The sequence below is a fragment of the Pseudomonas sp. SB113 genome, assembly GCF_040754745.1.
Taxonomy (GTDB): domain Bacteria; phylum Pseudomonadota; class Gammaproteobacteria; order Pseudomonadales; family Pseudomonadaceae; genus Aquipseudomonas; species Aquipseudomonas grimontii.
On sequence record NZ_JBFMHW010000035.1, the window covers coordinates 1 to 55,516 of the forward strand.

Sequence of the window (55,516 nt, forward strand, 5' to 3'; positions counted from 1 at the left end):
CCTGGGGCCGCGTGGGTGGGCGGTGGGACAGCGGCGCGGCTAACGCAGCCTCGCCAAGGCTCGACAGCTGCTACGCGTTATCCTACTGAAGTTGTGTAGATACTTATGGCCATCGGGGGCAAGCCCCCTCCCACATTTTTGATCTTCACTGGGCTCGGCTCAGCGTTTGCTGATGCTCCATTACTCCAGCCGTAACGATCCACCGCCCAGCTTGATTGATGGCCCCCCGAATCACTCCTAAGGTACAGCCCACGACAGCAACCCGTGGAGCGACCATGACAACAACAATAACCCCCGACTCGCGCTGGACGCGGCGGCGTGACGAGAAGCAGCGGCGGCTCGGGCTGGTCAAAAAATACGCAGATGGGGCCGTGTTGCCCAGCGACAGGATTGTCGAGGCGCTTGAGGCGCTGATCCTTCCCGGCGACCGCGTTGTACTGGAAGGCAACAACCAAAAGCAAGCCGACTTCCTCTCGCGCTCCCTGGCCAAGGCCGACCCGGCCAAGCTCCACGATTTGCACATGATCATGCCCAGCGTCGGGCGGTCCGAGCATCTGGACCTGTTTGAAAAGGGCATCGCGCGCAAACTCGACTTTTCCTTCGCCGGCACCCAATCCCTGCGCATCAGCCAGTTGCTCGAAGACGGCCTGCTGGAGATCGGTGCGATCCACACCTACATCGAACTCTATGCACGGCTGGTGGTGGACCTGATTCCCAACGTCGTACTTTCCGCCGGTTTCATGGCCGACCGTGCCGGCAATATCTACACTGGCGCCAGCACCGAAGACACTCCCGCGCTGATCGAACCCGCCGCGTTCAGCGATGGCATCGTAATCGTGCAGGTCAACCAGTTGGTGGACGACGTCACCGATTTGCCCCGCGTCGACATCCCCGCCAGTTGGGTGGATTTTGTGGTGGTGGCCGACAAGCCGTTCTACATCGAGCCGCTGTTCACCCGCGACCCGCGCCATATCAAGCCGGTGCATGTGTTGATGGCGATGATGGCGATCCGTGGCATTTACGAAAAACACAATGTGCAATCGCTCAACCACGGTATCGGCTTCAACACCGCCGCCATCGAATTGATCCTGCCCACCTACGGTGAATCCCTGGGCCTGAAGGGCAAGATCTGCCGCAACTGGACCCTCAACCCGCACCCCACGCTGATCCCCGCCATCGAAAGCGGTTGGGTGGAAAGCGTGCATTGCTTCGGCACCGAACTGGGCATGGAGAACTACATCGCCGCCCGCCCGGATGTGTTCTTCACCGGCCGCGACGGATCGATGCGTTCCAATCGGATGTTCTGCCAATTGGCCGGCCAATACGCGGTGGACCTGTTTATCGGCGCCACCCTGCAAGTCGACGGCGACGGCCATTCCAGCACCGTGACCCGTGGCCGCCTCGCCGGTTTCGGTGGTGCGCCGAACATGGGCCACGACCCGCGCGGTCGCCGCCATGGCACGCCGGCGTGGCTGGATATGCGTCACGACGATGCGCCGGTCGCGCTGCTGGAGCGCGGCAAAAAGCTCGTGGTGCAGATGGTCGAGACCTTCCAGGAAGGCGGCAAGCCCACCTTCGTCGACACGCTCGACGCCGTGGAAGTGGCGCGTAAAAGCGGCATGCCCCTGGCGCCGATCATGATCTATGGCGACGATGTCACCCACCTGCTCACCGAAGAAGGCATCGCCTACCTGTACAAGGCGCGGTCCCTGGAAGAGCGCCAGGCGATGATCGCCGCCGTCGCCGGGGTGACCGCCATCGGCATGCGCCATAACCCCAAGGACACCGCGCGCATGCGCCGCGAAGGCCTGATCGCCTTGCCCGAAGATTTGGGCATTCGCCGCACCGACGCCACCCGCGAGTTGTTGGCCGCCAAAAGCGTGGCCGACCTGGTGGAGTGGTCCGGTGGCCTGTACAACCCGCCCGCCAAATTCAGGAGCTGGTAAATGCGCGCCCTCAAACTGCACGAACTCAGCCTCGCGGATCGCCTGGCGGATATGGCCGTCGATGCGCTGATCGATGAAGCCGACCTGTCGCCCAAGCCTGCCCTGGTGGACCGTCGCGGCAACGGCGCCCACACTGATTTGCACCTGGGGCTGATGCACGCGTCGGCGCTGTCGCTGTGGCCGATGTTCAAGGAAATGGCGGAGGCCGCGCTTGAATTCGGTGAAGTCGGCTTGCCCCTGCGCGAAGCCCTCGGCCGTATCGGGCGCGAAGGTGAACAAGCGATGCTCGCCACCACCCACGGCGTGAACACCCATCGCGGTGCGATCTGGGCCCTCGGCCTGTTGACCGCAGCGGCCGCGCTGGAGCCCGGCGCCATACCACTGAACGCCGCCAGACTCGCCCTGCTCAACGACCGCTACGCCCCGCAACCCCTGAGCCACGGCGCCCAGGTCGCCCAGCGCTATGGCGCGCGCGGTGCCCGTGAAGAAGCGCAACTGGGCTTCCCGTCGGTGCTGCAACGCGGCCTGCCGCAACTGCATAAAAGCCGCCAGCAAAACGTCGGTGAACAGAACGCGCGCCTGGACGCCTTGCTCGCGATCATGACCGACCTGGCCGACACCTGCGTGCTCTACCGCGCCGGCCTGGAAGGCCTGCATGCCATGCAGCGCGGCGCCCAGGCCGTGCTCGACGCGGGCGGCAGTGCAAGCCTCGCCGGGCGCCGCCAATTGCATGAGCTGGACCACCAACTGTTGGCCCTGAATGCCTCCCCCGGTGGCGCCGCCGACCTGTTGGCCGCCTGCCTGTTTATCGACCGCCTCGACGGAGCGTTGTGATGGAAACCTTATCCTTTGAATTCCCCGCCGGGCAGCCGCCAAAAGGCCGTGCGCTGGTGGGTTGCGTCGGCTCTGGCGACCTGGAAGTGCTGCTGGAGCCGGGCACGGCCGGCACGTTGAGCATCCAGGTACAGACCTCGGTGAATGGCGCCGAACAACGCTGGCAGCACCTGTTCGAACGCATCTTCCAAGAGCAGACACCACCGGCCCTGAACATTGATATTCACGATTTCGGCGCCACCCCCGGCGTGGTGCGCCTGCGCCTGGAGCAGGGTTTCGAGGAGATCGGCCATGACTGACTTGCTCGCCAAACACAGCTTCGTGGAACTGGGTGCGCGGCAGCGGGCCAAGGCCTTGTTGGATGCCGGCACCTTTCGCGAACTGATCGACCCGTTCCAGCGCGTCATGTCGCCCTGGCTCAGCCGCCAGGGTGTGGTGCCTCAGGCCGATGACGGCGTGGTGATCGCCAAGGGCAGCATCGGCGACTTGCCTGTGGTGATTGCAGCCATTGAAGGCAACTTCCAGGGCGGCAGCCTCGGTGAAGTGGGCGGCGCGAAAATCGCCGGTGCCCTGGAGCTGGCGGCCGAAGACAACCGCATGGGCATCCCGACCCGCGCGGTGCTGCTGCTGGAAACCGGCGGCGTGCGCTTGCAGGAAGCCAACCTCGGCCTGGCCGCGATTGCCGATATACACGCGGCGATTGTCGACCTGCGCCAGTACCAGCCGGTGATCGGCGTGGTGGCGGGCAGCGTGGGTTGCTTCGGCGGCATGTCCATCGCGGCCGGGCTGTGCAGTTACCTCGTCGTCACCCGTGAAGCGCGCCTGGGACTCAACGGCCCGCAAGTGATCGAGCAGGAAGCCGGCCTGGAAGAATACGACTCCCGCGACCGTCCCTTTATCTGGAGCCTCACGGGCGGAGAGCAACGCTTCAACAGCGGCCTGGCCGACCGTTACGTGGCCGACGATGTGGCGCAGATCCAGCAGACTGTCAGCGCGTTGTTGCAGCAAGGCGTGCCCGCCCAACAACGCAGTCGCCAGGCTGATTATTACCTCACACGCTTGGCCGAGTTGGACGCCGTACCGCAAATCGACCCGGCGACGGTGCGCGAGCTGTATCAAGGAGAACGCTCATGAGAGGCTTGCAGTGGTTCAACGCCTTGAGCGCCGGCGCTCCCCCTGTAGACGGTTTGCCCGCGTCGCTGAGGGTTGCCGACGGTGTGTTGGGTGAGCAAACGGTGCGCTTTGTCGCCGTGGTCACCGACGCGCAAAACCGCTTCCCTCGGGCGCGCAATGGTGAAGTCGGCCTGCTCGAAGGCTGGGGCCTGGCCAAGGCCGTCGATGAGGCCATCGCCCGAGGCGACAAGCGCCCCATCATCGCCATCGTTGATGTGCCGAGCCAAGCCTACGGTCGTCGCGAAGAAGCCCTCGGCATCCACCAGGCCCTGGCCGCTGCCGCCGACAGCTATGCGCGGGCGCGCCTCGCCGGCCACCCGGTGATTGCGCTGCTGGTGGGCAAGGCCATGTCCGGTGCGTTCCTGGCCCACGGTTACCAGGCCAACCGTCTGATTGCCTTGCGCGATCCCGGCGTAATGGTGCACGCCATGGGCAAGGCTTCCGCCGCGCGGGTGACCCTGCGCAGCGTTGAAGAGCTGGAAGCCCTGGCCGCCAGCGTGCCGCCCATGGCCTATGACATCGACAGCTATGCCAGCCTCGGTTTGCTGTGGGAGACCTTGTCGGTCAGCCAGATAGAACAGCCCACCGCGGACGATGTAGCGCGGGTCAGTGATTGCCTGGTGAATGCGATCAAGGATGTTGGCTGCACCGATTTGCGCGAGCGCCTCGGCGCGCCTAATCGCGCTGCTTCCAGCCATGTTCGCCAACTGCTGCGGGAACAATGGTGAACGCCCACGACTTGCTCTGGGGCATGACCCCGGCGCATGTGCCCGCCGACGCACCGGCCTGGGTGCTGGAGGCGCTCGGCGCCGGCCACCCGGTGGTGGTGCGCCGCGCCATTGCCGAACCGGGTTATGTGGCGGTCGGCGTGCGCGGGCGTTTGCGTGAGCAACGCTTTGCCGCGCGGATGCCACTGGCGGCGGTGCAGCGGCGGGTGATACCGGAAGCGTTGCGCGGGGTGATCTCGCCGAGGGATTTACCCGCGTTGCGTACGCTCGACCAACTGCGGCCGGTGCTGGCGCAGGAGACGTGGGGCGTCACAGGCAGCGCGGGTTTCGAGTTGGCCAGTGGGATTGAAGCGCTGCATGCCGAGAGTGATCTGGATTTGATTTTGCGCACGCCCGAGCCTTTGGCCCGAGGTGAGGCTGAAGACCTCCTGGCGATGCTTGATAGGGCTGAGTGCGCCGTCGACCTGCAACTGCAAACCCCGTTCGGCGCCGTCGCCTTACGCGAATGGGCCAGCGGCTCACGCCGTGTGCTGCTGAAAACCGCCAGCGGCGCGCATCTTGTGCTCGACCCTTGGCAGGCCGTGGCATGAGCAGCCTTCTGGTGTTTCCGGGGCAGGGGGCGCAGCGACCCGGCATGCTCCAGTCGCTGCCCGAACCTGTGCTGGAAGAAGCCAGCGATGCCCTGGGCGAAGACGTGCGCCTGCTCGATTCCGCGCAAGCCCTGGCCAGTACCCGCGCCGTGCAGCTGTGCCTGTTGATCGCCGGCGTGGCCCACGCCCGTCTGTTGGAGCGCACCCCGGATTACGTGGCGGGCCTGTCCATCGGCGCTTACCCGGCAGCCGTCATCGCTGGTGCCCTGGATTTTGCCGATGCGGTAAAACTGGTGAACCTGCGCGGCGAACTGATGCAAAGCGCTTATCCACACGGCTACGGCATGACCGCGATCATCGGCGTGGAGTTATCCACCGTCGAAAAAATCCTCGCCGACATCCACTGCCCCGAAACCCCGGTGTACCTGGCCAATATCAACGCCGATAACCAGAGCGTGATCGCCGGCAGCGACGAGGCCATGCAGCGTGTTGCCGCGCGCATCAAGGGCAACGGCATCGCCAAGCGCCTGGCTGTCAGTGTGCCATCCCATTGCGCGCTGCTGGAGCGTCCGGCCGAGGCCCTGGCCCAGGCATTTGTCCCGCTCAAGGTGCCGCGCATCACCTACCTGAGCAGCACCCGCGCGCGGCCGATCCACAATCCCGAACAATTGCGCGACGACCTGGCCTTCAACATGTGCCGCGTCGTTGACTGGCGCGGCACTGTGCAAAGCGCCTACGAGCGCGGTGTGCGCCTGCAAATCGAACTGCCCCCGGGCGCCGTGCTCACCGGCCTGTCACGCCGGGTGTTCGAACAAGGCACGGTGATCGCCTGCGAAGGCGCACGCCTGGATACCTTGCAGGCCCTGCTGGAAGAGGAGGAGCGCCGCCACCGATAAAGCACCACCCAAGGCTGTCGAAGCACAAAAACAACAATTTCGATCGAGCACTTCGAGGACAACAACAATGATTATTTACGGTGTGGCATTGCTGGCGATCTGCACGCTTGCAGGCGTGATCATGGGCGACATGCTCGGCGTGTTGCTCGGCGTCAAATCCAACGTGGGCGGGGTAGGGATCGCCATGATCCTGCTGATCTGCGCCCGCCTGTGGATGCAAAAACGCGGCGGCATGACCAAGGAATGCGAGATGGGCGTGGGCTTTTGGGGCGCCATGTATATCCCCGTGGTGGTGGCGATGGCGGCGCAACAAAACGTGGTGACCGCCTTGCACGGCGGCCCGGTCGCGGTGCTGGCGGCGATTGGTTCGGTGGTGGTCTGTGGTTGCACCATCGCCCTGATCAGCCGTACGCACAAGGGCGAGCCTCTGCCTGCCGAAGAGCCGCTGATCGTGCCTGCGGGAGGTCGCTGATATGTGGGATCTCATCGAAAAAGGCTTGGAACATAATGGCCTGATCACCGCGTTTGCCTTTGTTGGCGTGGTGATGTGGATTTCCGTGGTGCTGTCCAAGCGCCTGACGTTCGGGCGTATCCACGGCTCGGCGATTGCCATCGTCATCGGCCTGGTCCTGGCCTGGGTGGGCGGCACCATTACCGGCGGGCAAAAAGGCTTGGCCGACCTGGCACTGTTCTCCGGAATCGGCCTGATGGGCGGCGCGATGCTGCGTGACTTCGCTATCGTTGCCACGGCGTTTGAGGTGCAAGCCACCGAAGCGCGCAAAGCCGGGATGATCGGTGTGATTGCGCTGCTGCTGGGCACGATCCTGCCGTTTATCGTCGGCGCCAGCATGGCCTGGGTGTTTGGCTATCGCGACGCGATCAGCATGACCACCATCGGCGCGGGTGCCGTGACCTACATCGTCGGCCCGGTGACCGGTGCGGCGATTGGCGCGACCTCGGATGTGATGGCGCTGTCCATCGCGACCGGGTTGATCAAGGCGATCCTGGTGATGGTCGGCACACCGGTGGCGGCGCGTTGGATGGGCTTGGATAACCCGCGTTCGGCGATGGTGTTCGGTGGCTTGGCCGGCACCGTGAGCGGCGTGACGGCAGGGCTGGCGGCGACGGATCGGCGCTTGGTGCCGTATGGCGCGTTGACGGCGACCTTCCATACCGGGCTTGGATGTTTGCTTGGGCCTTCGTTGCTGTACTTTATTGTGCGTGGGTTGGTTGGCTAGCTTCGGAAGTTGTGTTGTCTGGTTTGGCCTCATCGGGGGCAAGCCCCCTCCCACATTTTGAATTGCGAACACATTCAAGTGTGGGAGGGGCGGTGCGACGATTCGACTTGCCTCCGATAGCGGTCTCAGGCCTGCCGATTGGCATACATCCGACACTCCGCCAGCAACGCCAGCAAGTTCGGATCGCGCTCCTTGGCCTTCAGAAACACCACCCCGATATGCTGCTGCAACCGATACCTGGGTTGCAGCGGTATCAGCTTCACGCGGTTCTCGTACACCGCCGCAATCCGCCCCGGCAACAACGCATAACCCACCCCCGAGCTGACCATGCTCAGCAGTGTGAAGATGTCATTCACCTGCATCGCCACCTTCGGCTCGAACCCCGCCTGTTTGAACACACGGTTGCCGTCCTGGTGAGTCGCGAAGCCTTGGGTGAGGGTGATGAAGGTGGCGTCGCGCACGTCGGCCAGGTCGATTTCCTGGTCGCGGTCGAAGGGCGAGTCGGCCGGGGTGGCGAGGAAGATGTCATCGGAGAACAGCGCAATCTGTTCGCAGTCGGGGTCGTTGGCGTGTTCGTCGAGGGAGATGAGGATCGCGTCGACTTCCATGTTCTTAAGCTTGTACAGCAGGTCGAAATTGGAGCCGAGGATCAGGTCGATATTAAGTTCGCTGCGTCTGATTTTCAGGCCCATGATCAGTTGCGGCACGGTCTTGACCGTCAGCGAATACAGCGAGCCGAGCTTGAAGCGTTCGGCGGAGAAACCGGCGGCTTCGCGGGTCAGGCGAACGCTGTCGACCACATCGGCGATCAGTTTCTGTGCGCGCTCTTCGAGGACATACGCGCTTTCCAGCGGGGTGAGGTTGCGGCCCTCGTGTTTGAACAGCGGGCAGCGCAGGGCATTTTCCAGGGAGTGGATGGCGCGGTGCACGCTGACATTGCTGGTTTGCAGTTCGGCGGCGGCGCGGGCCAGGTTGCCGGTGCGCATGAATGCCAGGAAGATTTCCAGCTTTTTGAGGGTGAACTCTTCGTCGATCAGCATGGCCGTGGGCTCTTGTTCGAATGCGTCCGATTGTGCCCGCAAAACCGTGTGGCGTCCTCGGAACGTCACAAGACGCTTGCACTCTTATGCGCAAGGCTGGACGCTTGCCAGCCAGTTCCAGCGGCTACAGGAGGTCAGTGACAGATGTATCACGGGGAACGATTCAACGCCTGGAGCCATTTGCTCGGTGCAGTCGCGGCGTGTATTGGCGCCGTGTGGATGTTGGTGGTGGCGAGCCTGGATGGCAGCCCCTGGAAGATCGTCAGCGTGGCGATTTATGGCTTTACGCTGATGGTGCTGTACAGCGCGTCGACCGTGTACCACAGCGTTCAGGGACGGCGAAAGGAGATCATGCAGAAGGTCGATCACTTTTCGATCTACCTCTTGATCGCCGGCAGCTACACGCCGTTTTGCCTGGTGACGCTGAGAGGCCCGTGGGGCTGGACGTTGTTCGGTATCGTGTGGGGGCTGGCGGTGATCGGCATCCTGCAAGAGATCAAGCCGCGCTCCGAGGCGCGCATCCTGTCCATCGTGATCTACGCGGTGATGGGCTGGATCGTGCTGGTGGCGGTCAAGCCGCTGATCGCCGCGCTGGGGACGGCGGGGTTTACCTGGCTGGCGTCGGGCGGGGTGCTGTACACCGTCGGCATCATCTTCTTTGCCCTGGAGGATCGCCTGCGGCATTCCCATGGGATCTGGCATTTGTTTGTGATCGGCGGCAGCTTGCTGCACTTTGTGGCGATCATGCATTACGTGCTTTGAAGGTGGAAGGGAGCTTCGGTGTCCTTAGATGCGCGCCAATAACTCGCATGCCCGCTTGCCCAGGATCTCCAGCAGATTGGCCAGCATATGCGGCGGCGGTTCATCGGCGCGGGTCAGGGCGTACAGGGTGATCGGCAGCGGCGGGGTGAGGGTGCGGATGCAGGTGGTGGCCGTTGAGGCGCCCAACGCCGTGAACGGATCGATCACCGTCAAGCCGGCGCCCGATTCCACCATCGCCCGCGCCAGGGAATAGGTTTGCACCGAGATCGTCACTCGAGGCGGTGGGTCGACGTTCTCCAGGTAGCTGTCCAGCTTGGCGGCCAGCGGATCAGCACTGGAAAGCCCAATCAACGGCGCACCTGCCAGATCGCTCAGCGGCAATGGCCGGCTGATTTCAGCCGCCGACCAATAGCCCGTGGACGCCAGGGCCACCAATACACCGTTGGCGAGCACCTGTGTGGTCAACCCGGGATGGCCGGAGAAGTTGAGGGTCAAGGCCAGGTCAATCTCGCGCATCAACAGCTTTTGCACCAGCTCGCGGCTATGGTCGCTGGACAGCTCGCACGCGATGTCCGGGTAGTCGCGTTTCCATTCCAGAATCGCCGGTGGCAGCAGCGACAGCGCCAACGCCGGGATCGCACCAATCCGCACGCTTTGCCCTGGGGCGCGACGCAAGCTCTTGGCCAGGCGCCGCACGCCTTGCAGGCTCTCGGTGACTTTTTCGACCTCGCTTTCCAGTGCCAGGGCCTCCGGCGTGGGCTGCAATTTGCCGCGCACCCGCAGGAACAGCGGAAAGCCCAGCTGCAGTTCGGCATGCTGCAACACCTTGGTCACCGCTGGTTGCGACACATGCAGCAACTGCGCAGCGGCGCTGACGGAGCCGGTCTGGCGGATGGCCTGGAAGATTTCGATATGACGCAAGCGCATGGCAAGTCCATAACCTTTGTTTATAGGTGATCCATCTTTATTCATTGTCGGTGGCCTGTCACCTGCGCCTACGCTTGAGCCTACTTATTCAAGGGCTCGGGGATTGGTATGGTCAGGCAGGTTTGCATCATTGGCGGTGGGGTTATCGGCCTGGCGAGCGCGTATGCGCTGGTGCGTGCCGGCCACGAAGTGACGGTGATCGATGCGCGCGACACCCTGGGCAGCGAAACCAGTTTCGCCAATGGCGGGCAATTGTCCTACCGCTACGTCGCGCCACTGGCTGATGCGGGGGTGCCGCTGCAGGCAATTGGCTGGTTGCTGCGTGGTGACTCGCCGTTGAAGCTGCGCCCACGCCTGGACCCTCAGCAATGGCGCTGGATGGCCGCCTTCATCGGCGCCTGCCGGGGCTCGGTGAACAAACGCAACGCCACCCATTTGCTGCGCCTGGCGAGCCTGAGTCAAAACACCTTGCAGCAATGGCGCGTCGACGACCGCCTGGATGCTTTCAACTGGCGGCGTAACGGCAAGCTGGTGACCTTTCGCGATGCCGATACCTTTGAGCGGGCACGCGGCAAGGTCACCGACATCCTGCAACAACAAGTGCTGTCGACGCTCGATTGTGCCCGCCTGGAGCCGGCGCTGGCGCAGGTGGCGGGTGAGTTTGTCGGTGGTATCTACACGCCCAATGAGGAAGTGGCGGACTGTCATGCCTTCTGCCAACAGCTGGCGGCACGCCTTGAATCGTCGGGGCGCTGCACCTTTTTGCTGGGGCGCAAAGTCACCGGGATTCGCCACGCCGACGGCGCGGTACAGGCCATCGAGTTGGGCGGCGAAGTGATGCCGGTGGAAGAACTGGTGCTGGCGGCCGGTCATCGCAGCGCCGAGTTGGCGTTGCCGGGCCTCTCTCTGTCGTTGTATCCACTCAAGGGCTACAGCCTCAGCGTACCGATTGGCGCGCAGCACCAGGCGCCGAATGTGAGCATCACCGACTACGACCGCAAGATTGTCTACGCGCGCATCGGCGAACAACTGCGGGTGGCGGCCATGGTGGATATTGTCGGCTTTGACGCCTGCCTTGAGCCCAAGCGCCTGGCGTTGATGAAGCGTCAGGCGGTCGAGACATTTCCTACGGCCGGTGACTACGCCCATGCCGTGGAATGGGCCGGTATGCGCCCGGCCACCCCGACCGGCGTGCCGCTGATTGGCGCCAGCGTCTATCGCAACCTGTGGCTGAACCTGGGCCACGGGGCCCTTGGCTTTACCCTGGCGTGCGGCAGCGGCCAATTGCTGGCCGAACTGATCGGTAACCACCTACCTTCCATTGATATGCAGGGCCTGGCGCCCCGCGCCGCGTGAGGACTCATCCATGACCATCAACCGAATCAGCAGCAACGACCGACTGTCCGGCGCCGTCACGTTCAAGGATCTGGTATTCCTGTCGGGCCAGGTGCCCGGCGAAGGCCTGGATGTGGCGACACAAACCCGCGAAGTGCTGGCCAAGATCGACGGGCTGCTGGCCCAGGCCGGCAGTGACAAGGACCATCTGCTGAACGCGACCATTTACTTGAAAGACATCGGCAGCGGTTTCGCGCCGATGAATGACGTATGGGCCGCCTGGCTATCGCCGGGGATGGCGCCGACGCGCACCACCTTGCAGGCGGAACTGGCGCGGCCGAGTGTGCTGGTGGAAATCAGCGTGATTGCTGTACGTAAATAACGTCAAAGACCAACGGAGAATAACAATGAAAAAAATCCTGTTGACCGGCTGCACCCTGGGCCTTTTGCTGGGGGCACACGCCCACGCCAACCAGGCGCCGCTGGACGGTACGCTGGGCAAGATCGCCAACGCCAAGTCCATCACCCTGGGCTATCGTGATGCGTCGGTGCCGTTTTCCTATGTGGGCGATCACAGTGGCAAGCCGATGGGCTATTCGGTAGACCTGGCCAGCAAGATCGTCGAGCGTATCCAGCAGAAAACCGGGGTGGCCGACCTTAAGGTGAAGTACAACCTGGTGACCTCTCAAACGCGCATTCCGCTGGTGCAGAACGGCACCGTCGACCTGGAATGCGGCTCCACTGGAGTCACGGCCGAGCGGCAGAAGCAGGTGGCATTTTCCTACGGGTTTATTTACGTGAAAGGCCAGTTGCTGACGGCTAAAGACAGCGGCATCAAGAGCTTCGCCGACCTGGCGGGCAAGAACGTGGTGACCACCGCCGGCACCACCAACGAGCGTTTTCTAAAGAGCTACAACGCCGAGCACAAGAGCAATATGTTCGTGATCAGCGCCAAGGACCACGGCGAGGCATTCAAGATGCTCGAGACGGGCCGCGCAGCCGCGTTCTACATGGACGATGCATTGCTCTACGGCGAACGCGCCAAGGCCCGCGACCCACACAACTGGGTGGTGGTCGGCGAGGAACAGTCGCGGGAGATCTACAGCTGCATGGTGCGCAAGGATGACCCGCAGTTTCTTGCGGTGGTCAACGAGACCCTCGGCGACCTGTACCGTTCGGGGGAGATCAACGGGATTTACCAGCGCTGGTTTGAACAGCCGATTCCGCCCAAGGGCTTGAACCTGGAATTCCCGATGACCAGTGAGTTGAAGGCGATCATTGCCAAGCCGATCAGCGATCCGGTGGAGTGATCACCTCCTCCAAATGTGGGAGGGTTAGAAGTCGCCCCAGAGTTGTTGTGCAACCGCCAGCGCGACGACGGGCGCAGTCTCGGTGCGCAACACACGCGGGCCGAGGCGGGCGGCGTGGAAGCCGGCGCCTTGGGCGGTGTCGACTTCGGAGTCGGTCAGCCCACCCTCCGGGCCGATCAGAAACGCCAGGCTCGCAGGCTTGGCATGGCTGACCATCGGCTCGGCCACCGGGTGCAGCACCAGCTTCAGGTCTGCTTCGGCCTGCTTTAACCAGTCTGCCAGCAGCAACGGCGGGTGAATCACTGGCACCGTCGAACGCCCGCATTGCTCGCACGCGCTGATCGCCACCTGGCGCCAGTGCAGCAGGCGTTTGTCGGCGCGTTCGTCCTTGAGGCGTACTTCGCAGCGGTCGCTGAAGATCGGCGTGATGGCGTTGACGCCCAGCTCGGTGGCTTTCTGGATCGCCCAATCCATGCGCTCGCCCCGGGACAGGCCCTGGCCGAGGTGGATGTGCAGCGGCGATTCGGCCTGGCCGGCGAAGCTTTCCGTCAGCTGCACGGTGACGCGTTTTTTACCGACTTCCAGCAGGCTGCCCAGGAACTCCTGACCGGAACCGTCGAACAATTGCACGGCGTCACCTTCGCCCATGCGCAGCACGCGACTGATGTAGTGCGCCTGGGCTTCGGGCAGCTCGTGATCGCCGAGGCTCAGCGGGGTGTCGGTGAAAAAGCGGGACAGTCTCATTTCTGTTCTCTGAAAAAAGGTGTAGGTGTGCCGGCAATCAACCCGGATCGCGGAAGCCGGGGTGGAAGTCCTTCGGCACCGCAACACTGACTTTGCTGTTGGTGGCGATGTCGATGCCTTCGCTGGCAACGTCGGCGAGGAAGTCGATCTGCTCCGGCGTAATCACATAGGGCGGCAGGAAATACACCACGCTGCCCAGCGGCCGCAACAGCGCGCCGCGTTCCAGGGCGTGTTCGAACACCTTCAGGCCACGGCGTTCCTGCCACGGGTAAGCGGTCTTGGTGGCCTTGTCCTGGACCATCTCGATGGCCAGCACCATGCCGGTCTGGCGTACTTCCGAGACATGCGGATGGTCGACCAGGTGCGCCGTTGCCGTGGCCATGCGCTGGGCCAGGGCCTGGTTGTTTTCGATGACGTTGTCTTCTTCGAAAATATCCAGGGTCGCCAGGGCCGCCGCGCACGCCAGCGGGTTGCCGGTGTAGCTGTGGGAGTGCAGGAAGGCGCGCAGGGTCGGGTAGTCGTCGTAGAACGCGTCGTAGACGTCATCGGTGGTGACCACGGCGGCCAACGGCAGGTAGCCGCCGGTGAGGGCCTTGGACAAGCACAGGAAATCCGGGCGGATGCCGGCCTGTTCACAGGCGAACATGGTCCCGGTGCGCCCGAAGCCCACGGCGATTTCATCGTGGATCAGGTGCACGCCATAGCGGTCGCAGGCTTCGCGCAGCAGCTTGAGGTACACCGGGTGGTACATGCGCATGCCGCCGGCGCCCTGGATCAGCGGTTCGACGATCACGGCGGCGACGGTATCGTGGTGCTCGGCCAGGGTCTGTTCCATGGCCAGGAACATGTTGCGCGAGTGTTCTTCCCAGCTCATGCCCTCGGGGCGCAGGTAGCAATCCGGGCTTGGCACCTTGAGGGTGTCCAGCAACAGCGCTTTGTAGGTCTCGGTGAACAGCGGCACGTCGCCTACCGACATCGCGGCGATGGTTTCGCCGTGGTAGCTGTTGGTCAGGGTGACGAAGCGTTTTTTATTCGGCAGGCCACGATTGAGCCAGTAGTGAAAGCTCATCTTCAGCGCGACTTCGATGCAGGACGAACCGTTATCGGCATAGAAGCAGCGGGTCAGGCCCTCGGGGGTCATCTTTACCAGGCGCTCGGACAGTTCGATCACCGGCTGGTGGCTGAAACCGGCGAGGATCACGTGTTCCAGTTGGTCGACCTGGTCCTTGATGCGCTGGTTGATGCGCGGGTTGGCGTGGCCGAACACGTTGACCCACCAGGAACTGACGGCGTCGAGGTAGCGCTTGCCTTCGAAGTCTTCCAGCCATACGCCTTCACCGCGCTTGATCGGGATCAGCGGCAGTTGCTGGTGGTCTTTCATCTGGGTGCAGGGATGCCACAGCACCGCGAGGTCGCGTTGCATCCACTGGTTGTTCAAGCCCATCGGTGATCTCCTCGAAGCGGTCCTGCGAGCGGCGCAGGCGAAACAATCGCGCAAGCCTATGCAATGGTGGCCCGGGTCACAAGCCATTGTGGGGAATTCGGGGTAAACGTAGGACGGACTGTCACGTTTCTTGGGAATAGTCCTTAATCCTTGGTTAACTTATTGTGCATACGCTCTTGATCGTATTTCTCGATATTTCAAAGCAAAATTTTCCGCTTTAATTCGATAGGTAAATCGCTAGTCTTGGGCGCAGCTCTTACGGGATTAAGTACATGCAGCTACGTAACTCACCGGTCCGTTATGGCTGGGTCAGTATGGTTTTGCACTGGGGCGTGGCCCTGGTGGTATTCGGTCTGTTCGCCCTGGGCTTGTGGATGGTCGGGCTCGACTATTACAGCGCCTGGCGCAAAGACGCGCCGGACCTGCACAAGAGCATTGGTATCACACTGTTCGCCATCATGCTGGTACGTATTGTCTGGCGCCTGATCAGCCCGCCGCCTCCGCCGCTGGCCAGTTACAGCCGCTTGACTCGCATCGGTGCCGCGTTCGGCCACGCGTTCCTTTATCTCGGGCTGTTTGCCGTGATGATCGCCGGTTACCTGATTTCCACCGCAGACGGTGTCGGTATCCCGGTGTTTGGCCTGTTTGAAATTCCTGCCGTGGTTTCCGGTCTACCGGACCAGGCAGACACCGCCGGCGTGGTGCACCTGTACCTCGCCTGGGTGTTGGTAGTCTTCGCCGGCTTGCACGGCGTGGCTGCGTTGAAACACCACTTTATCGATCGTGATGCGACCCTCACGCGAATGCTGGGGCGCAAAGCCTGATGTTCAACCTCGACTCACAAGGAATAGAAAGCATGTTGAAAAAGACACTCGCTGCTCTGGCAATCGGTACGGCCCTGCTGTCGGCAGGCCAGGTGATGGCCGCTGACTATGTGATCGACAAGGAAGGCCAGCACGCCTTCGTCGATTTCAAGATCAGCCACTTGGGCTACAGCTACATCACCGGTACCTTCAAGGATCTGGACGGCAAGTTCAGCTTTGACGCCGCCAAGCCAGAAGACGCCAAGATCGAAGTGAATGTTCGCACCGCCAGCGTGTTCTCTAACCACGCCGAACGCGACAAGCACGTCAACAGCAAGGACTTCCTGGATTCGGGCAAATTCCCTGACGCCAAGTTCGTCTCCACCAGCGTCAAGCCAACCGGCAAGAACGCTGATGGCAAGCAAACTGCTGATGTGGCTGGCGACCTGACCTTCCACGGCGTGACCAAGCCTATCGTGGTCAAGGCTACGTTCCTGGGCGAAGGCAAGGATCCATGGGGCGGCTACCGTGCCGGCTTTGAAGGCACCACCACGATCAGTCGCAAGGAATTCAACCCGGGTGGCATGGACGTAGGTCCACAGTCCGACGGCGTTCAGCTGTACATCACCTTTGAAGGTGTTAAAGCGAAGTAACTTTCGCCTCGCACACAAAAATGCCCCGCATCTTTCGATGCGGGGCATTTTTTATGGCGCTTTGAAACTCAGCGGTTGCGGGTCAGCAGTGCTGGTTTTTCACCACGAGGACGGCCTGGCAGTTGATCCAACTGCTCGGGTGTCGGGAAGCGATCAGCTTTCGACTCCTTGTGGATGATCTTTGGCGCCGGACCACCACGTGGGTTCTGCACGGCTGGCTCGGACAAACGCGGCTGGTCGTCACGGGCCGGGCGGCGGTTGTTGCTGCGCGAATCTTCGCGACGCGCCTGGCCGTCACGCGGTGCACCGTTACGCGGGCCGCTGCGCTTGGCCGGTGGGGTGCCGGTCGTGCCGCCGCTGCTGTTGCGTGGACCGTTCTGACGACCGCCCTGAGGCTGGCCGCCACGTGGAGCGCCAGTCCCGGCAGCTGCGCCCGGTGCCGGAGCACCTGGACGACGGCCACGACCCTGGGCCGGTTTGGCCTGGGGCACGTAGTCCACGCGGTTGCCGAAGTTATCCACGTCGTCGTCGAGGAACTCGTCCGGGGCGCGGTCGGCTGCGGCACGTGGCGGTTGGCTCGGTTGGCGCTGTTCGCGGGCCGGGGTGCCTTCACGGGGCTTCTGCTCGCGGGCCGGGCGTTCGCCACGACCGTTGGTTGGCGCTTTTTCCTTGCCGCCCTTGTCCTTGCCCTTGTCGCGACGACCACCACCGCCGCCGCCGCCGTTCGGGCCATCGCCCTTCGGACCGCGTGGGTTACGTGGGTTACGCACGTCCGGACGCTCGCGCACTTCAGGCTTCTCGGCCTCAACGGCGCTGGCATCGAAGCCCATCAGGTCGCCGTCGGCGATTTTCTGCTTGGTCATGCGTTCGATGCTTTTCAGCAGTTTCTCTTCATCCGGTGCGACCAGGGAAATGGCTTCGCCAGAACGCCCGGCACGGCCGGTACGGCCGATACGGTGCACGTAGTCTTCGTCGACGTTTGGCAGCTCGAAGTTGACCACGTGTGGCAGTTGGTCGATGTCCAGGCCGCGTGCGGCGATATCGGTGGCGACCAGGATGCGCACTTCACCGGCCTTGAAGTCGGCCAGGGCTTTGGTGCGCGCGTTCTGGCTCTTGTTACCGTGGATGGCGACGGCGGTGAGGCCGTGCTTGTCCAGGTACTCGGCCAGGCGGTTGGCGCCGTGCTTGGTGCGGGTGAACACCAGCACCTGTTCCCAGGCGCCGGCGGTGATCAGGTGCGCCAGCAATGAACGCTTGTGGCTCGCGGCCAGGCGGAATACGCGTTGCTCGATACGCTCGACCGTGGTGTTCGGCGGCGTGACTTCGATGCGCTCCGGGTTGTGCAGCAGCTTGCCGGCCAGGGCAGTGATGTCCTGGGAGAACGTCGCGGAGAACAGCAGGTTCTGGCGTTTGGCTGGCAGGCGGGCGAGGACCTTCTTCACGTCATGGACAAAGCCCATGTCGAGCATGCGGTCGGCTTCGTCCAGCACGAGGATTTCCACGTGGGACAAATCGACGCTGCCTTGGCCGCACAGGTCGAGCAAACGACCGGGGCACGCCACCAGCACGTCAACACCACGGGACATGGCCTGAACCTGTGGGTTCATGCCGACGCCGCCGAAGATGCAGGCGCTGACGAACTTGAGGTCGCGGGCATACAGCTTGAAGCTGTCGTGCACCTGGGCGGCGAGTTCGCGGGTAGGGGTCAGGACCAGTACGCGCGGTTGGCGCGGGCCGTGACGCTGGGATTTGTCCGGGTGACCGTTGGGGAACAACCGCTCCAGAATCGGGAGGGCGAAGCCGCCGGTTTTACCAGTACCTGTCTGAGCCGCAACCATCAGGTCGCGACCTTGCAACACGGCGGGAATAGCCCGCTGTTGCACCGGAGTAGGCTCGGTATAGCCCGCTGCCTCGATGGCGCGGACTAAAGCCTCGGAGAGACCGAGGGAAGCAAAGGACATGAGTAATCCTGTTTTAGTTAGGGCTTGGCCCAAAGGGATAATCTTGCCAGGCGTGAATGGCGCTTAGGGGAGCGCAATCCCGTCCGGTCCTGCTGCGTCTGGCGGGCACTCCACCGGCTCGCGCGGGCTGAAAGCTGCGCAGTAGCGGGGTTGGGTGCCTTTTTCAGGACCTCAGCGGCCGGGCGTAAGCCTGGCGGAAAGGCCGGAGTATAACAGAGCAATCACTGTGCGCCGCTTTCCTGCTGCTCAACGGTGTGTCCGGAGGTTGAAATGGCTTGGATTCCACCATATTTGGCGCTTAAAGCGGCGTAGGCCGGTTCCTGTTTGAAGCGCTTGAGCTCGGCGGCAAAGCGTTGCACCAACAGGTCCATCCCCGCGCCACGGCGTACGGCGAGGTATTGCTGTAGGCGGCTGACCACGATTGGGGCCTGGCTGACCTTGTCTTCCAGGCCCATCGCTTTGATCACATGCCGGCCGACCCGGCGGTCGGTGATCAGCAGGTCGATGCGCCCCAGCAGCAATTTACCGAAGTTGGCCTCATGGCTGGGGGCCGGCTCGCGGTTGAACAGGGTGGAGTCGCTGAATGGCGTGCCGTACAGGTAGCCTGGCGAGGTGCCGACAGTGAGGCCGCCCAGGTCGTCAAGGCTCTGGGCCGGGTGAGGGCGCTCGTTGGCGTAGAACATCACAAACTCCACTTCCGACAACGGTTCGCTGGGGTACAACAGCAGGGCGTCGCGGTCGTGACTGTGGAAAATATCCAGTGCGCCATCGGCATGACCCTGCTCAAGCATGGCCAGACAGCGCTTCCAGGGCAGGAACTGCCATTGCACATCGATCCCCAGGCGCTGGAACACGATCACCGTGGTTTCGTAGTCCAGTCCATGCATGGCGCCGTGCTCTTCATACACATAAGGTGCCCAGGGCTCGGTGACAATGCGCAATTTCTCGCCATAAGCGGTCAGGCTCAAGCAAGTAAAAAGCGCAACGGTCAACAGCTTCAGAATGACGGGCATGCCCCGAGGTTACGACGCCGCTGCGCTAAAGAGAAGCTCTGGCACACGCATCTGCGGGCGGCGCTATTTTGTCGGTGAGGTCATCAGGTGTTCATAGATGGCTGCACGTCGCTCGCCCAGAATCAGGCGCACCATTGGGTTGGCGAACCAATGTTCGAGTTGGTGCGCATCGACTGGGCATTTTTGCCGCTCTTCCTGATTCTGCAGGGCCTTGTCCCACCAAACCGGGCCACAGGCCTGGTCGAATTCATTTTCGTGCTCGTAGCAGCCGTAGAGAATTTCGCGGATGAACTGCTGCTTGCGTTTGGGCAAGGCCAGGGTGATCAGCTTGTACATCAAGCGTTGCAGTCGCGGCGGGCGGGGCAGGTGGGCGGAGACCTTGCGGGTGTCGGCCAGGGCGTGGGCGCAGATGGGGTCTGCGGCGTGCTTGGTCATCCATGCTTTGACCTTGGCCCGGAACAACTGCTTGCGGCTCCAGTAGTGGTGGATCAGGTCGGGGCACTGGCGCACGTTGAGCGTGCGGTACGCGGCCACCGACAGGCAGAACTCTTCCAGGGTGTAGGCGCCGTGGGCCATCGGAAACAGCTCGTCCATCAACGCGATCGAGCGATCAAGGATGTGCGCGTCTTGCCGGGTCAGGCCCATGACGCCCGAGTTGAGCAGCCACATATCGTCGTCGGCCAAGCCATTGTCTGCGAGGTGCTTGGCCAGGGCTTCATACAGCACGCTTTCGCGGTTGTCGCCGTACTTGGCGTGGAAGGCATTGCACAGCACGGTTCCGGGCGCGACGCGTTCGAACAGCGCCATGGGCGAGTCGTGGAAAAAGGTGTCGGTGTCGATCAACAGCGCCCGTTCCGAGGTTTCAAGTACCTGGCGCAACAGCACATGTTTGGTGCGAAAGTGGTAGCCGTGGGGTTCGCTCCAGCGTTTGCGCGTGGCGTCGTCCAGCGTATGAACCTGTACCGGCAAGCCGCGATAGGGGGCCGGATTGTCGCTGAACACCTGGATGTCCAACGGCATGTCCTGGGGCCCGCCCAGGTGGGCCAGGGCACTGGCGATGCTGAATACGGCTTCCTGATGATAGGTCTCGGCGCCGAATACCAGGTAAACCAGCTGCGGGCGAGGAGTCGGGGACGCTGTATTCATTTACTGCAGGCTTCCTTTCCAGGGATAGGTAGACGAAAAAAGCCCCCGTAATAACGAGGGCTGGGTACAGCGATTAAACCGGCCTAACGTGGCAGTTTAAGGTTGTTCCAGATCGCGAGGCTGGGTTCAGCCTGGTTCAGGGTATAGAAGTGCAGGCCTGGCGCACCACCTTGCAACAATTCTTCACACATATTGCTGATCATTTGTTCGCCAAACGCCTGGATGCTCTTGACGTCATCGCCATAGGCTTCCAGTTGCTTGCGCACCCAGCGTGGGATCTCAGCACCGCAGGCGTCGGAGAAGCGCGCCAGCTTGCTGTAGTTGGTGATCGGCATGATGCCCGGCACGATCGGGATGTTCACACCCATGGCGCGGACACGCTCGACGAAGTAGAAGTAGCTGTCGGCGTTGAAGAAGTACTGGGTGATCGCGCTGTCGGCGCCGGCGTTGGCCTTGCGCACGAAGTTCTGCAGATCGTCTTCGAAATTGCGCGCCTGGGGGTGCATCTCCGGGTAAGCCGCCACTTCGATATGGAAGTGATCGCCGCTTTCTTCGCGAATGAAGCTCACCAGGTCATTGGCGTAGCGCAGCTCACCGCTGGCCATGCCCATGCCGGACGGCAAGTCGCCACGCAGCGCAACGATGCGCTTGATGCCGGCGGCTTTGTATTGGGTCAGCAGGCCGCGCAGGTCGGCCTTGCTGTCGCCCACGCACGACAAATGCGGAGCGGCGGGAATTTTGACTTCGCTTTCAAGCTGCAACACGGTGTTGATCGTACGATCACGGGTCGAGCCGCCAGCGCCGTAGGTGCAGGAGAAGAAGTCGGGGTTGTAAGTGGCCAACTGCTTGGCAGTCGCCATCAGTTTTTCATGCCCAGCATCGGTCTTGGTGGGGAAGAACTCGAAGCTGTAGCGACGGTCTTGGGACATGGAGGAGGTCTCCAGCTGCAAGTTGCAAGCTTCAAGCTGCAAGAGGGCGGTGTGCCAGTTCTTGTAGCTTGAAGCTCACATCTCTCAGCTGCTTAAGGAGCAATGAAGTAGCAGGCCCTTCACCACAAACGCGTTGACTTGCCGCTTGTAGCTAGAAGCTTGCAGCTGCTTTAGTAGCGATAAGCGTGCGGCTTGAACGGGCCTTCGACGGTCACGCCGATGTAGTCGGCCTGGGTCTTGGTCAGTTGAGTTACCACGCCACCGAAGCCGCGGACCATTTCCAGGGCCACTTCTTCGTCGAGTTTCTTCGGCAGTACTTCCACGGTCAGGCGCTCGGCTTTCTGGGCCGGCGACAGGTCGGCGTATTTCTGGCCGAACAGGAAGATCTGGGCCAGCACCTGGTTGGCGAACGAGCCGTCCATGATGCGGCTTGGGTGGCCGGTGGCGTTGCCCAGGTTAACCAAGCGGCCTTCAGCCAGCAGGATCAGGTAGTCGTCGTTCTGTGGGTCGAAAGCGCCAGCGCCGGTACGGTGAACCTTGTGTACCTGTGGCTTCACTTCTTCCCATGCCCAGTTCTTGCGCATGAAAGCAGTGTCGATCTCGTTGTCGAAGTGACCGATGTTGCACACCACGGCGCGCTTTTTCAGGGCTTTGAGCATGTTGGCATCGCAGACGTTGACGTTACCGGTGGTGGTCACGATCAGGTCGATCTTGCCCAGCAGGGCCTTGTCGATGCTTGCTTCGGTGCCGTCATTGACACCATCGATGAACGGCGAAACCACTTCGAAACCGTCCATGCAGGCTTGCATGGCGCAGATCGGGTCGACTTCGGAGACTTTAACGATCATGCCTTCCTGACGCAGGGACTGGGACGAACCCTTGCCCACGTCGCCGTAGCCGATCACCAGGGCTTGCTTGCCCGACAGCAGGTGGTCGGTACCGCGCTTGATGGCATCGTTCAGGCTGTGACGGCAGCCGTACTTGTTGTCGTTCTTGCTCTTGGTCACGGAGTCGTTGACGTTGATGGCCGGGATTTTCAGCTCGCCCTTGGCCAGCATGTCCAGCAGGCGGTGCACGCCAGTGGTGGTCTCTTCGGTCACGCCGTGGACGCGGTCGAGAATCTGCGGGTACTTCTTGTGCAACAGCTCGGTCAGGTCGCCGCCGTCGTCGAGGATCATGTTGGCATCCCAAGGCGTGCCATCTTTCAGGATGGTTTGCTCCAGGCACCACTCGTACTCTTCTTCGGTCTCGCCTTTCCAGGCGAATACCGGGATACCGGCAGCGGCGATGGCGGCAGCGGCCTGGTCTTGAGTCGAGAAGATATTGCAGGACGACCAACGCACTTCGGCACCCAGGGCAACCAGGGTTTCGATCAGCACGGCAGTCTGGATGGTCATGTGGATGCAGCCGAGGATCTTCGCACCCTTGAGCGGTTGCTCAGCGGCGTACTTGCGACGCAGGCCCATCAGGGCTGGCATTTCGGATTCGGCGATAAAGGTTTCGCGACGGCCCCAGGCGGCGAGGGACATATCGGCGACTTTGTAGTCGTTGAAATCGGCAGGCGTAATTACAGCGCTCATGAAGAGCCTCCATTCGTAGTGTGCGAATGGGCGCCGTTGTGCGTTTAGTATCAGGCCAGGGAAACCAGGCCGGACAACGCCCCATCCGAGCCTGACAGGTTGAACCTGCTGCAGCGCCCCTCGGACAGGTGGCGGGAGAACGGTAGTAGCCGTTCGAAAACGGGGGCGATTATAGCTTTCTTTGGTTGGCTGGTGGCAAGTGACAAGCTACAAGCGGCAAGCGGCAAGTAAAAGCGAATCGGCTTTTAACTTGCAGCTTGTAGCTTAAAACTTGAAGCTGGGTGGCCATACCCCAATCCTCCAAACACCTCACCCCCGGAGCCCCCCCATGAACTTCCACACCCGCAAATGGGTAAAACCTGAAGACCTGAACCCCAACGGCACCCTGTTCGGCGGCAGCCTGCTGCGCTGGATCGACGAAGAAGCAGCCATCTACGCGATTGTTCAACTGGGCAACCAACGCGTGGTGACCAAGTACATCTCCGAAATCAACTTTGTCAGCGCCTCGCGCCAGGGCGACATCATCGAACTCGGCATCACTGCCACCGAGTTTGGTCGCACCTCCATCACCCTGACCTGTGAAGTGCGGAACAAGATCACCCGCAAAAGCATCCTGACTGTCGAGAAAATGGTCTTCGTTAACCTCGGCGAAGACGGTTTGCCAGCGCCACACGGGCGTACCGAGATCAGGTACGTCAAGGATCAGTTCAAGGAAGACGACATCAGCGAGTAATCCTGCGCGAGCCAGTGAACGCTATTGATCGGCCATGGGTCGTACCTGAACATCGCCCCCCGTTCAGGTATCACCATGGCTACGCAAGAAGAAGGCAAGACCCCCAACCTGTCCCAGGAAGAGCAGCAGGACGTCGACAAGAACCAGCCGCCCCGCGCAGCGGTACTGCACGAAATCATCCGTACCCAGGGCGACCAGGAGCTGGAGCGCAGTGTCGCCGCTTTGTGGTGGTCGGCATTGGCGGCCGGGTTGACCATGGGCCTGTCACTGATGGCCATGGGGCTGCTCAATTCACGCCTGCCTGAGGGTGAAGCCTTCAAGGTAATTGCCAGCTTCGGCTATTGCGCGGGCTTCCTCGCGGTGATCCTGGCGCGCCAGCAACTGTTTACCGAAAACACCCTGACTGCCGTGCTGCCGGTGATGAGCAAGCCGACCCTGGCAAATGCCGGGCGCCTGTTACGCCTGTGGTCGGTGGTGCTGGTGGGGAACCTGTGCGGCACCCTGTTGGTGGCGTATGTGATGCTGCACCTGCCGATCTTCGACACCAAGACCGACATGGCCTTCCTGGAAATCGGGCGCAAGATCATGGAAAACGACGCCGGCCAGATGTTCGCCAAAGGCATCGTCTCCGGCTGGATGATCGCCACCATGGTGTGGATGATCCCGTCGATGGAAAGCGCCAAGATGTGGATCATCATTCTGATCACCTACCTGATGGCCCTGGGGGATTTCACCCATATCGTGGTGGGTTCGGCGGAAGTGTCATACCTGGTGTTTGCCGGCGAGTTGCCGTGGAAGGATTTCTGGCTGGTGTTTGCCGGCCCCACACTGGCCGGCAACATCATCGGTGGCAGCTTCATCTTTGCCTTGATCAGCCATGCGCAGATTCGCAGCGAGGGTAGCTTGCCGGGCAAGAACGCTGCGGACCCGAGGCATCCGCAGCGGATCAACAAGGATCAGTGAACGTCAGGTGTGGCCTGGGGTTCGCCTTGGGTCACGCGCTTGACCAGCTTGCCGATGCTCAGACCCTGCAGCAGGATCGACGACAGCACCACGATGTAGGTGATGCTCAGCAGCAGGTCGCGCTCCGGCCCCAGTGGCAGGGCCAGCGCCAGTGCCACCGAAACCCCGCCGCGCAAGCCGCCCCAGGTCAGGATACGGATTGTGCCGCGCGGCACCGTGCGCCAGCGGCGCAGCAACAGGATCGCCGGGGCCACGGTCAGCAGGCGAGACAGCAGGATCGCCACCGCCAGCAAGCTGGCCGCGAACACGTGCAGCCAGTTGAACGGCAACAGCAGCAGCTCCATGCCGATCAGCGCGAACAGTAACGCGTTGAGCATGTCATCGAGCAGTTCCCAGAAACCGTCCAGGTAGCGTCGGGTCATGTCGTTCATCGCCAGCTTGCGCCCCAGGTTGCCGATGATCAGCCCGGCGACCACCATCGCGATCGGCGCGGAGACGTGCAGCTCCGTGGCCATCGCCGAGCCGCCGATCACCAGGGCGAGGGTCAGCATCACTTCGATCTGGTGCTGTTCGATGCTCTTGATCATCAGGTACACCAGATAGCCGATCAGCCCGCCGAATACCACGCCGCCAATTGCCTCATGGGCGAACAACATGGCCGTGGCGCCCACGGTAGGCGTCTCGCCCAACTGCGCGATGCCCAGCAATACGGTAAACACCACCACCGCCGTGCCGTCGTTGAACAGGCTCTCGCCCACAATCGTGGTCTTCAGCGGTTTCGACGCATTGGCGGTGCGCAGCACGCCCAGCACCGCAATGGGGTCGGTGGGCGAGATCAGTGCGCCGAACAACAGGCAGTAAAGGAAGCTCACGTGCCAGCCAAACAGGGCGAAGATGTAATACGCCAGGCTGCCGATCACCACGGTGGCGATCAACACACCGAAGGTTGCCAGCAGGCCGATGGGCCAACGGTAGCTGCGCAGGTCGTTCAAGTTGACGTGCAAGGCGCCGGCGAACAGCAGGAACGACAGCATCCAGTTCATCAGCAAGTCGCCGAAGTCGATCTGGCCGATCAGTTGCTGGATACGTTCCTCCAGGCCTGGGTAGCCGAGCACGCTCAGGCCTTGCAGGATCAGGGAGAACAGCAGGGCCGTCACCATCACGCCGATGGTCGGCGGCAGGCCGATGAAGCGGAAGTTCACATAGGTGAGCAGGGTAGTGAGGCAAATGAAGGCGGCGACAAGTTCAAGCATCCGGGGTCCTTGGAAGATGGGGGAGAGTTGTTAGTGGGGGGATGGACCGCAGCAGCGGCGGGAGGTTGCAAGGCCTTGGGCGAAAGAACGGTAGAACCTTTCGCTGTCGTGCGGCTCAGAGCGGTTAGGTGCGATATTGAGTTTTTAGTGCTAGAACTCTAATCGCTGCATAAAACTACAAAAGGAATGAGTAATGACGGCTGCTTTCTGGTGTGTGTTGATCGCGATTTTTCTGCCTTACCTGTGCACAGGGGTGGCCAAGTTCAGTGGCGGCAAGTTCGGGCCACGGCAGAACCACGACCCGCGTGCTTTTCTGGATACCCTCGAAGGGGTTGCCAAGCGTGCCCACAGTGCGCAGCTCAACAGCTTTGAAGTGACTCCCGCGTTTGCCGCCGCGGTGATCATCGCCCATCTGGCCGGCACGGCCGAACTGGTGACCATCAACGTGCTGGCCGTGCTGTTTATCACCAGCCGCCTGCTGTACATCATTTGCTACTTGGCTGACTGGGCAATATTGCGCTCGTTGGTGTGGGCGGTGGGCATGGCATTGATTGCGAGCTTCTTCTTCGTCTCGATCTAACGCATGGCGCAGATTCCGTTGTGGGAGGGGGCTTGCTCCCGATGGCGGCTGGCCAGTTGATGGATATGTCAACTGACACACCGCTATCGAGGGCAAGCCCCCTCCCACATTTGATCTAGAGTGTCTCCGGCACCTGCGGCAATGCCGCGCCCTTGGGCCAAAGCATCCAGATCTGACCTTGCTGCTTCATATTTCCCGCCAACTCTCCGGCAGCGTCACCCGTGCCCCAGAACAAGTCCGCGCGCACTTCACCGGTGATTGCACCGCCGGTGTCCTGCGCGGCGACGGGGCGTGCCAATGGCGAGCCGTCGGGCGTGGTGGTCGACAGCCACAACAGGCTACCCAACGGAATTACCTTGCGATCCACTGCCACGCTGTAGCCGGCGGTCAACGGCACGTTCAGCGAGCCGCGTGGCCCCTCATTACTGTCGGGGCGGGCACTGAAGAATACGTAGCTGGGGTTGCTCGCCAGCAGCTCCGGGATGCGTTCTGGATGCGCCTTGGCCCAAGCGCTGATGGCGCCCATGGTCACGTCTTCTTTCTTCAACTCGCCTTGCTCCACCAGCCAGCGGCCGATAGGGCGATAGGGGTAGCCGTTCTGGTCGCCGTAACCGACGCGCAGTTGGCGCCCATCCTTGAGTTGAATGCGGCCCGAGCCCTGGATTTGCAGAAATTGCAGGTCCATCGGGTTGGTCAGCCAGGCAATCGGCTTGGCGGTGGAGCCTTGGCCGTTGATGGCGCTGGCATCGTCATAGGGTTTGAGCACGCGGCCTTCGAGACGGCCGCGCAGGCGCTTGCCCTTGAGTTCCGGGTAGATGCTTTCCAGATTGACGATGATCAGGTCGTCCGGCACGCCATACACGGGTACATGGGCGGTGGCGGTCTTGGTCAGGCTGCCGGGGTAGACCGGTTCGTAGTAGCCGGTGATCAAGCCATTGGGGGTGTTGTCAGCCGAGCGCAGGCCGAACACATCCAGGCGCTCCTTGAGAAAACCGCGCACCGCCACGGCATCGGCTGGCACGGGGGCCGCTGCTGCGCAGGTCGCACCCCATACAGGATCGGCCTTGAGGCGTTGGCAGGCGCTGCGCCAGGATTCGAAGCCGGCCAGCAGGTCGCTGTCGGACACGGCAGGCAACGCTTCCCAGGAAGCGCTGACATAGGTGGCGACGGCGTGGGGTTTGGCAGTTTCATCTTTAGCCGTGTCTTTACCGCTGTCCTTGCCTGCGTCACAGCCTGACAGCAGTGCGATGATCGGCAGAGCCCATGCCAAACGGCGGCTCCAGTGTTTCAACGTGAGATTCATACGAACAGTTCCTGAAGCGATTGCCCGCGCCGCAGCGCCTGTGGACAACCCTTATTATTAATAGGGCTATTGGTCTTTATGGGCAGGGCGAGGATACTGGCCGCCGTTTCCCGTGACCCTGAGCCACCATGACTTTTAAAAAAATTACGCTTGTGCTGTTGGCCTGCCTGGCACTGTCCGCCTGCGGCGGCGTCGATCCGAATTCGCCCCTTGGCCAGCGCAAGGCGATCTTCAAGCAGATGCTCAAGACCGCTGAAGACCTGGGCGGCATGTTGCGCGGGCGCATTGCGTTCGATGGCGCGAAATTCGCCGAAGGCGCGGTCAGGCTCGATGCGTTGTCCCATGAACCGTGGAAGCACTTTCCGAGCGTACGCGAAGAGGATCACACCAGTGCCAAGGACGACGTGTGGCAAAAACAGGCGCAGTTCCAGCAACTGGCCCGCGAGCTGGAAGCGGCCACCGGTGAGTTGGTGATCGCCAGCCAAGTGCAGCCCTCCAAGGCCAGCAACCTTACGCCTGCCGTACAGAAAGTTGAAGATGCCTGCAGTGCCTGCCATAAACAATTTCGGGACCACTGACCGGTTTTACTGGTCGAGTTCTTCCACGGCGTCCTGCAGTTCCTTGCGGGACTCGGCGAGCTTGTCCTTGCGCTTGTTGATCTTGTCCGCGTCGCCTTTTTTCATCGCCTTGTCGAGGTCGGCCTGACGGCGGCTGACGTCGTGCTTGGCGTCGAGTACCTTGTTTTCGCGCTCCTTCCTCAAGGCGGCATCGGTGCAGTTGGCGGTGACTTCGCTCAGGGCTTTTTCCAGGCCCGCTTGCTGGTCGCTGTTGCCGTGGGCCTTGGCTTGTTCGATCTGGGTGCTGATGGCCTGGCGCTTGGCGGCGCAGCCGGTGAGTGGGGTGGCTTCTTCGGCGGCCAGCAGTGGCGTGGCCATGAAACTTGCGACGGTCAGCAGGGCAAAAGGGGCGAGGAATTTCATGTGGAGCTCCAGGGGCGCAAATAGCAGGGTGAATTCTGCTGTGATTTAAAGGTGGTTGGGTCGGGTTCAAAAACCGTCTATTCCGGCCACACGTAATGTTTCAGCCAAGGTCTGTACGTGTGGGTCGCGAAAAAAAGCGCTCAGTTGCGCTGCGCGACCCGGGCCTATGCCATCGATGGCCAGCCAGGCCTGTGTGTCTCTGGCGACCAGCGTCTGCCAGTTACCCTCCAGGTGGCTGCGTGCGGCAGGCGGTACACCCAAGGCCTTGAGCCATTGTGCAAAGGGGCGCTGCCGAGCGCGGTGAAGGCTGTCGAGCAGCCGTGTGCGGCTGCGCTCACCGAAGCCATCAATGTTAGCAAGCTCTGCCGCATCCAGGGTTAACCAATCGAGAAAGCCTGCGATTAGACCGGCCTGGATCAATATGTTCCACGTCTCGCGGCCTATGTGCGGCAATGCCAGGCCCTGGTCGCCGCTCAGCCAGGTAAGGCGTGCGAGTAACTGTTCTTCGCAGCCGGGGTCCAGTTGCCAGCAACTCAAGGCGTGAAAGTCCCGAGGGTCGGGCACTGGCAGGTCGACCCTCGTGGTATTGCGCAGGATCACTTGGTTCAGCCGAGGGATCACTTGGCCGGCCAGGCTGATGGACACCTGGTCGCCCGGGCGAATATCCAGGGCCTGCCAGCGCTTCAAGGAGCCGGCGCTTACCCGGCTGATCTGGCGGTCGTCCAGGCGTACCGGCTCCAGCTCCAGAATGGGGGTGATGCGTCCGGTGCGGCCGATCTTGAACTGCACCTTGCGTACCAGAGCCAGGGCGTTGGAGGTGGGGTACTTCCAGGCGACAGCCCAGTAAGGCGCACTGACCTGCCAGCGCTCGGCGGGTGCGCGTAATGCCTGGTGCAACACCACCCCGTCGCTGGCGAAGGGCAGTGGGTGGTTGTACCAGTAAGTGCGCCAGTGCACGGCGGCGGCGATATTCTGCACGGGCTGGCTATAGCGCTGGCTGTCGGTGAACCCCCAGCGTGCCAGGGTGGCCAGGCGTTCGGTAAAGGCTGCGGGGCCGTTCGGCCAGGCCCAGACAAACAGGCCGATGCCGGCGGCGTCGCTGTCACTCAACTGCCGGCGGTTCATCAGTCCGGCCACCTTGCTGCGCGCGTTGAGCCCGCCACGTGCCGACTGCACATGGTCGTCGAGGCGCCAATAGAGTTCGCCCTGCAGCACCAGATCGATGGGTTCCGGCAGTTGCTGGACAACGGCGGGGATCTTGCGCGCCGAGGCGGACCAGTCCTGGCCGAGTGCCCCATCGCCACGGCTGATCATCTGTTTCAACTGGCCCTGGCGGTACACCAGGGTCACCGCTACGCCGTCGACCTTGGGTTGAATCCACACGTCCTGTCGTGTGTCCAGCCAGGCGCCGACGGCCTGTTCACCCAGCAGTTTTTCCAGACCGGTATGGACGACCGGATGCGGCAAGGTGCCCCTGGCGCTGGCCAATGGGTTGTCAGGTTCGGTGGCGGGGTGGGAGAAGCACTGGCGCCAATGGGCCAGGCGTTGGCGGGCCTGATCGTAGAGTTCGTCGCTGACGGGGGATTGGCCGAGCCGGTGATAGCTGTCATCCCACAAGCGGACTTGTTCGGCCAGTGGCGCTATCTGTGTTCGAGCCTCATCGGGGCAGTCCTCAGCCCAAGCCCAATAAGGTAGCGCAGCGAGTAAAAAAGCAATCTGTAAACGCATCATGAGCATCCTTGCTCGGAAAGGGCGCCCAGCCTAAATGATCGCTTCACCCACAAAAAAGCCCCGACGATGCGGGGCTTTTTACCGGGTGTTTCTGCTTACTTGAACAGGCCGCCCAGTGCTTTCACGGCATCAGGCTTATCAGCCTTGGCTTCCTGGGTTTGCTGCTTGGCGTCGGCTTTGGCCTGGGCTTCAGAAAGTTTGTCACAACCTTTGTTGATCTGGTCTTGCGCCGCTTTGAAGGCCTTCACTTTCAAGCTGTCTTTGCTGGCTTCGGCTGCATCGATCTTGGTTTGCAGGTCTGCGGATTGCTTTTGGCAGTCGCCGGAATTGCCGACACCCAGCTGGGAGCCCAGGGCGCCACTCAGTGCGCTCAGGTCGGCGGCGTGGGCCGACAGGGCGAACAAGCTGATCAGAAGGGCGGCAGGGGCGAGCGTGGAGATGCGCATGAATAACCTCAATGTTCGATTGTCTGCGCACTTATGAATCCCGGGCTGGCGCAGGGCAATATCCAAATAAGGTAGAGGCCCGAGAGGGCGCGGATTCTAGAGGGCCATTATTTCGCCTGCAAGTATTGGATCCAAAAAATGTGAAGAGGCTCCCGCAGCCAATAAAAAAGCCCCGCCGGGAAAACCCGGCGAGGCTTTGTGTACCGTGAGCGATTACAGGCCGGCGGCAGTGCGCAGGTCGTTGGCGCGGTCGGTTTTTTCCCAGGTGAAGGTGGTGAAGGTGTCGTCGCCGACGGTCTTCTGCGCAGGGGTGCGACCGAAGTGGCCGTAGGCTGCGGTTTCCTGGTACATCGGGTGCAGCAGGTCGAGCATGGTGGTGATCGCGTAAGGGCGCAGGTCGAAGATCTCGCGCACCAGCTTGACGATTTTGTCATCGCTGATCTTGCCGGTGCCGAAGGTATTCAGCGAGATCGACGTAGGCTGGGCCACGCCGATGGCGTAGGACACTTGAATCTCGCAACGCTCGGCCAGGCCGGCAGCCACGATGTTCTTGGCCACGTAACGACCGGCGTAGGCGGCCGAACGGTCAACCTTGGATGGATCCTTGCCGGAGAACGCGCCGCCGCCGTGACGGGCCATGCCGCCGTAGCTGTCGACGATGATCTTGCGACCGGTCAGGCCGCAGTCACCTACCGGGCCGCCAATGATGAACTGGCCGGTCGGGTTGATGTGGAACTGGGTGTCCTTGCTCAGCAGTTCGGCCGGCAGCACGTGCTTGACGATCAGCTCCATCACGCCTTCGCGCAGGTCGGCGTAGGAAACGTCCGGGTTGTGTTGGGTCGACAGCACAACGGCGTCGATACCGACCACTTTGCCGCCTTCATAGCGGCAGGTCACCTGGGACTTGGCGTCCGGGCGCAGCCAAGGCAGCAGGCCGGATTTACGCGCTTCGGCCTGACGTTGCACAAGCTGGTGCGAGAAGGTGATCGGTGCCGGCATCAGCACGTCGGTTTCGTTGCTGGCGTAGCCGAACATCAGGCCCTGGTCGCCGGCACCCTGGTCTTCCGGCTTGGCACGGTCGACGCCCTGGTTGATGTCGGGCGACTGCTTGCCGATGATGTTCATCACGCCGCAGGTCGCGCCGTCGAAGCCGACGTCGGAGCTGTTGTAGCCGATGTTGGTGATCACATCACGGACGATCTGTTCCAGGTCAACCCAGGCGGTAGTGGTCACTTCGCCAGCGATGATCGCTACACCGGTTTTCACCAGAGTCTCGCACGCCACACGGGCGAACTTGTCTTCAGCAATGATGGCGTCCAGCACCGCATCAGAAATCTGGTCGGCGATTTTGTCCGGATGCCCTTCAGACACGGACTCGGAGGTGAAAAGGGAGTATTCGCTCATCTCGATGTTTTCCTGATATTTACCGATGGTGAGTGTCGCCAGTCGGCCGCTGAAAATGGCGGACCTGAATCTGGAAACCATTGCGTAAGCCTACATAGAGGCTTTCCCCGGGAACGAGTCCCGCAGCGGTGGCCCAACGGGCCAGATCGTCCTGTTCAAAACCCAACCAGAGATCACCGCAGGCCTCCCTGGCCCAATTCTGGTTGTGGCTGCATAAATCCGTAACCAACAGGCTACCGCCGGGGTGCAGCAACCCGGCCATTTGCTTTAAAGCGTCGGCGGGAGCGGCGAAATGGTGCAAGACCATGTTCAGCACCACGCAATCGGCCTTGATCGTTGTGCTGTTCAGAGCGTCCGCCAACTGCAGGCTGACATTGCCCAACGCCTCGCGCTCACAGAGCTGGCGCGCCAGTTCGAGCATCGCCGGGCTGTTGTCCAGCGCCGTGACCTGCTGAAAGCGGCGCGCCAGTTCCGGCAGGAAACCGCCATCCCCAGGCCCCACCTCCAGTGCCGTGGCCCCTTCACTGAAGCTCAGCTTGTCCAGCAGCGCCAGCACGCTGTCGCGGTATTGGGCCAGGCCTGCGATCAAGTCCTGTTGGGCGCGAAACTTCTCGGCAACCCGTGCGAAAAAATCCTGGCTCGCGGCAGCCCGTTGCCCATGGACCTGGCCGATGCGTGACTGCACGTCGTTTGGCAGGCTCAGGCTGTCCACTTCTTCAAGCAAGGCAGCGTGCAGCTTGCCGCCGAGCAGGTCAGTGTGGGGCAGGGCGCGGCGGTAGAAAATCGCATTGCCTTCGCGGCGAGTGGCGACCAGGTCGGCCTGGGACAGCACCTTTAAATGGTGGCTCATGCCGGACTGGCCGATGGCGAAGATCTGCGCCAGTTCCAGCACGCCGAATGAGTCGTTGGTCAGTGCGCGTAATACGTTCAGGCGCAACGGGTCGCCAGCGGCCTTGCACAAGGCTGCCAGGTCTTCGCCGTCGTCAGGACGCAGGGTGGGCACGGGTAGGTTCATAAGGCCAGCAGTCTAGTGACGGGTGAGTATCCTCGCAAGGCCAATATCAAAAAGTTTTGATATTGGTCGATAAGTGGCGGTTATAAGCAGCCGCTATAACCTTTAGACGAACTGGTTAAAGGTTTCTGCAAGCGATTGCCGCCCAAAGCACAGGAAAAACACCCGCAAGTGACTATCTGTCATTGCCCGCAGGCGGTGGCTGAGGGAAAATGCCGGTCCTTTTTTCCGTTTCTTTTAATCATTCACTCTTCAAAATCCTCAGGAGAACAGCGATGCCCAGCCGTCGTGAGCGTGCCAACGCCATTCGTGCCCTCAGCATGGATGCCGTGCAAAAAGCCAACAGCGGCCATCCCGGTGCCCCGATGGGCATGGCGGATATCGCCGAGGTACTTTGGCGTGATTACCTGAAACACAATCCGAGCAACCCGTCGTTCGCCGACCGTGACCGCTTCGTGCTGTCCAACGGCCACGGCTCGATGCTGATCTATTCGTTGCTGCACCTGACCGGCTACGACCTCACCATCGATGACCTCAAGAGCTTCCGCCAACTGCACAGCCGCACCCCGGGCCACCCGGAATTCGGCTACACCCCAGGCGTCGAGACCACCACCGGTCCCCTGGGCCAAGGCCTGGCCAACGCCGTAGGTTTCGCGCTGGCTGAAAAAATCCTGGGCGCGCAGTTCAACCGCGCTGGCCACGACATCGTCGATCACCACACCTATGTGTTCCTGGGTGATGGCTGCATGATGGAAGGCATTTCCCATGAAGTCGCTTCCCTGGCCGGCACCCTGGGCCTGGGCAAGCTGATCGCCTTCTACGATGACAACGGCATCTCCATCGACGGCGAAGTCGAAGGCTGGTTCACCGACGACACCCCTAAGCGTTTCGAAGCCTACAACTGGCAGGTGATCCGCAATGTCGACGGTCATGATCCGGAAGAGATCAAGACCGCCATCGACACCGCCCGCAAGAGCGCGCAGCCGACCCTGATCTGCTGCAAGACCACCATCGGCTTCGGTTCGCCGAACAAGCAAGGCAAGGAAGACTGCCACGGCGCCCCACTGGGTGACACGGAAATCGCCCTGACCCGTGAAGCGTTGAAGTGGAACCACGGCCCGTTCGAAATCCCGGCTGATATCTACGCCGAGTGGGACGCCAAGGAAGCCGGTCGCGCCGCAGAGGCCGAGTGGGACCAGCGTTTTGAAGCCTACGCCGCCGAATTCCCGGCGCTGGCCATTGAGCTGAAGAGCCGACTCAACGGTGACCTGCCGCTGGACTTCTCGGCGAAGGCCGACGAGTACATCGCCGAAGTGGCCGCCAAGGGCGAAACCATTGCCAGCCGCAAAGCCAGCCAGAATGCCCTGAATGCCTACGGTCCACTGCTGCCTGAGCTGCTTGGCGGTTCGGCTGACCTGGCCGGTTCCAACCTGACCCTGTGGAAAGGCTGCAAAGGTGTCTCGGCTGAAGACGCCAGCGGCAACTACATGTACTACGGCGTGCGCGAATTCGGCATGAGCGCCATCATGAACGGCGTGTCCCTGCACGGCGGCCTGGTGCCTTACGGCGCGACCTTCCTGATGTTCATGGAATACGCACGCAACGCCGTACGTATGGCCGCGCTGATGAAGAAGCGTGTGATCCATGTGTACACCCACGACTCCATCGGCCTCGGCGAAGACGGCCCGACGCACCAGCCGGTCGAGCAACTGACCAGCCTGCGTACCACGCCGAACCTGGATTGCTGGCGCCCAGCCGACGCGGTGGAATCCGCGGTGGCCTGGAAGCACGCGATCGAGCGTAAGGACGGCCCTTCGGCGCTGATCTTCTCCCGTCAGAACCTGCAACACCAGGTACGCACCGACGCACAGATCGCCGACATCAGCCGTGGCGGCTACGTGCTCAAGGACTGCATCGGCGAGCCGGAGCTGATCCTGATCTCCACCGGTTCCGAAGTGGGCTTGACCGTTCAGGCGTACGACAAGCTGACTGCCCAAGGCCGTAACGTGCGCGTTGTGTCCATGCCGTGCACCAGCGTGTTCGAAGCCCAGGACGCCGACTACAAGCAATCGGTCCTGCCGTTGCAGGTCAGCGCGCGTATCGCCATCGAAGCGGCTCACGCCGACTACTGGTACAAGTACGTGGGCCTGGAAGGCCGCGTGATCGGCATGACCACCTACGGTGAGTCGGCGCCGGCGCCAGCGTTGTTCGAAGAGTTCGGTTTCACCCTGGAAAACATCCTGGGTCAGGCTGAAGAGCTGCTGGAAGACTAAGGCTGTAGAGTGAGGTGGCTGGACTGGCCTCATCGTGAGCAAGCCCGCTCCCACATTTGGATTGCATTTCAAGTGTGGGAGCGGGCTTGCTCGCGATAGCGGTCGACCCGCCACCCTATTACCCAAGGTAATCGAGAACCCCATGCCCCAACCGCGTCCCTACAAAGTTGCACTCAACGGCTACGGCCGCATTGGTCGTTGCGTCTTGCGTGCTCTGTTCGAGCGAGGGGCGGCAGCCGGGTTTGAAATTGTCGCGATCAACGATCTGGCCGACATGGCCAGCATCGAATACCTGACACGCTTTGACTCCACCCACGGCCGCTTCCCCGGCGAAGTGCGCGTCGAAGGCGATTGTCTGCATATCAATGGCGACTGCGTGAAAGTGCTGCGCAGTGCCACCCCCGAGGGCATCGACTGGGCGGCGCTCGGCGTCGACCTGGTGTTGGAATGCTCCGGTGCCTATAACACCCGCGCCGATGGCCAGCGTTTCCTCGACGCCGGTGCGCCGCGGGTGCTGTTTTCCCAGCCGATGGCCAGCGAGGCGGATGTCGACGCCACCATCGTCTTCGGCATCAACCAGGATTGCCTGACCGGCCATGAGCTGCTGGTGTCCAACGCCTCCTGCACCACCAACTGCAGCGTGCCGCTGTTACGCCTGCTGGATCAGGCGATCGGCCTGGACTACGTGTCGATCACCACCATCCACTCGGCGATGAACGACCAGCCGGTGATCGATGCCTATCACCATGAAGACCTGCGTCGCACACGCTCGGCGTTCCAGTCGGTGATTCCGGTGTCCACAGGCCTCGCCCGCGGCATCGAACGCCTGCTGCCGGAACTTGCTGGGCGAATCCAGGCCAAAGCCGTACGGGTGCCGACGGTGAACGTGTCCTGCCTGGACATCACCATGCAAACCGTCAGCGACACTGATGCGACGGAGGTCAATCGGATCCTGCGCGACGCCGCTACCAGCGGCCCGCTCAAAGGCTTGCTGGCCTACACCGAGTTGCCCCACGCCAGTTGTGATTTCAACCATGACCCGCATTCGGCAATTGTCGATGCCAGCCAGACCCGCGTTTCCGGCCCGAGGCTGGTGAACATCCTGGCCTGGTTCGACAACGAATGGGGGTTTGCCAACCGAATGCTCGACGTTGCGGAACATTATCTGCATATCGCCTCTAAACAACCTCAACAGTAATTCAGGAACTGCGACCCATGACCGTGTTGAAGATGACCGACCTCGATCTGCAAGGTAAGCGCGTACTGATTCGCGAAGACCTCAACGTCCCAGTCAAGGACGGTGTTGTCACCAGCGATGCGCGAATCCTGGCCTCGCTGCCGACCATCAAGCTGGCCCTGGAAAAAGGCGCGGCCGTGATGGTCTGCTCCCACCTGGGTCGCCCGACCGAAGGTGAGTTCTCCGCCGAAAACAGCCTCAAGCCGGTAGCCGCCTACCTGAGCAAGGCTCTGGGCCGTGACGTGCCGTTGGTGGCTGACTACCTGGGCGGCGTTGACGTTAAGCCTGGCGACATCGTGCTGTTCGAAAACGTGCGCTTCAACAAGGGCGAGAAAAAGAACAGCGACGAATTGGCCCAGCAATACGCGGCCCTGTGCGACGTGTTCGTGATGGACGCCTTCGGCACTGCTCACCGCGCCGAGGGTTCGACCCACGGCGTGGCCAAGTTCGCCAAGGTTGCGGCTGCCGGCCCATTGCTGGCGGCTGAGCTGGATGCACTGGGCAAGGCCCTGGGTGCTCCGGCCCAACCGATGGCTGCCATCGTTGCCGGCTCAAAGGTGTCCACCAAGTTGGACGTGCTCAACAGCCTGAGCCAGATCTGCAACCAGCTGATCGTCGGCGGCGGCATTGCCAACACCTTCCTGGCTGCAGCAGGCCACCCGGTGGGCAAGTCCCTGTACGAGCCGGACCTGCTCGACACCGCCCGCGCCATTGCCGCCAAGGTCAGCGTGCCGCTGCCGGTGGACGTGGTGGTGGCCAAGGAGTTCGCTGAAACCGCCGAGGCTACCGTCAAGCTCATCGCCGACGTGGCCGCCGACGACATGATCCTCGACATCGGCCCGCAAACCGCGGCCAACTTCGCAGAGTTGCTGAAAGCCTCCCGGACCATCCTGTGGAATGGTCCGGTCGGCGTGTTCGAGTTCGACCAGTTCGGTAACGGCACCAAAGTGTTGGCCAAGGCCATCGCGGACAGCTCGGCATTCTCCATCGCCGGTGGTGGCGACACCCTGGCGGCCATCGATAAATATGGCGTTGCTGACCAGATCTCCTACATTTCCACCGGTGGTGGCGCATTCCTCGAATTCGTCGAAGGCAAAGTCCTGCCGGCCGTTGAAGTGCTGGAAACCCGAGCCAAAGGCTAAGGCTCGTGATCCGGAAAAGGAGCATTCCCATGATCAAGTCGTTGGCAATGGTGATCGCAGCGGGCCTGTTGGCCGGCTGCGGCAGCTCGCCAAGCGCAGCGCCGGAGGCCGGGAAACCTGCCCCGGAGCGGAAAAAAAGCTGCTACCAGGCTGACTGGCAAGCCGAGACCATGCCGGTGATCAACAAGCGCATCGGCAATGACCGGCTGGAGAAATACGACTCTGCGCCCAACGGTCAGGAACAGGGTTGCCCTTGACGGGTCTGATCAACTAACCGACGGCATCGGCGGCCTTTGGCCCCGCTGCGAGGATTGGCAATGAAAGGCGTTTTCGCCCTGGCAGCCTTGGGCCTATTGGCCGGTTGCAGCAGCATGAACATGTTCAACAAGGCAGAACCGGAAGGTAAGTGGACCACCTGGACCTGCGACAGCAAGGCCGAGGTCAACTGGCGGTTCGCCAACCAGGCCCGCAGTGAGGTGGATGTACGCCTCGGCGGTTCCGACCAGGTTTATCGCCTCAAACAGGATGTGGCGGCTTCGGGCGTGCTGTACAGCAACGACCAGTTGGCGTTTCACACAAAAGGTGAGGAAGGCCTGGTTTACTGGGTTGCCACCGACGATTTGATCGGCCGTGGCTGTAAGGCTCAGTAAATAGAACGCGGTCTCAGCATCGATGAGACCAAAATGTGGGAGGGGCGGTGCGACGATTCGACTTGCCCCCGATAGCGGTGGATCAGCCAACAGAGTCATCACTGACAGGCTGTCATCGGGGGCAATCCCCCCTCCCACATCAGCAATAACGATTCAGCACGCCAGGCATGCAAAGCCTGACCTGCAATAACTTGAATAGCAGCCGCCGCTACGGCAGGCTTGCACGATTAACGACCCTCGACCGGGAGAGACAACACAATGGCACTTATCAGCATGCGTCAAATGCTGGACCACGCAGCCGAGTTCGGCTACGGCGTCCCAGCCTTTAACGTCAACAACCTTGAGCAGATGCGCGCCATCATGGAAGCCGCTGACAAGACCGACTCCCCAGTGATCGTCCAGGCTTCGGCCGGTGCCCGCAAATACGCCGGTGCTCCTTTCCTGCGTCACCTGATCCTTGCCGCGATCGAAGAATTCCCACACATCCCGGTGTGCATGCACCAGGACCACGGCACCAGCCCTGACGTGTGCCAGCGCTCCATCCAACTGGGCTTCAGCTCGGTGATGATGGACGGCTCCCTCGGCGAAGACGGCAAGACCCCAACCGACTACGAGTACAACGTACGCGTGACCCAACAAACCGTAGCCATGGCCCACGCCTGCGGCGTCTCGGTTGAAGGCGAACTGGGTTGCCTGGGTTCCCTGGAAACCGGCATGGCCGGCGAAGAAGACGGCATCGGCGCTGAAGGTGTGCTGGATCACAGCCAGATGCTGACCGACCCGGAAGAAGCCGCCGACTTCGTCAAGAAGACCCAAGTCGACGCCCTGGCGATCGCCATCGGCACCAGCCACGGCGCCTACAAGTTCACCAAGCCACCGACCGGCGACGTACTGGCCATCGACCGCATCAAGGAAATCCACAAGCGCATCCCTAACACCCACCTGGTGATGCACGGTTCTTCCTCGGTACCGCAAGAGTGGCTGGCGATCATCAACCAGTACGGCGGCGACATCAAAGAAACCTACGGCGTACCGGTTGAAGAAATCGTCGAAGGCATCAAGTACGGCGTGCGCAAGGTCAACATCGACACCGACCTGCGCCTGGCGTCCACCGGTGCGATGCGTCGCCTGATGGCCACCAACCCGAGCGAATTCGACCCACGTAAATTCTTCGGCGCCACCGTGACCGCGATGCGTGATGTGTGTATCGCACGTTATGAAGCGTTTGGTACTGCTGGTAATGCTTCGAAGATCAAGCCTGTTTCGTTGGAAGCGATGTACCAGCGTTATTTGAAAGGTGAGTTGAACGCTAAGGTGAACTGAGCCGAAAGCGTTTAAAAAAAGCCCGCAGCGATGCGGGCTTTTTTGTGGCTGGAATTTGATCAGCTTGCAGGCGTGTAGGACCAGCACCGAGTCCTAAGGCCACACACGCAGTGTGGGAGGGCGTTTACCAGGGAATGATCCTTGTGCTGATCAGACAATGCCTGCTCGAAATGAGGCCAGTCCCTTCACTCGTGATCAATATCCAACTTCGCAAACGTCACCTTCGCGCCTTCCTTGCTGTCCCCGCTGTTGTCCTGCACATACGCGCCCGCCTTGAAGTACAGCGGCTTGGCGGCCCACGCTGCGCCGATGCGCTCGTTCCACTCACTGTCAGCGGCATACACGCTGAGCAGCCCGGCTTTGTTGAGGTTGATCACGTAGGTAAAGCTTTTCTCCAGCGGCACATTGGAGGCGACGATGATCACGCGGCTTTCATCTTCATCCGGACGCATGCGCACCTTGGCAACGATGTTGCCGGTCTGGGTCTTTTCCTTGAACTGGTATTCGAGCTTGATCAGCGGCTTCTGGCTGTCGTAGGCGTGGATCTGGCCGATGACGATCTTGCCGCTGGAGGGCACCTGGTTGACCGCTAGGGTGGCGCGCAGGAAGTTGTCGGCTTCGGGGTAGGTCCAGTTGCGCAAGCGGCCGTCGGCGTAGGTTTCGCGCAGCTCGCTGCGTGGGTATACGGCGTTCTCGGTGCGGGTGCCGGTCACGGGTGTCCAGAATTGTACGTTGCTGCCTTCGGCCTGGAAGTATTGGTCATTGAAACCGCTCATCAGTTTCGGGGTGTCGATGGTGGCGGGCGGGGAGCCGACCGGAATGCTCAGGTTCCAGGTGGAGAGGTCGATCATGGCGTTGGCCTTTTACAGGGGTTGAAGGCTTTGGCCCGGGGGCCTGACAGGTTCTTTATAGGCGGTGGTCGACCAGTTGTTAAACGTTTGCTGGCAATTTATTGGCGTCAAGGGAATGCCAAAAAGCCATGTTTCCCATGAACCGTGGGCTGTAGAGGTTGACCGTTAGTCGGCTGACTGAACTTTGGCGCAATGATGGCATCCACGTCACTTCTGATTTTCAGGATCCGGGGCTAGAGTGAGGCCTCAATGTTTGTCCGGGTTTTCTCTCAGAAGTGACCGGAGTAGACCTAAGGAAGAGACCTAGCATGGAATGCGCTCCACCTCATGGCGATGGCAGTTCGGTTCTTCTGGTGGTCGATGACTACCCAGAAAATCTGATCAGCATGCGTGCGCTTCTGCAACGTGATGATTGGCTGGTGGTGACTGCCGCGTCTGGGGTGGAAGCCTTGGAGTTACTGCTGCAACATGACGTCGACCTGGTGCTGCTGGATGTGATGATGCCCGGCATGGACGGCTTCGAGGTCGCCCGCTTGATGCGCGGCAGCCATCGCACACGCATGACCCCGATCATCTTTCTGAGTGCCAATGCCCAGTCGCCCGCCGCCGTGCTGGAAGGCTACGCCAGCGGCGCCATCGATTACCTGTTCAAACCTTTCGATCCGCACATCCTCAAGCCCAAGGTCCAGGCGTTGCTGGAGCACCAGCGCATTCGTCGGGCCTTGCAGTGCCTGAGCCATGACCTGGAGTCCGCCCGGGCTTTCAATGCGTCGGTGTTGGATAACGCCGCCGAGGGCATTCTGGTGGTGAGTGAAGAGGGCGTGATCGAATACGCCAACCCGGCGATTTCGCGCCTGCTCAATGCCACGATCCAGGAGCTGCAAGGCCAGGACTTCCTGAGTTTCCTGCAAAAACCCCATGTGCCTACCTGGCCGGATTCGCAGATGTACGCCGGCTACCGCCGAGGTGAAACCTGGCGCCTGCACGATGCGCTGCTGCGCACCGGCCGGGGCCAGCAGGTGCCGGTGGCGTTGTCCTGTGCACCGCTGCCCGCTGAACAGAAGGCCATGGTGGTGACGGTGCTGGATATGTCCGAAGTGCGCCACCTGCACCAGCAGCTGGAGTTCCAGGCCGTAACCGACCCGCTGACCGGTCTGCTGAACCGGCGCGGCTTCTACCAGGCAGTGGAAAACACGTTATCGCGCAGCGAGCGGACAGAGCAGTCCTTGGTGTTGCTGTACTTGGACCTCGACGGTTTCAAGCGGGTCAACGATTCCCTCGGTCATGATGCCGGCGACCGTGTGCTGCGCTGGGTCTCGGAGCAATTGCAGGGCTGTCTGCGTTCCTACGACATTATTGGCCGTATGGGGGGTGATGAATTCACGGCATTGCTGGAGCTGGAGTTTCCGGAGCAGGCGGCAAAAATTTCAGAAAAGCTGATCGAGCGAGTGTCGGTGTGCCAGCAGGTCGACGGTTTGGATGTGATGCTCGGGGTCAGCATCGGCATTGCCACCTTCCCGGACTGCGGTGCGGATTTGAGTGGTTTGCTGCGCGCGGCCGACATCGCTATGTACGAAGCCAAGCGTGCCGGTCGTCAGCAATATCGTTATTACGACCAGGAAATGAACGGCCGCGCCCGCTCGCGGCTGATGCTTGAAGACAGCGTGCGCACGGCGATTCAAAACAAGGATTTCACCCTGGTCTATCAGCCCCAGGTCTCGCTGGTGGATGGGCGTTTGCGCGGCGTTGAGGTGTTGTTGCGTTGGCAGCACCCCAGTGTCGGCGATGTGCCACCGGGGCTGTTTTTACCGTTGTTGGAAGAGGCGCGGCTGATCAGCCAACTGAGCGCGTGGATCTACCAGCAGATCGCCGCCCAACGCCAGGCATGGCAAGCCGCGTTTGACGATACGTTGGTGCTGAGCGTGAGCCTGAGCAGCAGCCAGTTCAATATGCCTAACCTGGTGAACCAACTGCAGCAGATGCTGGAGCGATATGGCCTGGAGGGGTACCAGTTGGAGGTGGAAATCAGCGAAGACTGCCTGATGAGTAACCTGGAAGAGGCCGCCAAGCAGCTCAAGTTGCTGCGCCGTATCGGGGTGCGTATCGCCCTGGATGACTTCGGCTCGGGGCAGTGTTCCCTGGCGCATTTGCGCGATCTGGCCTTCGATACGCTCAAGCTTGATCCGCAATTGGTTGCGCGGCTGCCGGGTTCGGTGCGGGACGCCGCGATGGCGCGCAGCATTATCGAGCTGTGCGGGCATTTTGAGGTGGTCGTGGTGGCCGAAGGTGTGGAAACCCAGGAGCAGGCCCAGTGGCTCAAGGCCCAGGGTTGCCCGTATATCCAGGGGCCGTGGGCGGCGCAGCCCTTGATGGCTGAAGAAGTGGTCGACTGGGCACGCGCCCGCGTGCGCTGAATTCGCTACACTGGCGCCCATCCGAATCCTGTTGCAGACCCCAATGACCGCGCTGAAATACCTCCAGGCTTACCCCGCTGCCCTCCAGGAGCAAGTACGCCAGCTGATCGCCAAGGACCAGTTGGGCGCCTACCTGGAGCAGCGTTACCCCGACCGCCATGGGGTGCAGAGCGACAAAGCCCTGTACGCCTATGCCCAGGCCTTGAAGCAGGAACACCTGCGCAACGCGCCGGCCATCGACAAAGTGCTGTTCGATAACCGCCTGGACCTGACCCACCGCGCCCTTGGCCTGCATACCACGATCTCGCGGGTGCAGGGCGGCAACCTCAAATCCAAGAAAGAGATCCGCATTGCCTCGCTGTTCAAGGAGGCCGCGCCGCAATTCCTGCGCATGATCGTGGTTCACGAGTTGGCGCACTTCAAGGAATCGGACCACAACAAGGCGTTCTACAAACTCTGCGACTACATGATGCCCGGCTACCACCAGGTGGAATTCGACCTGCGGGTGTACCTCACGTATCGCGACCTGCAGGGCAAACCCTGACCGCACAAGGCGACTGACCATGGATGTGAGCAAGACCAAAAGCAGCTTCTACCGCCGCCTGTACGTGGCGTACCTGATCGACAGCGGGCAGGCCAGCAGCGTCCCGGCGCTGACCGACGTTACCGGCATGCCCCGGCGCACCGCGCAGGACACGATTGCGGCGCTGGCCGACCTGGATATTGTGTGTGAATTCGAACAGGAAGACGGCGCCCGCAACCATGCCGGGCACTATCGGATTCGCGATTGGGGCGCGATTGATCGGCGTTGGATCGAGTTGAATCTCGCGTCCGTCAAACAAGTATTGGGTTATCCCTGAGGCCCTTCGTGGATTTGGCTGACGCTATCGGGAGCAAGCCCCCTCCCACAGTTTGAACTGCGAATACATTCAAATGTGGGAGGGGCGGTGCGACGATTCGACTTGCCCCCGATGGCGGCCTCAAGCGCGCCGCATCCCTATATGTGGAATGTCATCCTCCAGGTATTCCTCACCCGCCACCACAAACCCATACCGCCCGTAATACCCCTGCAAATGGGCTTGGGCTGACAGGAAGATCGGCGTCTCAGGCCAGATCTCGTCAACCTGCCTGAGGGTTTCTTCCATCATCTGGTGCCCTAGCCCGGTGCCCCGTGCAACCGGCGCCACGATCACACGGCCGATCACCACGTCACCGCCCTGGGACTCTGGATCCAGCAGGCGCAGGTAGGCCACCAGCTCGTCGTCTTTCCAGGCCATCAGGTGGTGGGTATCGCCCGCCAGGTCCTGCCCGTCGATGTCCTGGTAGACGCACTTCTGCTCGACAACGAAGACCTCGCTGCGCAAACGCAAAATGGCGTACAGCTGCTCCTTGCCCAGGTCGGTGTGATGCTTGCAGACCCAATCGACTGTCATGGTGTGATCTCACGTAAATGTCCGTTCTGGATAGTAAGCGCGACGGGCAGCGGTGTCTAAATCAACTATTTTTGTGGATGAAATCAAATTGCCATCATTGAGTGCGTTCGTCGGCCGTTTCTTTGTGTAATCTGAGCTAATGTTAGAGCCTCAGGCACTGCCTGAGCTAAGGCCACCGCCTGCCCGCCAAGGACTTTGAGCATGCCGCGATTGTCTCGTGCCGTTGCTTTGATTGGAGTGTTGTTGCTGGCCACGCCTGCATTTGCACAGCGTCTGCGCCTGGTAGCGGATGCCTGGCCACCCTTTACCGATTCCACCTTGGTCAATGGTGGGTTGGCGACCGACATCGTCACCACGGCGTTGGCCCGTGCGGGCTATGCCAGTGACTTCGAACAGGTGCCCTGGGCCCGGGCGCTGATGGGCGTGGGCGACGGGCGCTATGACGTGTTGGTCAACGCCTGGTACGACGAGGCCCGTACGCATTTGGGGCAGTTCTCGGGCGAATACCTGCTTAACCGCGTGCGTTTGATCAAGCGCCGTGACGACCCCATCGAGTTTCAGGACCTGGAGCAGTTGCACGACTATCCCATTGCGGTGGTGCGTGGTTATGCCTATTCGGCGGCGTTCGATGGGGATGTGCAGTTGCAGAAAGTGCCGGTGCATAACTTCGCCATGGCCGTGCGGATGCTGGCGGCGCAGCGGGTGCGGCTGACCGTGGAGGATGAGTATGTGGCGCGTTATTACCTGTCGCGCGAGTCGGCGCGGGTGCGCAATGCGGTGGAGTTCCTGCCCAAGCCGCTGAGCGAAAACAGCCTGCATATTCTGGTCAGCCTGAAGAACCCTGAGCACGCGCAGATTGTGGTGAGCTTTGACCGTGAGATTGCCAGGATGAAGGCTGATGGCAGTTATGCGCGGTTGATGAAGGCCCATGGCATGTAGTGCCTGTGCGGGCCTCATCGGGGGCAAGCCCCCTCCCACATTTGTTATGCGATCAAGTGTGGGAGGGGCTTACCCCCGATAGCGGCCTAAGCCGCGCTGGTATCTTTGATCAGGTGCGCCGCCAAGGTGCGCAAAGGCCCCAACTGTCTGCATATCAACGCCAACTGCGTCTGCACCAACCGCTGCCCTTCATCTATCTCATCCGGCATCTGCTCCAGATCCGCCGCCAAGGCCTCCTCGGCATCGCTCTGAATCGCAATCGGCTGCTTGTTCGCCAGCCCCGTGGCGATTTCATCAATGCTCGCCGCCAGGCTATTGCCGGCGCCTGCGATCAAGTGTTCACGCACCTCGGCCGGCAGCTGGGTTTCGCGGTGTGCACCGAGCCCCGACAGGTAGCTGAGCAATGTGTGCGACAGCACCAGGAAGCGGAAGCCCACATCGGCCTCCTTACGGAAATGCCCGGGCTCCATGAGCATATTCGCCAGGGTGGTGGACAGCGCCGCATCGGCGTTGTGGGCATTGCGCCGGGCCAGGCGGTAAGCCAGGTCGTCGCTCTTGCCGGCGGCGTATTGCTGCATGATCTGGCGCAGGTAGATGCTGTTGCAGGTCAGGGTGTTGGCCAGCACCTTGTTCAAGCGTCGGCCTTGCCAGTCCGGCAGGAACAGGAACACCGCCAGGCCTGCAATCAAACTGCCGAGCAACGTATCGAACAGGCGTGGCAGGAACAACCCGTAGCCATCGCCCACCTGGTTGAAGCAGAACAGCACCATCAAGGTGATCGCCGCCGTGGCCAGGGTGTAGCGGGTGGTGCGGTTGATAAAGAACACCAGCCCGGCGGCGATGGCGAACATCGACTGCACCAGGGGGCTGGGGAACAGGTCGAACAGCGCCCACGCCACGGTGAGGCCGATGGCGGTGCCGATGATCCGCTGGCCGAGCTTGCGCCGGGTAGCGCCGTAGTTCGGTTGGCAAACAAATAGCGTGGTGAGGATGATCCAGTAGCCCTGGGAGGCATGGATCGCGTGCAGCATGCCGTAGCCGACGGTCAGCGCCAGGGACAGGCGCAGTGCATGGCGGAACAGCAGCGACGTCGGCGTCAGTTGCGTGCGCAGGCGCGTCCACATCTCCTTCAGGTTGCGTGGGGCGCGGTCCAGCAGGTTGCTGTCGGTGGCGTCGGCCAGGGCATCGGGGTTGCTCGCGTCGCCAAGCAGGCGGTCGAGGGTGGACAGGTTGGCTGCGAGGGCGCGCAACGAACGCAGCAGGCCGCGCCAGGCCGGGTTGCTCTGGATACGCAGGTGTTCCAGGGAAGCATTCAGGTCGCTGAGGGCTTCGGCGAAGCTGTCGTCATAGATGAACGGCTGGCGTAACTGGATCGACTCGGCCAGGGCCTGGCAGGCCTTGCCTTGCTGGCGTAGCAGGCGTTGGCAGCGGAACAGCACATCGCTGTGGAAGAACGCATCGGCCAGGGCGTTGTAAGGATAGTGGGATGAACTGGCGCGTTCGTGGATGTCCTGGGCCAGGAAGTACAGCTTGAGGTAGCGACTGACCTTCGACCCCGGCCGGCCATTGCCCACACGGTGCAGGATGATTTCCTTCGCCGCATTCAGCGCCGCCACCACCCGGCCATTTTGCTGGGCCAGTTCCAGGCGGCGGGCTTCCACATCCAGCTGGCGAATCGGTTCGAACAACGACGATTTGAGCTTGAGGTAACGCCCCAACTCGCGGAACAACCGCGCCAGGCTCTGTTGCACCGGCTGGTTGGAAAACAGCGCCTGCCACAGCACCGACAGCGCGCCGTACCAGGCGGCACCGGCCACCAGCAGTAACGGTTCATGCCAGAAATCGCTGACGGCGCCGCCGCGCTGGTCCACGCCGATCATGGTGTAGACCGACAGGATCAAGGTGGCCGAGGCAATCGCGCCATAGCGTTCACCCAAGGCGCCGAGCATGGTCAGGCAGAACGTTGCCAGGGCCAGGGAGATGGCGAAAATCCAAGGGTAGGGGAACAGCAGCTCCACCGACAGCGCGGCAATGCTGAAACACACCAGCGTCACCGCCAGGGCGTTGAGGCGGCCTTGCCAACTGTCGTCGGTCTCGGCCAGGGCGCTGGCGATAATCCCCAGGAACAGCGGGATCAGCAGCGCCATTTCATCCTGGTACCAGCACAACGCCATGCTGCCGGTGAGGGCGATGAACACCCGGATGCTATAGCTGAATTTATCCAGCGCCCACAGGCGCCGCATGGACTGCTTGAACGAGGTCGATGACATGAAGTCTGGAGTCTTCCGGGACGATGCCGCTAAATTGAGCCATCAGTGACGCCACGGCAAGGGTGGTGATCACATCTGACAGCAAATTATTCTCAGGCATACAGCCCCTCCCACATTTTTTACCGCGTCGTGTCAAACAAACTGCGCGGCCGCGTAACCGGAAGCCCACGCCCACTGGAAGTTGAATCCACCCAGGTGTCCGGTCACATCCAGCACTTCGCCAATAAAGTACAAGCCCGGGCTTTTCAGCGACTCCATGGTCTTGGACGAGACTTCCCGCGTATCCACGCCGCCCAAGGTCACTTCGGCCGTGCGGTAGCCCTCGGTGCCCGCCGGCACCAGTTGCCAGCTCGACAGTTTTTGCGCGATGTCGGCCACTTCGGCGTGGGTGTACTGCTTCATCGGCTTGGACACGAACCAGGTTTCCGCCAGCAGATTGGCCATCTTCTTGGTGAAGATTTCACCCAGCAGGGTTTTCAGCTCGCTGTTGGGGCGTTCGACCTGCTGCTGTTGCAGCCAGGTGTGGGCGTCGTGGTCAGGCAGCAGATTGATTTCCACCGTGTCGCCGGATTCCCAGTAGGACGAAATCTGCAGAATCGCCGGGCCGCTGAGGCCGCGATGGGTAAACAGGATGTTCTCGCGAAAGCTCTGGTCGTTGCAGCTGACCAGGCAATCCACCGAGGTACCGGACAACTCGCCGCACAAGTCCTTGAGCTGGTCGGTGATGGTGAACGGCACCAGCCCGGCGCGGGTCGGCAACAGCTCATGGCCGAACTGCCTGGCCACCTGGTAACCGAAACCGGTGGCGCCCAGGGTCGGGATCGACAGGCCGCCGGTGGCGATCACCAGGGATTCGCAGCGCAGTTCACCCACGGTGGTCTGCAACTGGTAGCCGTTGTCGACCTTGGCGATTTCTTCAATCGAGGTGTCCAGGTGCAGGCTCACGCCGGTCTGGATGCACTCGTCCAACAGCATGCCGAGGATGTCGCTGGATTTGTTATCGCAGAACAGCTGGCCGAGTTTCTTCTCGTGGTACGGCACGCCGTGCTTGGCCACCAGCCCGATAAAGTCCCACTGGGTATAGCGGGCCAGGGCGGACTTGCAGAAGTGCGCGTTGTGCGACAGGAAGTTGGCCGGCTCGGTGTACAGGTTGGTGAAATTGCAGCGGCCACCGCCCGACATCAGGATCTTTTTGCCGGCCTTGTTCGCATGGTCGAGCAACATCACCTTGCGCCCACGCCCGGCGGCGGTCAGTGCGCACATCAAGCCTGCGGCGCCGGCGCCAATGATCACAACTTCGGTCGAGCGCAAAACGGTGTCCTCTTACAAATTCTGATTTGGAATACAGTCAAATGTGGGAGGGGGCTTGCCCCCGATGGCAGTGTGTCAGTCAGTACATCTGTCACTGACACTCCGCCATCGGGGGCAAGCCCCCTCCCACATTGGATCTCCATATAGGTCGGAGATCGTGTTACAGGATACGAACGCGCAACGAACGGCCCTTGATCTTGCCGTCGTTCAAACGCTGCAACGCCTGTTTGGCGATGCCGCGTTCCACGGCCACGAAGGCCTGGAAGTCGAAGATCGCGATCTTGCCGACCTGGGCACCCGGGATGCCGGCTTCACCGGTCAATGCGCCGAGGATGTCGCCTGGGCGCACCTTGTCTTTGCGGCCGGCGGCGATGCACAGGGTGCTCATCACCGGCAACAGCGGGCCACCGCTTTGCGGCTTGAGGTTGTCCAGTTGGTCCCAGTTCAGCGGTGACTTCTGCAGTTGCTCGATGGCCTGGGCGCGGTGCGCTTCGGACGGCGCCACCAGGCTGATGGCGATGCCGGTCTCACCGGCGCGACCGGTACGGCCCACGCGGTGGATGTGGATTTCCGAGTCGCGGGCCAGTTCGACGTTGATCACCATGTCCAGCGCGTCAATGTCCAGGCCGCGGGCGGCGACGTCGGTGGCCACCAGCACCGAGGTGCTGCGGTTGGCGAACATCGCCAATACCTGGTCACGGTCGCGCTGTTCCAGGTCGCCATGCAGGCCGACGGCGGAAATGCCCTTGGCCGTCAGGTGGTCGACGGTTTCCTGTACTTGCTGCTTGGTGAAGCAGAACGCCACGCAGGAGGCCGGGCGGAAATGCGCCAGCACCTTGGTCACGGCGTCCATGCGTTCTTCCGGGGAGATCTCGTAGAAACGCTGTTCGATCTGGTCGTCGGAGTGGAACGCTTCGGCTTTCACTTGCTGCGGCGCGCGCATGAACTTCGAGGCCAGCTGCTTGATGCTCACCGGGTAGGTGGCCGAGAACAGCAGGGTCTGGCGGCGCGGCGGGGTCTTGCTGATGATGTCTTCGATGGCGTCGTAGAAACCCATGTCGAGCATGCGGTCGGCTTCGTCGAGGATCAGCGTGTTCAAGCCGTCCAGCACCAGCGAACCCTTGCGCAGGTGTTGCTGGATACGGCCCGGGGTGCCGACGATCACGTGGGCGCCGTGCTCCAGGGAGGCGATCTGCGGGCCGAGGGACACGCCGCCGCACAGGGTCAGGACCTTGATGTTGTCTTCGGCACGGGCCAGGCGGCGGATTTCCTTGGCGACCTGGTCGGCCAGCTCACGGGTCGGGCACATCACCAGGGCCTGGCAGCCGAAGTAGCGCGGGTTGATCGGGTTCAGCAGGCCGATGCCGAACGCGGCGGTCTTGCCGCTGCCGGTCTTGGCCTGGGCAATCAGGTCCAGCCCCTTGAGGATCACCGGCAAGCTTTGCGCCTGGATCTGCGTCATCTCGACATAACCCAGCGAGTCGAGGTTAGCCAGCATGGCGGCGGACAGGGGCAAAGTATTAAAAGCGGTGGCGATGGTAGTCACGGGACTGGCTCTGCAAAACAAAATGTCGCGCAGTGTAGCAGGCCCCGGTGGGTTTTTTCGCATGGTTCGGATGAGGGGTGGGGGCCGCGGCAAGTTATGAGCGGCAAGCGGCAAGCTCGAAGCCGTCTTGCAGCTTCAAGCTTGCCGCTTGCCGCTGCCTTTAGGCTCCAATTGCAGGAAGATCGCCGCCGCCAGCATCGCCATGATGCCCACGGTGAGGAAGGTCAGCTGGAAGGCGCCGAGCACGCTTTCCACGCCATCGTTGCCGGACTCGGCAGTAAAGCCGCCAAGCAACGCACCGGCGCATGCTACCCCAAGGCTCAGGGACAATTGCGCCACCACTGACAGCAAGCTGTTGCCGCTGCTGGCCTGGGCGTCGTCGAGGTCGATCAGGGTGACGGTGTTCATCGCGGTAAATTGCAGCGAGTTGATTGCCCCCAGCACCGCCAGCATTGCCAGCAGCAGCGGGTAGGGCGTCTGCTCGCTGACCAGGCCCATGCTCGCCAGCATGATGCCCAGCACCAGGGTGTTGCCGGTCAGCACGATGCGGTAGCCCACGCGCTCGATCAGCGGCCGGGCGATGGACTTGGCGAACATCGCCGCCGCCGCCAGGGGCAGCATGCTCATCCCTGCCTGGGACGGCGAATACCCCAGGGCCACTTGCAGCAGCAACGGCACCAGGAACGGCAAGGCGCCGCTGCCCAGGCGCGCGAACAGGTTGCCGAGGATACCCACCGCAAAGGTGCGGGTCTTGAACAGCGCCGGCGAGAACAGCGGGTTATCGATATGCCCGGCGCGCAGCCAATACGCCGCCAGGCACGCCAACCCGCCGAACAGCAGCAACATCACCCGTAGGTGCGGCAGGTGCAATTCGCCCAGGCCTTCCATGGCAATGGTGATCAGCACCATGGCCGCGCCGAACAGCAGGAAGCCGATGCCATCGAAGCGCGTACGTTCGCTGCCGCGCAGGTCGGGGATGAACTTCCACACGGCGTAGCAACCGATCATGCCCACCGGCAGGTTGATCAGGAAGATCCAGTGCCACGTCAGGTATTGCACCATCCAGCCGCCCATGGTCGGGCCGAGCAAGGGCCCGAGCAGGCCGGGAATGGTGATGAAACCCATGATCCGCACGAGTTCGGAGCGGGGGTAGGCGCGTAGCACCACGAGCCGGCCGACCGGCAGCATCAACGCCCCGCCGAGGCCCTGGATGACCCGCGCACCCACCAGCATGGTCAGGCTGCTGGACAAGGCGCACAGCAAGGAGCCGATGCTGAACAGCATGATCGCGCCGAAGAAAATCTTCTTGGTGCCGAAGCGGTCGGCGATCCAGCCCGAGGCCGGGATCAGCAAGGCGACGGTGAGCATGTAGGCGATCACCACCCCTTGCATGCGCAGCGGGTTTTCCGCCAGGTCCCGGGCCATGGCCGGCAGTGCGGTGTTGAGAATCGTCCCATCCAGCGATTGCATGAAGAAGGCAATCGCTACCACCCAGGGGAGCCAGCGGGCGGTCTTGGCATCGAGAGGGGCGCGATTCGGCATGGTTTACCTTTTTGTTAGCAAGCTATGTGTCGGCGATTATGCGCCATTCGTCGCCCCTTTTCCCACTGGCGGTTGGTCTAAATCCGACAACGCCGCGTGCTCGCCCACCAGGAAATCCAACAATGCACGGTGCACCGCCAAAGCCGCCTCGCGGGACTCCAGGTCCAGTAAATGCCCGGTGTGTTCGGCCACGGCAAAGCTGCTGCGGTCGACGTAGTGCTTGAACAGTTGGGCATCCGCGGCGGGGGTGTATTCGTCCAGCGTGCCGTTGAGAAAGTGCACCGGGGTTTCGATTTTTCGCAGTGCCGGCAGGTAGTTGCCATCGCCCAGGGCCAGCACCTGGTGGATATGAAAGCGCGCCTGTCGGTATTCGGTGGTGGCCATGTTCGACAGGTGCCGGTGGTTATTGCGCTTGAGGCGGGGCGACAGGTATTTGCCGACGGTCTCGTTGAGCAGGTGCCCGACTGCGGACTTGTCATCGGCTTCGATCAGCACCCGCACGCGCTCCACATAGTCGAGCATTGCCTGGTTGAGGTTGGGCGCCAGGGCCATGACCACTGAGCTTTCGACCGACGGCGGGTTGTGTGCCAGGGTCAGCAGCGTGGAGATGCCGCCCCATGAGGCCGAGACCAGGTGATTGACCTGGAAGCGCTCGACCAGGGCGCGCAGGATTTGCACCTCGTCATCCTTGGTCACCAGGTCCAGGTCGGTGTTGTGTTCGCGGGAATAGCCCGAGAAGGGCAGGTCGAACAACAGCACATTGAAGTGCTCGGCCAGGCATTTGCTGGTTCGGGCGAATGAGCGTGTGGTGGACAGTGCGCCATTGACCATCAAGACGGTCTTCTTTTGCGAATCGTTTCCTAGTTGCTCAACATGAACGTTGTAGTGCTTGAACAGCTTTTGTATGACGAAACTTCCATGGTTCATCGCAGTACTTCCAGTGTGTGGCGGTATGCCACTGGCTGTTATAGCGAGGTTTTTGACGGGCGACAACAGGCTGCCCGTGCAAACTGGGAGGAAGCGAATTTACGGTAGGAAGGGCCGAAACCGAGCTGTCTGAAATCAGCGCAAGACAATGTGGGAGGGGCAAGCCCCCTCCCACAGGGGGGTATTTACAGGGTCAGGGTCAGGCGGTTGACCAGGGCGCCCGGCAACAGGTTGGAGGCGGTATTGCGCTGGCCGTAAGTGCTGGCCGACAGCAGCAGTTCCCGCTCAGCGGTCAGGGCTTCCAACTGTGAGCCGAGCAGGCTGTAGACGCTGTCATCAAAACGCATGGTGCTGACCGGTGCCTTGATCTCGCCGTCTTCCACCCAGAACGTGGCGAAGCGCGTCATGCCGGTCAGGCGTGCGGCGGGCAGGTCGGAGTAGTTCAGGTACCACAGGTTGCTGATGTAGAGCCCGGTGCCCAGTTGCTTGAGGATCTCGGCCTGGGCCAGGCTGCCCGCCGCGATCTGCAAGGCGCTGGGGGATTCGTCGCCGCTGGCGCCGTTGGCGCTGAGACCATATTCGGCGGCGCTGCGCGAGTTCACCAGTTGGCCCTCGGCCTTGCCGGCGTTGATCAGCGTGACATCACTGCGCGGGTAGCCTTCGCTGGAGAACGCTTGGCTCAGGGAGTCGGTGATGTGTTCTTTCACCGTCACCAGCGGGCTCAAGGACTGCTCACCGGCATAGAGCCGTTGCAACGAGCTGCCTTTGCTGGCGATGGCCTGGGCGGAAAAACCACCCCAGGTGATAATGCTGATGATTTCTTCCAGCGCCGCCGGGGCGAGGTAGGCGCGGTATTGTCCGGGCGCCAGTGGGTGCAGCGGGCGGCCAAGGAATTCCAGCTGTTCACGGGCCAGCTGGAAGCGCCGGGCGAACTCGGCGCTGTCCCAGGCGTCGCCGGCGTAGCTGGCTTTTACCGCTTCGCCATTGGCGTGGAACAGGCTGAAATCGAAGTTGAAACTATTGGCCTGATGCCAGCCAAACGCACCGTCCGAACTGGCAAAGCCCCGGCTGATCGGCCCGGCGGCATAGAAGCCGACCAGGTCGACGCCATTGGCTGCCTGGCTGATTTCTTCCAGCACCTGGGCCAGGTCGGGCAGGGGACGGGCCTGTTCGTTGTGGCTTTGCCAGGCGTTGTGGTTGAGCAACAGGTACGGGTCATGTGGCAGCAGCGGCAGGGTTTCACGCAACTGCCGCAGGCCGTCGGCGAGGCGCTGGCGATCCAGCTCGGGCTCGCCGGCCAGGGTGATGCCGAGGTCGGCATGGCGGCCATCGTTGATCAGCTTGAGATTGAGGCTGGCCTGCTGCACTTGCCCGGCCTGCCGCACCTTGGCGTGGTTGAAGCGCACGAACTCGGACGATTCCGCCGCGTAGCCCAGGTGAAATTGTTCCTTGTCGGTGATGGCCTGCTTGAGCCACTGCACCAATGCCTTGAAGTTGTTCATCAGGCATCTCCCCCAAATACGTCAACGTTGCTGAACACACAGGCCGGCGACGCATGGCCGACGCGGATCACCTGGTTGGGCTCGCCCTTGCCGCAGTTCGGCGTGCCCAGCACTTTGAAGGTGCTGGCGTCGCCCACGGCGCTGAGGTTGCGCCAGAACTGCGCGGAAATCGCCCGGTAGTTGGGGTTTTTCACCACGCCCTTGAGTTCGCCGTTTTCAATCAACTGGCCCCACTCACAGCCGAACTGGAACTTGTTGCGCGCATCGTCGATGGACCACGAGCGGTTGGTCGACATCAGGATGCCGTGTTCGATGCCGCCAATCAGTTGCGCCAGGCGCTTATCGCCGGCTTCGATATTCAGGTTGGCCATGCGGTCGATCGGCGGGCGGTTCCAGCTGCTGGCGCGGCTGTTGGCCACGCCGTCCATGCCCGAGCGGAACTGCGACAACGCCCCACCCAATGGCTTGAGCAGCAGCCCTTCGCGGATCAGGAATTGCTTGCTGGCCGCGGTGCCGTCGTCGTCATGGCCGTAGCTGGCCAGTTGCTCGGGAATGTCCGGGTCGAACGTTACGTTCAGCAGCTTGGAGCCGTATTGCAGGTGGCCGAAGTCGCTGGCCTTCACAAAACTGGTGCCGGCGTAATTGCGCTCATCGCCGAGGATGCGGTCGAGTTCCAGCGGATGGCCGATGGACTCGTGG

At 61.8% G+C, this 55,516-nt stretch carries 54 protein-coding genes and 1 riboswitch (1 of these 55 cut by a window edge); of the genes, 29 read left to right on the forward strand and 25 right to left on the reverse strand.

Features of this window, described 5'->3' with window-relative positions; genetic code table 11:
- Positions 1-275 precede the first annotated feature (275 nt).
- The 9 genes from mdcA to madM all read left to right on the forward strand — a co-directional run bounded on the left by mdcA (position 276) and on the right by madM (position 7,405).
- The gene (mdcA, locus tag AB1462_RS28730; RefSeq protein ID WP_367248638.1) at positions 276-1,946 is read left to right on the forward strand and encodes a malonate decarboxylase subunit alpha; all 1,671 of its coding nucleotides are present in this window, start codon (positions 276-278) and stop codon (positions 1,944-1,946) included.
- Positions 1,947-2,780: a triphosphoribosyl-dephospho-CoA synthase gene (locus tag AB1462_RS28735; protein ID WP_090401669.1), complete on the forward strand. Its 834-nt coding sequence runs from the start codon at positions 1,947-1,949 to the stop codon at positions 2,778-2,780.
- Positions 2,780-3,079: a malonate decarboxylase subunit delta gene (locus AB1462_RS28740; RefSeq protein WP_090401670.1), complete on the forward strand. Its 300-nt coding sequence runs from the start codon at positions 2,780-2,782 to the stop codon at positions 3,077-3,079. Before AB1462_RS28735 ends, AB1462_RS28740 begins: the two co-directional genes overlap by 1 nt.
- Positions 3,072-3,914, forward strand: a complete 843-nt coding sequence (locus AB1462_RS28745; RefSeq protein ID WP_259193905.1) for a biotin-independent malonate decarboxylase subunit beta — start codon at positions 3,072-3,074, stop codon at positions 3,912-3,914. The genes AB1462_RS28740 and AB1462_RS28745 overlap by 8 nt, the downstream gene beginning before the upstream one ends.
- Positions 3,911-4,681: a biotin-independent malonate decarboxylase subunit gamma gene (gene mdcE / locus AB1462_RS28750; RefSeq protein WP_090401671.1), complete on the forward strand. Its 771-nt coding sequence runs from the start codon at positions 3,911-3,913 to the stop codon at positions 4,679-4,681. Before AB1462_RS28745 ends, mdcE begins: the two co-directional genes overlap by 4 nt.
- Entirely contained in the window at positions 4,675-5,271 is a 597-nt protein-coding gene (locus AB1462_RS28755; protein ID WP_367248641.1) for a malonate decarboxylase holo-ACP synthase, read from the forward strand. Before mdcE ends, AB1462_RS28755 begins: the two co-directional genes overlap by 7 nt.
- Positions 5,268-6,167, forward strand: coding sequence for a malonate decarboxylase subunit epsilon (gene mdcH / locus AB1462_RS28760; RefSeq protein ID WP_367248643.1), 900 nt, complete (start codon positions 5,268-5,270; stop codon positions 6,165-6,167). Before AB1462_RS28755 ends, mdcH begins: the two co-directional genes overlap by 4 nt.
- A 67-nt stretch (positions 6,168-6,234) precedes the next feature.
- A complete protein-coding gene (gene madL / locus AB1462_RS28765) occupies positions 6,235-6,639 on the forward strand; it encodes a malonate transporter subunit MadL (protein WP_027606068.1) in 405 nt (134 codons plus the stop codon).
- Position 6,640: 1 nt separating this feature from the next.
- The gene (gene madM / locus AB1462_RS28770) at positions 6,641-7,405 is read left to right on the forward strand and encodes a malonate transporter subunit MadM (protein WP_058426582.1); all 765 of its coding nucleotides are present in this window, start codon (positions 6,641-6,643) and stop codon (positions 7,403-7,405) included.
- 125 nt (positions 7,406-7,530) lie between these two features.
- Here the strand turns inward: madM and AB1462_RS28775 are convergent, their stop codons facing one another.
- Positions 7,531-8,445, reverse strand: coding sequence for a LysR substrate-binding domain-containing protein (locus tag AB1462_RS28775; protein WP_090401674.1), 915 nt, complete (start codon positions 8,443-8,445; stop codon positions 7,531-7,533).
- 144 nt (positions 8,446-8,589) lie between these two features.
- Here AB1462_RS28775 and AB1462_RS28780 point away from each other — a divergent pair, with 144 nt between their 5' ends.
- Positions 8,590-9,207: a hemolysin III family protein gene (locus AB1462_RS28780; protein WP_090401675.1), complete on the forward strand. Its 618-nt coding sequence runs from the start codon at positions 8,590-8,592 to the stop codon at positions 9,205-9,207.
- Positions 9,208-9,231: 24 nt separating this feature from the next.
- Here the strand turns inward: AB1462_RS28780 and AB1462_RS28785 are convergent, their stop codons facing one another.
- The gene (locus AB1462_RS28785) at positions 9,232-10,134 is read right to left on the reverse strand and encodes a LysR substrate-binding domain-containing protein (RefSeq protein ID WP_090401676.1); all 903 of its coding nucleotides are present in this window, start codon (positions 10,132-10,134) and stop codon (positions 9,232-9,234) included.
- 108 nt (positions 10,135-10,242) lie between these two features.
- Here AB1462_RS28785 and AB1462_RS28790 point away from each other — a divergent pair, with 108 nt between their 5' ends.
- From AB1462_RS28790 to AB1462_RS28800, 3 genes are read left to right on the forward strand one after another with little or no spacing between them, the layout of a single operon-like run.
- Complete coding sequence (locus AB1462_RS28790) at positions 10,243-11,490, forward strand: D-amino acid dehydrogenase (RefSeq protein WP_090401677.1); 1,248 nt, start codon at positions 10,243-10,245, stop codon at positions 11,488-11,490.
- 10 nt (positions 11,491-11,500) lie between these two features.
- Complete coding sequence (locus tag AB1462_RS28795) at positions 11,501-11,851, forward strand: RidA family protein (RefSeq protein WP_090401678.1); 351 nt, start codon at positions 11,501-11,503, stop codon at positions 11,849-11,851.
- A gap of 25 nt (positions 11,852-11,876) precedes the next feature.
- Positions 11,877-12,779, forward strand: a complete 903-nt coding sequence (locus tag AB1462_RS28800) for a transporter substrate-binding domain-containing protein (protein WP_090401679.1) — start codon at positions 11,877-11,879, stop codon at positions 12,777-12,779.
- Between the two features lie 24 nt (positions 12,780-12,803).
- On the opposite strand, the gene AB1462_RS28805 is transcribed toward AB1462_RS28800, so the two are convergent.
- Both AB1462_RS28805 and AB1462_RS28810 read right to left on the reverse strand, forming a co-directional pair.
- Positions 12,804-13,523: a 16S rRNA (uracil(1498)-N(3))-methyltransferase gene (locus AB1462_RS28805; protein WP_259193907.1), complete on the reverse strand. Its 720-nt coding sequence runs from the start codon at positions 13,521-13,523 to the stop codon at positions 12,804-12,806.
- A 37-nt stretch (positions 13,524-13,560) separates the two neighbouring features.
- Complete coding sequence (locus AB1462_RS28810) at positions 13,561-14,967, reverse strand: adenosylmethionine--8-amino-7-oxononanoate transaminase (protein WP_146371559.1); 1,407 nt, start codon at positions 14,965-14,967, stop codon at positions 13,561-13,563.
- Between the two features lie 272 nt (positions 14,968-15,239).
- On the opposite strand from AB1462_RS28810, the gene AB1462_RS28815 reads away from it, so the two are divergent.
- On the forward strand, positions 15,240-15,791 hold the full coding sequence (locus tag AB1462_RS28815; RefSeq protein WP_367248647.1) for a cytochrome b: 552 nt from the start codon (positions 15,240-15,242) through the stop codon (positions 15,789-15,791).
- A gap of 32 nt (positions 15,792-15,823) precedes the next feature.
- Positions 15,824-16,423 carry a YceI family protein gene (locus AB1462_RS28820; protein ID WP_090401681.1) on the forward strand — a complete coding sequence of 200 codons (600 nt, stop codon included), beginning with the start codon at positions 15,824-15,826 and terminating at the stop codon, positions 16,421-16,423.
- Between the two features lie 68 nt (positions 16,424-16,491).
- On the opposite strand, the gene AB1462_RS28825 is transcribed toward AB1462_RS28820, so the two are convergent.
- From AB1462_RS28825 to ahcY, 5 genes are all read right to left on the reverse strand, one after another.
- Entirely contained in the window at positions 16,492-18,384 is a 1,893-nt protein-coding gene (locus AB1462_RS28825) for a DEAD/DEAH box helicase (protein ID WP_259193908.1), read from the reverse strand.
- 221 nt (positions 18,385-18,605) lie between these two features.
- The gene (locus tag AB1462_RS28830) at positions 18,606-19,397 is read right to left on the reverse strand and encodes a substrate-binding periplasmic protein (RefSeq protein ID WP_367248649.1); all 792 of its coding nucleotides are present in this window, start codon (positions 19,395-19,397) and stop codon (positions 18,606-18,608) included.
- 63 nt (positions 19,398-19,460) lie between these two features.
- Entirely contained in the window at positions 19,461-20,543 is a 1,083-nt protein-coding gene (locus tag AB1462_RS28835) for a hypothetical protein (protein WP_259193909.1), read from the reverse strand.
- 83 nt (positions 20,544-20,626) lie between these two features.
- Positions 20,627-21,472 (reverse strand): methylenetetrahydrofolate reductase [NAD(P)H], encoded by an 846-nt coding sequence (metF, locus tag AB1462_RS28840; RefSeq protein WP_090401685.1) that lies wholly within the window; start codon positions 21,470-21,472, stop codon positions 20,627-20,629.
- A 170-nt stretch (positions 21,473-21,642) separates the two neighbouring features.
- Positions 21,643-23,052 (reverse strand): adenosylhomocysteinase, encoded by a 1,410-nt coding sequence (ahcY, locus tag AB1462_RS28845; RefSeq protein WP_090401686.1) that lies wholly within the window; start codon positions 23,050-23,052, stop codon positions 21,643-21,645.
- Between the two features lie 21 nt (positions 23,053-23,073).
- Positions 23,074-23,180, reverse strand: a riboswitch (S-adenosyl-L-homocysteine riboswitch).
- Positions 23,181-23,380: 200 nt separating this feature from the next.
- Between ahcY and AB1462_RS28850 the strand changes: the two genes are divergently transcribed.
- Together AB1462_RS28850 and AB1462_RS28855 are read left to right on the forward strand one after the other, a co-directional pair.
- Positions 23,381-23,785 (forward strand): hotdog domain-containing protein, encoded by a 405-nt coding sequence (locus AB1462_RS28850; RefSeq protein WP_090401687.1) that lies wholly within the window; start codon positions 23,381-23,383, stop codon positions 23,783-23,785.
- A 75-nt stretch (positions 23,786-23,860) separates the two neighbouring features.
- Entirely contained in the window at positions 23,861-24,748 is an 888-nt protein-coding gene (locus tag AB1462_RS28855) for a formate/nitrite transporter family protein (RefSeq protein ID WP_090409855.1), read from the forward strand.
- Here AB1462_RS28855 and AB1462_RS28860 read toward each other — a convergent pair.
- The gene (locus AB1462_RS28860; RefSeq protein WP_367248652.1) at positions 24,742-26,001 is read right to left on the reverse strand and encodes a cation:proton antiporter; all 1,260 of its coding nucleotides are present in this window, start codon (positions 25,999-26,001) and stop codon (positions 24,742-24,744) included. The two genes, AB1462_RS28855 and AB1462_RS28860, sit on opposite strands and share 7 nt — an antisense overlap.
- 193 nt (positions 26,002-26,194) lie before the next feature.
- On the opposite strand from AB1462_RS28860, the gene AB1462_RS28865 reads away from it, so the two are divergent.
- On the forward strand, positions 26,195-26,581 hold the full coding sequence (locus tag AB1462_RS28865) for an MAPEG family protein (RefSeq protein ID WP_090401689.1): 387 nt from the start codon (positions 26,195-26,197) through the stop codon (positions 26,579-26,581).
- 115 nt (positions 26,582-26,696) lie between these two features.
- Here the strand turns inward: AB1462_RS28865 and AB1462_RS28870 are convergent, their stop codons facing one another.
- Complete coding sequence (locus AB1462_RS28870) at positions 26,697-27,884, reverse strand: murein transglycosylase A (protein WP_367248654.1); 1,188 nt, start codon at positions 27,882-27,884, stop codon at positions 26,697-26,699.
- A 128-nt stretch (positions 27,885-28,012) separates the two neighbouring features.
- On the opposite strand from AB1462_RS28870, the gene AB1462_RS28875 reads away from it, so the two are divergent.
- On the forward strand, positions 28,013-28,462 hold the full coding sequence (locus AB1462_RS28875; protein ID WP_259193914.1) for a cytochrome c: 450 nt from the start codon (positions 28,013-28,015) through the stop codon (positions 28,460-28,462).
- Between the two features lie 6 nt (positions 28,463-28,468).
- Here AB1462_RS28875 and AB1462_RS28880 read toward each other — a convergent pair whose 3' ends face one another.
- From AB1462_RS28880 to AB1462_RS28900, 5 genes are all read right to left on the reverse strand, one after another.
- Positions 28,469-28,864, reverse strand: coding sequence for a DUF1090 domain-containing protein (locus tag AB1462_RS28880; RefSeq protein WP_065925493.1), 396 nt, complete (start codon positions 28,862-28,864; stop codon positions 28,469-28,471).
- A gap of 66 nt (positions 28,865-28,930) precedes the next feature.
- Positions 28,931-30,595, reverse strand: coding sequence for an NAD-dependent DNA ligase LigB (ligB, locus tag AB1462_RS28885; RefSeq protein ID WP_367248656.1), 1,665 nt, complete (start codon positions 30,593-30,595; stop codon positions 28,931-28,933).
- 95 nt (positions 30,596-30,690) lie between these two features.
- Positions 30,691-31,041 (reverse strand): hypothetical protein, encoded by a 351-nt coding sequence (locus AB1462_RS28890; RefSeq protein WP_090401694.1) that lies wholly within the window; start codon positions 31,039-31,041, stop codon positions 30,691-30,693.
- Positions 31,042-31,254: 213 nt separating this feature from the next.
- A complete protein-coding gene (gene metK, locus AB1462_RS28895; RefSeq protein ID WP_090401695.1) occupies positions 31,255-32,445 on the reverse strand; it encodes a methionine adenosyltransferase in 1,191 nt (396 codons plus the stop codon).
- A 19-nt stretch (positions 32,446-32,464) separates the two neighbouring features.
- Positions 32,465-33,460, reverse strand: a complete 996-nt coding sequence (locus AB1462_RS28900; protein WP_259193918.1) for a metalloregulator ArsR/SmtB family transcription factor — start codon at positions 33,458-33,460, stop codon at positions 32,465-32,467.
- Between the two features lie 272 nt (positions 33,461-33,732).
- Here AB1462_RS28900 and tkt point away from each other — a divergent pair, with 272 nt between their 5' ends.
- From tkt to fba, 6 genes are all read left to right on the forward strand, one after another.
- Complete coding sequence (gene tkt, locus AB1462_RS28905) at positions 33,733-35,730, forward strand: transketolase (RefSeq protein WP_367248658.1); 1,998 nt, start codon at positions 33,733-33,735, stop codon at positions 35,728-35,730.
- A gap of 142 nt (positions 35,731-35,872) precedes the next feature.
- Entirely contained in the window at positions 35,873-36,928 is a 1,056-nt protein-coding gene (gene epd / locus AB1462_RS28910) for an erythrose-4-phosphate dehydrogenase (RefSeq protein ID WP_090401698.1), read from the forward strand.
- A 17-nt stretch (positions 36,929-36,945) separates the two neighbouring features.
- Positions 36,946-38,109 (forward strand): phosphoglycerate kinase, encoded by a 1,164-nt coding sequence (locus AB1462_RS28915; protein WP_090401699.1) that lies wholly within the window; start codon positions 36,946-36,948, stop codon positions 38,107-38,109.
- Between the two features lie 29 nt (positions 38,110-38,138).
- Positions 38,139-38,366 (forward strand): hypothetical protein, encoded by a 228-nt coding sequence (locus AB1462_RS28920; protein WP_259193922.1) that lies wholly within the window; start codon positions 38,139-38,141, stop codon positions 38,364-38,366.
- A gap of 60 nt (positions 38,367-38,426) precedes the next feature.
- A complete protein-coding gene (locus AB1462_RS28925; protein ID WP_090401701.1) occupies positions 38,427-38,759 on the forward strand; it encodes an MliC family protein in 333 nt (110 codons plus the stop codon).
- A gap of 258 nt (positions 38,760-39,017) precedes the next feature.
- Positions 39,018-40,082 carry a class II fructose-bisphosphate aldolase gene (gene fba / locus AB1462_RS28930; protein ID WP_053128086.1) on the forward strand — a complete coding sequence of 355 codons (1,065 nt, stop codon included), beginning with the start codon at positions 39,018-39,020 and terminating at the stop codon, positions 40,080-40,082.
- A 185-nt stretch (positions 40,083-40,267) separates the two neighbouring features.
- Here fba and AB1462_RS28935 read toward each other — a convergent pair whose 3' ends face one another.
- A complete protein-coding gene (locus tag AB1462_RS28935; RefSeq protein WP_090401703.1) occupies positions 40,268-40,933 on the reverse strand; it encodes a polysaccharide lyase family 7 protein in 666 nt (221 codons plus the stop codon).
- Between the two features lie 308 nt (positions 40,934-41,241).
- On the opposite strand from AB1462_RS28935, the gene AB1462_RS28940 reads away from it, so the two are divergent.
- From AB1462_RS28940 to AB1462_RS28950, 3 genes are read left to right on the forward strand one after another with little or no spacing between them, the layout of a single operon-like run.
- On the forward strand, positions 41,242-43,347 hold the full coding sequence (locus AB1462_RS28940; protein ID WP_090401704.1) for an EAL domain-containing protein: 2,106 nt from the start codon (positions 41,242-41,244) through the stop codon (positions 43,345-43,347).
- Between the two features lie 43 nt (positions 43,348-43,390).
- Positions 43,391-43,891: a M48 family metallopeptidase gene (locus AB1462_RS28945; RefSeq protein WP_027606033.1), complete on the forward strand. Its 501-nt coding sequence runs from the start codon at positions 43,391-43,393 to the stop codon at positions 43,889-43,891.
- A gap of 19 nt (positions 43,892-43,910) precedes the next feature.
- A complete protein-coding gene (locus AB1462_RS28950; protein WP_090401705.1) occupies positions 43,911-44,207 on the forward strand; it encodes a helix-turn-helix domain-containing protein in 297 nt (98 codons plus the stop codon).
- Positions 44,208-44,327: 120 nt separating this feature from the next.
- Here AB1462_RS28950 and AB1462_RS28955 read toward each other — a convergent pair whose 3' ends face one another.
- Positions 44,328-44,780, reverse strand: a complete 453-nt coding sequence (locus AB1462_RS28955; protein WP_090401706.1) for a GNAT family N-acetyltransferase — start codon at positions 44,778-44,780, stop codon at positions 44,328-44,330.
- 201 nt (positions 44,781-44,981) lie between these two features.
- Here AB1462_RS28955 and AB1462_RS28960 point away from each other — a divergent pair, with 201 nt between their 5' ends.
- Positions 44,982-45,719 carry a substrate-binding periplasmic protein gene (locus tag AB1462_RS28960; RefSeq protein ID WP_367248661.1) on the forward strand — a complete coding sequence of 246 codons (738 nt, stop codon included), beginning with the start codon at positions 44,982-44,984 and terminating at the stop codon, positions 45,717-45,719.
- Between the two features lie 86 nt (positions 45,720-45,805).
- Here the strand turns inward: AB1462_RS28960 and yccS are convergent, their stop codons facing one another.
- The 7 genes from yccS to AB1462_RS28995 all read right to left on the reverse strand — a co-directional run.
- Positions 45,806-47,989: a YccS family putative transporter gene (yccS, locus tag AB1462_RS28965; RefSeq protein ID WP_367248663.1), complete on the reverse strand. Its 2,184-nt coding sequence runs from the start codon at positions 47,987-47,989 to the stop codon at positions 45,806-45,808.
- A 132-nt stretch (positions 47,990-48,121) separates the two neighbouring features.
- Entirely contained in the window at positions 48,122-49,300 is a 1,179-nt protein-coding gene (locus AB1462_RS28970) for an NAD(P)/FAD-dependent oxidoreductase (RefSeq protein ID WP_090401709.1), read from the reverse strand.
- A gap of 160 nt (positions 49,301-49,460) precedes the next feature.
- Entirely contained in the window at positions 49,461-50,798 is a 1,338-nt protein-coding gene (gene dbpA, locus AB1462_RS28975; RefSeq protein WP_235865629.1) for an ATP-dependent RNA helicase DbpA, read from the reverse strand.
- 183 nt (positions 50,799-50,981) lie between these two features.
- Positions 50,982-52,388, reverse strand: coding sequence for a multidrug transporter subunit MdtD (mdtD, locus tag AB1462_RS28980; protein ID WP_367248665.1), 1,407 nt, complete (start codon positions 52,386-52,388; stop codon positions 50,982-50,984).
- Positions 52,389-52,424: 36 nt separating this feature from the next.
- Positions 52,425-53,315, reverse strand: a complete 891-nt coding sequence (locus AB1462_RS28985) for an alpha/beta hydrolase (RefSeq protein WP_090401712.1) — start codon at positions 53,313-53,315, stop codon at positions 52,425-52,427.
- A gap of 185 nt (positions 53,316-53,500) precedes the next feature.
- Positions 53,501-54,817, reverse strand: coding sequence for a TldD/PmbA family protein (locus tag AB1462_RS28990; protein ID WP_090401713.1), 1,317 nt, complete (start codon positions 54,815-54,817; stop codon positions 53,501-53,503).
- A protein-coding gene (locus AB1462_RS28995; protein WP_090401714.1) for a TldD/PmbA family protein crosses the window boundary here: on the reverse strand, positions 54,817-55,516 show its end. The gene runs 743 nt beyond the window's last position; only the last 700 of its 1,443 coding nucleotides appear in the window; its start codon lies beyond the right edge, outside the window; it ends in the stop codon at positions 54,817-54,819. The genes AB1462_RS28990 and AB1462_RS28995 overlap by 1 nt, the downstream gene beginning before the upstream one ends.

Excerpts from the sequence above, each read along its gene's own strand:
- mdcA (WP_367248638.1), top strand. The coding sequence starts at position 276 with ATGACAACAACAATAACCCCCGACTCGCGCTGGACGCGGCGGCGTGAC.
- AB1462_RS28735 (WP_090401669.1), top strand. The coding sequence starts at position 1,947 with ATGCGCGCCCTCAAACTGCACGAACTCAGCCTCGCGGATCGCCTGGCG.
- AB1462_RS28740 (WP_090401670.1), top strand. The coding sequence starts at position 2,780 with ATGGAAACCTTATCCTTTGAATTCCCCGCCGGGCAGCCGCCAAAAGGC.
- AB1462_RS28745 (WP_259193905.1), top strand. The coding sequence starts at position 3,072 with ATGACTGACTTGCTCGCCAAACACAGCTTCGTGGAACTGGGTGCGCGG.
- mdcE (WP_090401671.1), top strand. The coding sequence starts at position 3,911 with ATGAGAGGCTTGCAGTGGTTCAACGCCTTGAGCGCCGGCGCTCCCCCT.
- AB1462_RS28755 (WP_367248641.1), top strand. The coding sequence starts at position 4,675 with ATGGTGAACGCCCACGACTTGCTCTGGGGCATGACCCCGGCGCATGTG.
- mdcH (WP_367248643.1), top strand. The coding sequence starts at position 5,268 with ATGAGCAGCCTTCTGGTGTTTCCGGGGCAGGGGGCGCAGCGACCCGGC.
- madL (WP_027606068.1), top strand. The coding sequence starts at position 6,235 with ATGATTATTTACGGTGTGGCATTGCTGGCGATCTGCACGCTTGCAGGC.
- madM (WP_058426582.1), top strand. The coding sequence starts at position 6,641 with ATGTGGGATCTCATCGAAAAAGGCTTGGAACATAATGGCCTGATCACC.
- AB1462_RS28775 (WP_090401674.1), bottom strand. The coding sequence starts at position 8,445 with ATGCTGATCGACGAAGAGTTCACCCTCAAAAAGCTGGAAATCTTCCTG.
- AB1462_RS28780 (WP_090401675.1), top strand. The coding sequence starts at position 8,590 with ATGTATCACGGGGAACGATTCAACGCCTGGAGCCATTTGCTCGGTGCA.
- AB1462_RS28785 (WP_090401676.1), bottom strand. The coding sequence starts at position 10,134 with ATGCGCTTGCGTCATATCGAAATCTTCCAGGCCATCCGCCAGACCGGC.
- AB1462_RS28790 (WP_090401677.1), top strand. The coding sequence starts at position 10,243 with ATGGTCAGGCAGGTTTGCATCATTGGCGGTGGGGTTATCGGCCTGGCG.
- AB1462_RS28795 (WP_090401678.1), top strand. The coding sequence starts at position 11,501 with ATGACCATCAACCGAATCAGCAGCAACGACCGACTGTCCGGCGCCGTC.
- AB1462_RS28800 (WP_090401679.1), top strand. The coding sequence starts at position 11,877 with ATGAAAAAAATCCTGTTGACCGGCTGCACCCTGGGCCTTTTGCTGGGG.
- AB1462_RS28805 (WP_259193907.1), bottom strand. The coding sequence starts at position 13,523 with ATGAGACTGTCCCGCTTTTTCACCGACACCCCGCTGAGCCTCGGCGAT.
- AB1462_RS28810 (WP_146371559.1), bottom strand. The coding sequence starts at position 14,967 with ATGGGCTTGAACAACCAGTGGATGCAACGCGACCTCGCGGTGCTGTGG.
- AB1462_RS28815 (WP_367248647.1), top strand. The coding sequence starts at position 15,240 with ATGCAGCTACGTAACTCACCGGTCCGTTATGGCTGGGTCAGTATGGTT.
- AB1462_RS28820 (WP_090401681.1), top strand. The coding sequence starts at position 15,824 with ATGTTGAAAAAGACACTCGCTGCTCTGGCAATCGGTACGGCCCTGCTG.
- AB1462_RS28825 (WP_259193908.1), bottom strand. The coding sequence starts at position 18,384 with ATGTCCTTTGCTTCCCTCGGTCTCTCCGAGGCTTTAGTCCGCGCCATC.
- AB1462_RS28830 (WP_367248649.1), bottom strand. The coding sequence starts at position 19,397 with ATGCCCGTCATTCTGAAGCTGTTGACCGTTGCGCTTTTTACTTGCTTG.
- AB1462_RS28835 (WP_259193909.1), bottom strand. The coding sequence starts at position 20,543 with ATGAATACAGCGTCCCCGACTCCTCGCCCGCAGCTGGTTTACCTGGTA.
- metF (WP_090401685.1), bottom strand. The coding sequence starts at position 21,472 with ATGTCCCAAGACCGTCGCTACAGCTTCGAGTTCTTCCCCACCAAGACC.
- ahcY (WP_090401686.1), bottom strand. The coding sequence starts at position 23,052 with ATGAGCGCTGTAATTACGCCTGCCGATTTCAACGACTACAAAGTCGCC.
- AB1462_RS28850 (WP_090401687.1), top strand. The coding sequence starts at position 23,381 with ATGAACTTCCACACCCGCAAATGGGTAAAACCTGAAGACCTGAACCCC.
- AB1462_RS28855 (WP_090409855.1), top strand. The coding sequence starts at position 23,861 with ATGGCTACGCAAGAAGAAGGCAAGACCCCCAACCTGTCCCAGGAAGAG.
- AB1462_RS28860 (WP_367248652.1), bottom strand. The coding sequence starts at position 26,001 with ATGCTTGAACTTGTCGCCGCCTTCATTTGCCTCACTACCCTGCTCACC.
- AB1462_RS28865 (WP_090401689.1), top strand. The coding sequence starts at position 26,195 with ATGACGGCTGCTTTCTGGTGTGTGTTGATCGCGATTTTTCTGCCTTAC.
- AB1462_RS28870 (WP_367248654.1), bottom strand. The coding sequence starts at position 27,884 with ATGAATCTCACGTTGAAACACTGGAGCCGCCGTTTGGCATGGGCTCTG.
- AB1462_RS28875 (WP_259193914.1), top strand. The coding sequence starts at position 28,013 with ATGACTTTTAAAAAAATTACGCTTGTGCTGTTGGCCTGCCTGGCACTG.
- AB1462_RS28880 (WP_065925493.1), bottom strand. The coding sequence starts at position 28,864 with ATGAAATTCCTCGCCCCTTTTGCCCTGCTGACCGTCGCAAGTTTCATG.
- ligB (WP_367248656.1), bottom strand. The coding sequence starts at position 30,595 with ATGATGCGTTTACAGATTGCTTTTTTACTCGCTGCGCTACCTTATTGG.
- AB1462_RS28890 (WP_090401694.1), bottom strand. The coding sequence starts at position 31,041 with ATGCGCATCTCCACGCTCGCCCCTGCCGCCCTTCTGATCAGCTTGTTC.
- metK (WP_090401695.1), bottom strand. The coding sequence starts at position 32,445 with ATGAGCGAATACTCCCTTTTCACCTCCGAGTCCGTGTCTGAAGGGCAT.
- AB1462_RS28900 (WP_259193918.1), bottom strand. The coding sequence starts at position 33,460 with ATGAACCTACCCGTGCCCACCCTGCGTCCTGACGACGGCGAAGACCTG.
- tkt (WP_367248658.1), top strand. The coding sequence starts at position 33,733 with ATGCCCAGCCGTCGTGAGCGTGCCAACGCCATTCGTGCCCTCAGCATG.
- epd (WP_090401698.1), top strand. The coding sequence starts at position 35,873 with ATGCCCCAACCGCGTCCCTACAAAGTTGCACTCAACGGCTACGGCCGC.
- AB1462_RS28915 (WP_090401699.1), top strand. The coding sequence starts at position 36,946 with ATGACCGTGTTGAAGATGACCGACCTCGATCTGCAAGGTAAGCGCGTA.
- AB1462_RS28920 (WP_259193922.1), top strand. The coding sequence starts at position 38,139 with ATGATCAAGTCGTTGGCAATGGTGATCGCAGCGGGCCTGTTGGCCGGC.
- AB1462_RS28925 (WP_090401701.1), top strand. The coding sequence starts at position 38,427 with ATGAAAGGCGTTTTCGCCCTGGCAGCCTTGGGCCTATTGGCCGGTTGC.
- fba (WP_053128086.1), top strand. The coding sequence starts at position 39,018 with ATGGCACTTATCAGCATGCGTCAAATGCTGGACCACGCAGCCGAGTTC.
- AB1462_RS28935 (WP_090401703.1), bottom strand. The coding sequence starts at position 40,933 with ATGATCGACCTCTCCACCTGGAACCTGAGCATTCCGGTCGGCTCCCCG.
- AB1462_RS28940 (WP_090401704.1), top strand. The coding sequence starts at position 41,242 with ATGGAATGCGCTCCACCTCATGGCGATGGCAGTTCGGTTCTTCTGGTG.
- AB1462_RS28945 (WP_027606033.1), top strand. The coding sequence starts at position 43,391 with ATGACCGCGCTGAAATACCTCCAGGCTTACCCCGCTGCCCTCCAGGAG.
- AB1462_RS28950 (WP_090401705.1), top strand. The coding sequence starts at position 43,911 with ATGGATGTGAGCAAGACCAAAAGCAGCTTCTACCGCCGCCTGTACGTG.
- AB1462_RS28955 (WP_090401706.1), bottom strand. The coding sequence starts at position 44,780 with ATGACAGTCGATTGGGTCTGCAAGCATCACACCGACCTGGGCAAGGAG.
- AB1462_RS28960 (WP_367248661.1), top strand. The coding sequence starts at position 44,982 with ATGCCGCGATTGTCTCGTGCCGTTGCTTTGATTGGAGTGTTGTTGCTG.
- yccS (WP_367248663.1), bottom strand. The coding sequence starts at position 47,989 with ATGTCATCGACCTCGTTCAAGCAGTCCATGCGGCGCCTGTGGGCGCTG.
- dbpA (WP_235865629.1), bottom strand. The coding sequence starts at position 50,798 with ATGCTGGCTAACCTCGACTCGCTGGGTTATGTCGAGATGACGCAGATC.
- mdtD (WP_367248665.1), bottom strand. The coding sequence starts at position 52,388 with ATGCCGAATCGCGCCCCTCTCGATGCCAAGACCGCCCGCTGGCTCCCC.
- AB1462_RS28985 (WP_090401712.1), bottom strand. The coding sequence starts at position 53,315 with ATGAACCATGGAAGTTTCGTCATACAAAAGCTGTTCAAGCACTACAAC.
- AB1462_RS28990 (WP_090401713.1), bottom strand. The coding sequence starts at position 54,817 with ATGAACAACTTCAAGGCATTGGTGCAGTGGCTCAAGCAGGCCATCACC.